Source organism: Neorhizobium alkalisoli (assembly GCF_002968635.1).
Classification (GTDB): Bacteria; Pseudomonadota; Alphaproteobacteria; order Rhizobiales; family Rhizobiaceae; genus Neorhizobium; species Neorhizobium alkalisoli.
This window is the reverse complement of sequence record NZ_PVBN01000001.1, coordinates 846,370-892,309: the sequence shown is the minus strand read 5'-3', so window position 1 is coordinate 892,309 and position 45,940 is coordinate 846,370. Positions and strand designations below refer to the sequence as shown.

Annotated in this window: 51 protein-coding genes, 1 tRNA gene and 1 pseudogene; 27 read left to right on the top strand and 26 right to left on the bottom strand. The window is 60.8% G+C overall.

The features are described 5' to 3' along the window. Positions 1-112: pseudogene (locus tag C5L13_RS04500) on the top strand (IS630 family transposase); the annotation flags it as partial. Between the two features lie 33 nt (positions 113-145). After that, a complete protein-coding gene (locus C5L13_RS04495; protein WP_342588152.1) occupies positions 146-1,321 on the top strand; it encodes an MFS transporter in 1,176 nt (391 codons plus the stop codon). A 6-nt stretch (positions 1,322-1,327) separates the two neighbouring features. Here C5L13_RS04495 and recO read toward each other — a convergent pair whose 3' ends face one another. Next, entirely contained in the window at positions 1,328-2,080 is a 753-nt protein-coding gene (recO, locus tag C5L13_RS04490) for a DNA repair protein RecO (protein ID WP_105382001.1), read from the bottom strand. Positions 2,081-2,268: 188 nt separating this feature from the next. Here recO and C5L13_RS04485 point away from each other — a divergent pair, with 188 nt between their 5' ends. Continuing rightward, positions 2,269-2,661, top strand: coding sequence for a hypothetical protein (locus tag C5L13_RS04485; RefSeq protein WP_105382000.1), 393 nt, complete (start codon positions 2,269-2,271; stop codon positions 2,659-2,661). Positions 2,662-2,668: 7 nt separating this feature from the next. Here C5L13_RS04485 and C5L13_RS04480 read toward each other — a convergent pair whose 3' ends face one another. The 7 genes from C5L13_RS04480 to C5L13_RS04450 form a co-directional block, all read right to left on the bottom strand. Beyond that, complete coding sequence (locus C5L13_RS04480; protein ID WP_105381999.1) at positions 2,669-3,181, bottom strand: PAS domain-containing protein; 513 nt, start codon at positions 3,179-3,181, stop codon at positions 2,669-2,671. A gap of 96 nt (positions 3,182-3,277) precedes the next feature. Continuing rightward, positions 3,278-4,216 (bottom strand): GTPase Era, encoded by a 939-nt coding sequence (gene era / locus C5L13_RS04475; RefSeq protein ID WP_105382087.1) that lies wholly within the window; start codon positions 4,214-4,216, stop codon positions 3,278-3,280. A 9-nt stretch (positions 4,217-4,225) separates the two neighbouring features. Next, entirely contained in the window at positions 4,226-4,939 is a 714-nt protein-coding gene (rnc, locus tag C5L13_RS04470; RefSeq protein ID WP_205836810.1) for a ribonuclease III, read from the bottom strand. After that, positions 4,939-5,688 (bottom strand): signal peptidase I, encoded by a 750-nt coding sequence (gene lepB / locus C5L13_RS04465; protein WP_105382085.1) that lies wholly within the window; start codon positions 5,686-5,688, stop codon positions 4,939-4,941. The genes rnc and lepB overlap by 1 nt, the downstream gene beginning before the upstream one ends. An 89-nt stretch (positions 5,689-5,777) precedes the next feature. After that, positions 5,778-6,182, bottom strand: coding sequence for a holo-ACP synthase (gene acpS, locus C5L13_RS04460; RefSeq protein WP_105381998.1), 405 nt, complete (start codon positions 6,180-6,182; stop codon positions 5,778-5,780). Positions 6,183-6,213: 31 nt separating this feature from the next. Continuing rightward, the gene (locus C5L13_RS04455) at positions 6,214-6,774 is read right to left on the bottom strand and encodes a DUF2062 domain-containing protein (protein WP_105381997.1); all 561 of its coding nucleotides are present in this window, start codon (positions 6,772-6,774) and stop codon (positions 6,214-6,216) included. A gap of 220 nt (positions 6,775-6,994) precedes the next feature. Beyond that, on the bottom strand, positions 6,995-7,150 hold the full coding sequence (locus C5L13_RS04450) for a DUF3563 family protein (protein WP_105381996.1): 156 nt from the start codon (positions 7,148-7,150) through the stop codon (positions 6,995-6,997). A gap of 264 nt (positions 7,151-7,414) precedes the next feature. Here C5L13_RS04450 and C5L13_RS04445 point away from each other — a divergent pair, with 264 nt between their 5' ends. After that, the gene (locus C5L13_RS04445) at positions 7,415-7,651 is read left to right on the top strand and encodes a hypothetical protein (protein ID WP_105381995.1); all 237 of its coding nucleotides are present in this window, start codon (positions 7,415-7,417) and stop codon (positions 7,649-7,651) included. Positions 7,652-7,675: 24 nt separating this feature from the next. Here C5L13_RS04445 and C5L13_RS04440 read toward each other — a convergent pair whose 3' ends face one another. Both C5L13_RS04440 and rpoZ read right to left on the bottom strand, forming a co-directional pair. Continuing rightward, a complete protein-coding gene (locus tag C5L13_RS04440) occupies positions 7,676-9,889 on the bottom strand; it encodes a RelA/SpoT family protein (protein WP_105381994.1) in 2,214 nt (737 codons plus the stop codon). A gap of 158 nt (positions 9,890-10,047) precedes the next feature. Then, positions 10,048-10,455, bottom strand: coding sequence for a DNA-directed RNA polymerase subunit omega (gene rpoZ / locus C5L13_RS04435; RefSeq protein ID WP_105381993.1), 408 nt, complete (start codon positions 10,453-10,455; stop codon positions 10,048-10,050). Positions 10,456-10,744: 289 nt separating this feature from the next. Between rpoZ and C5L13_RS04430 the strand changes: the two genes are divergently transcribed. Together C5L13_RS04430 and C5L13_RS04425 are read left to right on the top strand one after the other, a co-directional pair. Further along, entirely contained in the window at positions 10,745-11,320 is a 576-nt protein-coding gene (locus tag C5L13_RS04430) for a LabA-like NYN domain-containing protein (protein WP_105381992.1), read from the top strand. Positions 11,321-11,392: 72 nt separating this feature from the next. Beyond that, on the top strand, positions 11,393-12,454 hold the full coding sequence (locus C5L13_RS04425) for a bifunctional transcriptional activator/DNA repair enzyme AdaA (RefSeq protein WP_105381991.1): 1,062 nt from the start codon (positions 11,393-11,395) through the stop codon (positions 12,452-12,454). 58 nt (positions 12,455-12,512) lie between these two features. Here the strand turns inward: C5L13_RS04425 and arr are convergent, their stop codons facing one another. The 5 genes from arr to dapA form a co-directional block, all read right to left on the bottom strand. Continuing rightward, a complete protein-coding gene (gene arr, locus C5L13_RS04420) occupies positions 12,513-12,926 on the bottom strand; it encodes an NAD(+)--rifampin ADP-ribosyltransferase (RefSeq protein ID WP_105381990.1) in 414 nt (137 codons plus the stop codon). 60 nt (positions 12,927-12,986) lie between these two features. After that, on the bottom strand, positions 12,987-13,952 hold the full coding sequence (locus C5L13_RS04415) for a lysylphosphatidylglycerol synthase transmembrane domain-containing protein (RefSeq protein WP_105381989.1): 966 nt from the start codon (positions 13,950-13,952) through the stop codon (positions 12,987-12,989). A gap of 63 nt (positions 13,953-14,015) precedes the next feature. After that, complete coding sequence (locus C5L13_RS04410; protein ID WP_105381988.1) at positions 14,016-14,300, bottom strand: WYL domain-containing protein; 285 nt, start codon at positions 14,298-14,300, stop codon at positions 14,016-14,018. A 73-nt stretch (positions 14,301-14,373) separates the two neighbouring features. Beyond that, positions 14,374-14,850, bottom strand: coding sequence for an SsrA-binding protein SmpB (smpB, locus tag C5L13_RS04405; RefSeq protein ID WP_105381987.1), 477 nt, complete (start codon positions 14,848-14,850; stop codon positions 14,374-14,376). A gap of 121 nt (positions 14,851-14,971) precedes the next feature. Next, entirely contained in the window at positions 14,972-15,856 is an 885-nt protein-coding gene (gene dapA, locus C5L13_RS04400; protein ID WP_105381986.1) for a 4-hydroxy-tetrahydrodipicolinate synthase, read from the bottom strand. 219 nt (positions 15,857-16,075) lie between these two features. Between dapA and C5L13_RS04395 the strand changes: the two genes are divergently transcribed. Next, complete coding sequence (locus C5L13_RS04395; protein ID WP_105381985.1) at positions 16,076-18,175, top strand: lytic transglycosylase domain-containing protein; 2,100 nt, start codon at positions 16,076-16,078, stop codon at positions 18,173-18,175. 189 nt (positions 18,176-18,364) lie between these two features. Here the strand turns inward: C5L13_RS04395 and C5L13_RS04390 are convergent, their stop codons facing one another. From C5L13_RS04390 to C5L13_RS04370, 5 genes are all read right to left on the bottom strand, one after another. Beyond that, positions 18,365-19,417 carry a porin gene (locus C5L13_RS04390; RefSeq protein WP_105381984.1) on the bottom strand — a complete coding sequence of 351 codons (1,053 nt, stop codon included), beginning with the start codon at positions 19,415-19,417 and terminating at the stop codon, positions 18,365-18,367. Positions 19,418-19,592: 175 nt separating this feature from the next. Next, entirely contained in the window at positions 19,593-20,702 is a 1,110-nt protein-coding gene (locus C5L13_RS04385) for a porin (RefSeq protein WP_105381983.1), read from the bottom strand. 420 nt (positions 20,703-21,122) lie between these two features. Beyond that, positions 21,123-21,213, bottom strand: a tRNA-Ser gene (locus tag C5L13_RS04380). Positions 21,214-21,382: 169 nt separating this feature from the next. Beyond that, positions 21,383-22,183 (bottom strand): aldolase/citrate lyase family protein, encoded by an 801-nt coding sequence (locus C5L13_RS04375; RefSeq protein ID WP_105381982.1) that lies wholly within the window; start codon positions 22,181-22,183, stop codon positions 21,383-21,385. A gap of 10 nt (positions 22,184-22,193) precedes the next feature. Continuing rightward, positions 22,194-23,411 (bottom strand): NAD(P)/FAD-dependent oxidoreductase, encoded by a 1,218-nt coding sequence (locus C5L13_RS04370; RefSeq protein ID WP_105381981.1) that lies wholly within the window; start codon positions 23,409-23,411, stop codon positions 22,194-22,196. A gap of 278 nt (positions 23,412-23,689) precedes the next feature. Between C5L13_RS04370 and C5L13_RS04365 the strand changes: the two genes are divergently transcribed. The 3 genes from C5L13_RS04365 (at position 23,690) to C5L13_RS04350 (ending at position 26,426) form a co-directional block, all read left to right on the top strand. Beyond that, entirely contained in the window at positions 23,690-24,043 is a 354-nt protein-coding gene (locus C5L13_RS04365; protein WP_105382084.1) for a PilZ domain-containing protein, read from the top strand. A 334-nt stretch (positions 24,044-24,377) separates the two neighbouring features. Next, positions 24,378-25,238, top strand: coding sequence for a LysR family transcriptional regulator (locus C5L13_RS04355; RefSeq protein ID WP_105381979.1), 861 nt, complete (start codon positions 24,378-24,380; stop codon positions 25,236-25,238). Positions 25,239-25,316: 78 nt separating this feature from the next. After that, entirely contained in the window at positions 25,317-26,426 is a 1,110-nt protein-coding gene (locus C5L13_RS04350) for a pyridoxal phosphate-dependent aminotransferase (RefSeq protein ID WP_105381978.1), read from the top strand. Positions 26,427-26,657: 231 nt separating this feature from the next. Here the strand turns inward: C5L13_RS04350 and C5L13_RS04345 are convergent, their stop codons facing one another. Beyond that, a complete protein-coding gene (locus C5L13_RS04345) occupies positions 26,658-26,924 on the bottom strand; it encodes a sel1 repeat family protein (protein ID WP_105381977.1) in 267 nt (88 codons plus the stop codon). Between the two features lie 493 nt (positions 26,925-27,417). On the opposite strand from C5L13_RS04345, the gene C5L13_RS04340 reads away from it, so the two are divergent. The 11 genes from C5L13_RS04340 to C5L13_RS04295 all read left to right on the top strand — a co-directional run bounded on the left by C5L13_RS04340 (position 27,418) and on the right by C5L13_RS04295 (position 33,244). Next, positions 27,418-27,759, top strand: a complete 342-nt coding sequence (locus C5L13_RS04340; protein WP_105381976.1) for a DUF2147 domain-containing protein — start codon at positions 27,418-27,420, stop codon at positions 27,757-27,759. A 548-nt stretch (positions 27,760-28,307) separates the two neighbouring features. Further along, a complete protein-coding gene (locus C5L13_RS04335; protein WP_105381975.1) occupies positions 28,308-28,529 on the top strand; it encodes a hypothetical protein in 222 nt (73 codons plus the stop codon). 81 nt (positions 28,530-28,610) lie between these two features. Further along, positions 28,611-28,835 (top strand): hypothetical protein, encoded by a 225-nt coding sequence (locus C5L13_RS04330; protein ID WP_105381974.1) that lies wholly within the window; start codon positions 28,611-28,613, stop codon positions 28,833-28,835. Positions 28,836-28,920: 85 nt separating this feature from the next. Next, complete coding sequence (locus tag C5L13_RS04325) at positions 28,921-29,166, top strand: hypothetical protein (RefSeq protein ID WP_105381973.1); 246 nt, start codon at positions 28,921-28,923, stop codon at positions 29,164-29,166. A gap of 85 nt (positions 29,167-29,251) precedes the next feature. Then, on the top strand, positions 29,252-29,515 hold the full coding sequence (locus tag C5L13_RS04320; protein WP_105381972.1) for a hypothetical protein: 264 nt from the start codon (positions 29,252-29,254) through the stop codon (positions 29,513-29,515). Positions 29,516-29,602: 87 nt separating this feature from the next. Further along, complete coding sequence (locus C5L13_RS04315) at positions 29,603-29,869, top strand: DUF680 domain-containing protein (protein WP_105381971.1); 267 nt, start codon at positions 29,603-29,605, stop codon at positions 29,867-29,869. Between the two features lie 457 nt (positions 29,870-30,326). Beyond that, a complete protein-coding gene (locus C5L13_RS04310) occupies positions 30,327-30,611 on the top strand; it encodes a hypothetical protein (protein ID WP_105381970.1) in 285 nt (94 codons plus the stop codon). 242 nt (positions 30,612-30,853) lie between these two features. After that, positions 30,854-31,024: a hypothetical protein gene (locus C5L13_RS28640; RefSeq protein WP_158693383.1), complete on the top strand. Its 171-nt coding sequence runs from the start codon at positions 30,854-30,856 to the stop codon at positions 31,022-31,024. Positions 31,025-31,097: 73 nt separating this feature from the next. Then, on the top strand, positions 31,098-32,600 hold the full coding sequence (gene amn / locus C5L13_RS04305) for an AMP nucleosidase (RefSeq protein WP_105381969.1): 1,503 nt from the start codon (positions 31,098-31,100) through the stop codon (positions 32,598-32,600). A 66-nt stretch (positions 32,601-32,666) separates the two neighbouring features. Then, positions 32,667-32,951 (top strand): BrnT family toxin, encoded by a 285-nt coding sequence (locus C5L13_RS04300; protein WP_105382083.1) that lies wholly within the window; start codon positions 32,667-32,669, stop codon positions 32,949-32,951. Further along, on the top strand, positions 32,927-33,244 hold the full coding sequence (locus tag C5L13_RS04295) for a BrnA antitoxin family protein (RefSeq protein ID WP_105381968.1): 318 nt from the start codon (positions 32,927-32,929) through the stop codon (positions 33,242-33,244). The genes C5L13_RS04300 and C5L13_RS04295 overlap by 25 nt, the downstream gene beginning before the upstream one ends. An 8-nt stretch (positions 33,245-33,252) precedes the next feature. On the opposite strand, the gene C5L13_RS04290 is transcribed toward C5L13_RS04295, so the two are convergent. After that, positions 33,253-34,218 (bottom strand): lysylphosphatidylglycerol synthase transmembrane domain-containing protein, encoded by a 966-nt coding sequence (locus C5L13_RS04290; RefSeq protein WP_105381967.1) that lies wholly within the window; start codon positions 34,216-34,218, stop codon positions 33,253-33,255. 100 nt (positions 34,219-34,318) lie between these two features. Here C5L13_RS04290 and C5L13_RS04285 point away from each other — a divergent pair, with 100 nt between their 5' ends. The 3 genes from C5L13_RS04285 (at position 34,319) to C5L13_RS04275 (ending at position 38,453) form a co-directional block, all read left to right on the top strand. Then, positions 34,319-35,338 carry a glycosyltransferase family 2 protein gene (locus C5L13_RS04285; RefSeq protein ID WP_105381966.1) on the top strand — a complete coding sequence of 340 codons (1,020 nt, stop codon included), beginning with the start codon at positions 34,319-34,321 and terminating at the stop codon, positions 35,336-35,338. Further along, the gene (locus C5L13_RS04280) at positions 35,313-36,833 is read left to right on the top strand and encodes an ArnT family glycosyltransferase (RefSeq protein ID WP_105381965.1); all 1,521 of its coding nucleotides are present in this window, start codon (positions 35,313-35,315) and stop codon (positions 36,831-36,833) included. Before C5L13_RS04285 ends, C5L13_RS04280 begins: the two co-directional genes overlap by 26 nt. Positions 36,834-36,923: 90 nt before the next feature. Next, a complete protein-coding gene (locus C5L13_RS04275; RefSeq protein WP_105381964.1) occupies positions 36,924-38,453 on the top strand; it encodes a glycosyltransferase family 39 protein in 1,530 nt (509 codons plus the stop codon). A 3-nt stretch (positions 38,454-38,456) separates the two neighbouring features. Here C5L13_RS04275 and C5L13_RS04270 read toward each other — a convergent pair whose 3' ends face one another. After that, the gene (locus C5L13_RS04270; RefSeq protein ID WP_105381963.1) at positions 38,457-39,824 is read right to left on the bottom strand and encodes an aspartate aminotransferase family protein; all 1,368 of its coding nucleotides are present in this window, start codon (positions 39,822-39,824) and stop codon (positions 38,457-38,459) included. Between the two features lie 79 nt (positions 39,825-39,903). Between C5L13_RS04270 and C5L13_RS04265 the strand changes: the two genes are divergently transcribed. Continuing rightward, on the top strand, positions 39,904-41,238 hold the full coding sequence (locus tag C5L13_RS04265) for a glutamine synthetase family protein (RefSeq protein ID WP_105382082.1): 1,335 nt from the start codon (positions 39,904-39,906) through the stop codon (positions 41,236-41,238). Positions 41,239-41,254: 16 nt separating this feature from the next. On the opposite strand, the gene C5L13_RS04260 is transcribed toward C5L13_RS04265, so the two are convergent. Continuing rightward, entirely contained in the window at positions 41,255-42,004 is a 750-nt protein-coding gene (locus tag C5L13_RS04260; RefSeq protein ID WP_105381962.1) for a hypothetical protein, read from the bottom strand. Positions 42,005-42,294: 290 nt separating this feature from the next. On the opposite strand from C5L13_RS04260, the gene C5L13_RS04255 reads away from it, so the two are divergent. Further along, complete coding sequence (locus C5L13_RS04255) at positions 42,295-43,038, top strand: GGDEF domain-containing protein (protein WP_105381961.1); 744 nt, start codon at positions 42,295-42,297, stop codon at positions 43,036-43,038. 13 nt (positions 43,039-43,051) lie between these two features. Here C5L13_RS04255 and C5L13_RS04250 read toward each other — a convergent pair whose 3' ends face one another. Beyond that, the gene (locus C5L13_RS04250; RefSeq protein ID WP_105381960.1) at positions 43,052-43,990 is read right to left on the bottom strand and encodes a diacylglycerol/lipid kinase family protein; all 939 of its coding nucleotides are present in this window, start codon (positions 43,988-43,990) and stop codon (positions 43,052-43,054) included. Positions 43,991-44,263: 273 nt separating this feature from the next. On the opposite strand from C5L13_RS04250, the gene C5L13_RS04245 reads away from it, so the two are divergent. Further along, positions 44,264-45,505: an MFS transporter gene (locus tag C5L13_RS04245; protein WP_105381959.1), complete on the top strand. Its 1,242-nt coding sequence runs from the start codon at positions 44,264-44,266 to the stop codon at positions 45,503-45,505. Positions 45,506-45,510: 5 nt separating this feature from the next. Here the strand turns inward: C5L13_RS04245 and C5L13_RS04240 are convergent, their stop codons facing one another. Continuing rightward, a complete protein-coding gene (locus tag C5L13_RS04240) occupies positions 45,511-45,912 on the bottom strand; it encodes a winged helix-turn-helix transcriptional regulator (protein ID WP_105381958.1) in 402 nt (133 codons plus the stop codon). Positions 45,913-45,940 lie beyond the last annotated feature (28 nt).

Below are 45,940 nucleotides of genomic sequence, written 5' to 3'. Positions count from 1 at the left end.
GGCAGAGCGAAAGATTGATGCTTTGTGGGATGCAGTAGGCGCTTTGGTTCCCTGCTTCACACCCTCAGAATGCGCGAACTACTTCAGAGCTGCCGGATATGACCCGGATTGAACAGGATCTGCTCTAATCATCACCGCAGGCGCGCTGATCGCGATGCTGACCTTCGGCCCGCGCTCGGCCATGGGCTTCTTCCAGCTTCCGATGCTGCAGGATACCGGCTGGGACCGCTCGACCTTCGGTCTTGCGATGGCGATCCAGAACCTCTGCTGGGGCCTCAGCCAGCCCTTCTTCGGCGCGCTCGCCGACAAATACGGCACGGGCCGCGTCCTTACCATGTCGGGCGTACTCTATGCCGCCGGCCTCATTCTCATGGCCAATGCCAGCGCGCCCGTCTGGCTTCATATCGGCGGCGGCGTGCTGATCGGCATGGCGATCGGCGCCGGCTCCTTCAGCGTCATCCTTTCCGCCTTTGCGCGCAACGTGACGCCGGAGCAGCGCTCGATGGCCTTCGGCATCGGCACGGCGGCCGGTTCGGCCGGCATGTTTCTGTTTGCGCCGCTGAGCCAGGCGCTGATCAGCAATTTCGGCTGGTCCGACAGCCTGGTCTATATGTCTGTCATGATGCTGGTCGTGCCGCTGCTTGCCTTTCCATTGCGCGGCAATGCAAACTCGGGAAGCCAGTCGCACAGCCAGTTCCAGCAATCGGTGAGTGCTGCCCTGAAGGAAGCCTTCGGCCATCAGAGCTACCTGCTGCTCACGGCCGGCTTCTTCGTCTGCGGCTTCCAGGTCGCCTTCATCACCGCCCATTTCCCGGCCTATCTCGGGGATATCGGCATCGATGCGCGTTATTCGGTGATCGCCATGGCGCTGATCGGCTTCTTCAACATCATCGGCTCGCTCGGCGCCGGCTTTATCGGCCAGCGCTATTCGAAGCCCTATTTCCTCGCTTACATCTATATCGGCCGGTCGATCGCGGTGACCGCGTTCCTCATCCTGCCGCAGACGCCGACGACCGTGATCGTCTTCGCGATCGTCATGGGGCTGCTGTGGCTTTCCACCGTGCCGCCGACCAACGGGCTTGTCGCCATCATGTTCGGCACGCGCCATCTCGGCCTCCTCGGCGGCATCGTTTTCCTGTCGCACCAGGTCGGCTCGTTCCTCGGCGTCTGGATGGGGGGCTATCTCTACGACCGCTTCGGCTCCTACGACCCGGTCTGGTGGCTGGGCGTCGGGCTCGGCATCTTCGCCGCGGTCGTGCACTGGCCGATCCAGGAAAAGGCGGTCGACCGGCCGATGCCGGCTGCCCAGCCGGCCGAATAAGGAAGATCAGCCGGCCTGTCGCTCGGCTGACTGGGACAGGGCTTTCAGCGCCGCCTGCACGAAACCGTCGCGGGCGGCGTTTTCCGTCAGGCCTCGGGGCTCATAGACGTGCCGGTGCAGGAAAAAGGCGGTGAGACGGAAGGCTGCCGCCATGCTTTCGCGGTCCGCCGCCTTCGCCGCGCCGTCGCCGAGGAAGCCGGGCAGAGCCAGCATGCGGTCGGCATAGGGCGCGCCCGCGGCGCGCGAGACGGCGCGGCCGGTCTTTGGCGAGACATAGACGAGATCCTCCGCAATCCCGGTGGCGGCGCATTCGGTCAGGTCGAGGCCGAAGCCGAGATCGTTCAGGACCGCCAGTTCGAAGCGCACGAAGAGTTCGCCGGCATCGGCAGGATCGTCCAGCGCGTCGAGTATGATATCCAGCGCCTCGAAGAGATGCGGATGGGGATCCCGCTCGGGCAGCAGCCGCAGCAGCGCGCCCATGGCCTGCACGCCATAGACGGCGGTCGCCGTCTCCATCAGCTTCGCGGCTCTCAGGCGCACCGGCTCCAGTTTGAACTCGCCGAGATGTTCATCGAGACGCGCACGCCAGACCGCCTCCACCCGGTTTCCGGGCTGCAGCACCGGCTGCATGGCGCGCGAGCGACCGGAACGGACAAGCCCCATATGCCGGCCGCGCTCGCGCGTCATCAGTTCGGCGATGACACTCGTCTCGCCGTGGCGCTTGACGCCGATGATGATGCCTTCGTCCTGCCACTGCATGTGCCGCTTCAACATCCTTCCAATGTGATTCAGTTCTATCCGATAAGTGCTTCAGACTGAATCGGTTTCTGGAACGTACCCTCTTGCGGGAAGTTGCGGTTTCAGCCGTCTTGCCTGGAACAAATCGGGCTCCATTTGGATTCCTGTGCGAAATTTTCGACCTCAAGTCATAAAGCCCGGGAGCCCTTATGAAAAACGTCCTTCTTGCCGCACTGGCCGCTTTGCCGGCCACCGTTCTCCTTGCCTCTCCCGCCGCCGCCCAATCGCCGCAGCTGGAACAGGCCTGCGTGACGGTCGCCAAGAATTTCCTGCTGGTGCCGAACGTCAAGACCGGCATCGTGCAATCCTACCCGGAACTCGACCCACCGGGCGCAAGGCTTACCTATTCCACGCGCGAAGATGCCAAGCCGACCGATTTCAACAACGAGATCGAATGCGAGTTCGACAAGCCGCAGCCGCCGTTCAATCTCCTGCGCTTCTGCATTTCCGACACATGTTATGGCCCCAACGAGCAGGAGCAGCAGAACCGCCGGCGTTACCAGGAGGTCAAGGCGCTGATGGACCGGCAGCAGAAGAAGTGAGGGCTCCTCAAAACTCTTTCTTGCCGCCGATCACATTCAGCGCAGAGGAGAGATAACGCGCCGCGAGCGTATGACGGCGTCTCGTGGCGATGCGGAGGGCAGCCCGGCAATGGCTTTCCAGCGGGTCGCCCTCCGACGGGTTGAGCGACGACCGGAGCGTGACCGTGCCGCTGTAGATCGAAGGAACCCCCTCCACATCCCGCAAGCAACGGCCGTTCGCGGTTACGGAAATCTTGCGACCATCGGGATGAGTAAGGCGATATTCGGCCTGATAAGGCAGGCCGGTGATGATCGCGTCATGGATCGCCTTGGCGACCCGCTGCTTGTCGCCCTCGTCGATATACCGGATGACCAGCTCGATCGGCGCGCCTTCCACCAGGTCATCAAGGGGCACACAGAATATATCGGCGATGACCTCATCGCCGTAGACCCTGTTTTCCGGGACGCTCCAACTATAAAAACCGACTGAACAGATTGCGTCCATCTCGGCGTTGCCGTCGAAGAATCCAATGTCAGCCATTCACGGACCTCTCGCTGTTTGCGACAGGGTGACGCGCAGCCCGCACTTTAGCAATAGCTTTTTATAATCGTTCCAGGAAAGCCGCCGAAAATCCGCTCAACTTTTCGGGAAATCCAGCCCCATCTCGCGGAAACGCTCCGGATCGTCACCCCAGTTTTCCCGAACCTTGACGAACAGGAAGAGGTGGACCGGCTGCTCGAGGATTTCGGAAATCTCCTTGCGGGAGGCCGTGGAGATCGCCTTGATGGCATCGCCGTTCTTGCCGAGGGCGATCTTCTTCTGGCTGTCGCGCTCCACATAGATGACCTGTTCGATGCGGACCGAACCGTCCTTGCGCTCCTCCCATTTCTCCGTCTCGACGTGGGAGGCGTAGGGAAGCTCCTGATGCAGGCGCAGGAACAGTTTTTCGCGGGTGATTTCGGCAGCGAGCTGACGCATCGGCAGGTCGGAGATCTGATCCTCCGGATAATACCAGGGACCTTCCGGCAGGGTTTCGGCGAGATAGTCCATCAGGTCGTCGCAGCCGGAACCGGTCGTGGCCGAGACCATGAAGGTGCGCTCGAAGGCGACCGCCTCGTTGGCTGTAGCGGCAAGCTTAAGGAGATCCTCGTGGCGGACGCGGTCGATCTTGTTCAGCACCAGGATCTTCGGTTGATGGACCTCTTTCAGGCCTTCCAGGATCGCTTCGGCATCGCCGCGGATGCCGCGTTCGCTGTCGATCAGGAGCAGGATCAGGTCGGCGTCCTTCGCCCCGCCCCAGGCGGATGTCACCATGGCGCGGTCGAGCCGGCGGCGCGGCTTGAAGATGCCGGGCGTATCCATGAAAACGATCTGGGCGTTGTTGTGGATGGCGATGCCGCGCACGATGGCGCGCGTCGTCTGCACCTTGTGGCTGACGATCGAAACCTTGGCGCCGACGAGCCGGTTGAGCAGCGTCGATTTGCCGGCATTGGTCGGGCCGATCAATGCCACGAAGCCGGAATGGGTCGCGCCGATTTCTTTTTCGTCAGCGGTGATGTTGTCGTTTTCGCTCATCTTGTCCAATCATTCTCCGGCGGGCTTCTGCCACACGCCTTCACGTTCGAGCATCTTGGTCGCGGCGACCTGTTCGGCAGCGCGTTTGGAGCGATCGACGCCCGTTTCCGGCGCCACTCCCGTCACTTCCACCGTGACCGTGAAGCGCGGATCGTGGTCCGGCCCCGACCGGTCGTCGACGCGATAGGAAGGCGTCAGGCCGAACCTGGCATGCGCCCATTCCTGCAATTCGGTCTTGGCGTCGCGCCGCGCACCGTCGGCGCGGGCGGCGCGGCCTTCCCAATACCTGAGGATGAAGCCGCGCGCGGCTTCAAGCCCCCCATCGAGATAGAGCGCGGCAATCATGCTTTCCACCACATCGGCGCGAACATTCATCATTCGCTTGCCGGTGAGCTTCTTGACGTCGGCGCCGGTGCGGATGAAGCGGTGCAGTTCCAGCTCATCGGCCACATGCGCGCAGCTCTCGGCGCTGACGAGCTGATTGAGCCTCACCGAAAGCTCGCCTTCGGTCGCCGACCGGAAGGTCTTGAACAGAAGCTCGGCGACACAGAGGCCGAGCACCCGATCGCCCAGGAACTCCAGCCGCTCGTAATTTGCGCCTTTGGCCGAACCGGTGCTCGCATGGGTGAGCGCCCGGTCCAGCCATTGCTTGTCAGCGAATTCATGGCCGATCACTTTTTCAAGCTGGCCGCGATCCTCCGCCGAAAGCGCCTTGGCCTTCATCACCGAACGACCTTGAAGAGCCGATCCCAGCGCATGTTCGTCGGCCATTTCCAGATTTCGCGGAACGAGGTGTCGTTACCGAGCGAGAAGAAAATGATGCTGGCGCGGCCGACCAGATTTTCGGCAGGCACCATGCCGACGTCGAAGCGGCTGTCGAGGGAATTGTCGCGGTTGTCGCCCATGAAGAAGTAGTGCCCTTCGGGAACCGTGAATTCCTGCGTGTTGTCGCCGCGCGAGACCGGCGAATGATCAAGCGTGTCGTAGGTGACGCCCGATTCGAGAGTCTCGCGGAAGACCGGCACATTGGTGCCCGGATCGAGGCTGTAGTCGGAGGTGAAGGTACCGTCACCCTGCTTCGGCACGGGCTTGCCATTGATCAGAAGCACGCCGTCAGTGACCTGCACCTTGTCGCCGGGCAGGCCGATCAGGCGCTTGATGTAGTCCACATCCGGATGGCTCGGCAGGCGGAAGACGATCACGTCGCCGCGCTCAGGCTCGCTGAACTGGAAGATGCGGCCCGAAAACAGGCTCGGCGAGAACGGCAGCGAATACTTCGAATAACCGTAGGCGAACTTGTTGACGAAGATATAGTCGCCCACGAGCAGGGTCGGCATCATCGAGCCGGAGGGAATGGTGAAGGGCTGGAAGAGGACGGTGCGGATCACCATCGCCAGCAGCAAAGCCTGGATAATGACCTTGATATTTTCCCAAAGGCTGTTCTGCGGCTTGGTCTGGGCTTTTTCGGACACGTTCAAAGTTCTTTCTCTTTCCAGCAAAGTGCCGCTTTCTAACCCCTTCACGGGGCGGCGGCAATGGCTGATGGGTAACGGGTGGCAGATCAGCCGGCCAGAGGTCTCGCCTCGATGACCACGAAGGCCTGGGCGTAAGGGTATTCATCGGTGATGGTGATGTGGATGATGGGTTCGTGACCTGCCGGTATCATCTCGGCGAGGCGCTCCGACGCGCCGCCGGTGAGCACCATGGTCGGCTTGCCGCCCGGGAGATTGACGACACCCATGTCCCTCCAGAACACGCCCTGGGCCATGCCGGTGCCGAGCGCCTTGGAACAGGCCTCCTTGGCGGCGAAACGCTTGGCATAGGATGCAGCCCGGTTCTGGCGGCGGTCAGATTTCGTGCGCTCGATTTCGGTAAAACAGCGATGGGTGAAGCGCTCGCCGAACCGCTCGATCGATTTTTCGACTCGACGGATGTCAATCAGGTCGCTGCCTATGCCGATGATCATGAAATTCTTCCTTCGTGCGCTCGGTGGCGTTTTACACTGACTTGAGCGTTCCGGCCCGCGCCGTCAAGCGTTGCCGGCGACGGTTGCGGAAGCTGCGCACAGCCCAATAGGTCACGGCATAGAAGAAAAGCCCCGAGAGAACCCCCGGCGGCAGCGAGCCGATCAACATCGGCTCCAGGATCGGCCGCCAGAGCTGCGACAGGTCGAGGTGGTGGAAAAGCGCGCCGAGATCCAGGCGGTCATGGCCGGCGGCTTCGTTGCCGAGCATGACTTCGCCGATCTTCCAGGTGAGCGGCCAGATGATGGGACAGGTGATCGGATTGGCGAATGTCGTGCCGAGCGCCGCGGCGATGACGCTGCCGCCGAGCAAATAGGCGATCGGGATCGCGAGGAGCATGTGAAGCCCGAGAAACGGCGTCCAGGCGCTTACCACGCCGACCGCAAGGCCGGCAGCGACCGCGTGCGGCGATCCGCCGATCCGCATCACCTTCAGGCGATAATAATCGAGGCTGCGGCGAAAACCCTTGGTCGGCAGAACTGCGCGAAGCAGTCTGTCACGAAATCCGAGCGGGGTGCGGCGGCGGAATGGCATCGGGTGTTATCATCGTTCGGCGGCACGGGACACAGTCCCTCACGCCGCGGCAATCTTCGGATCAATTTACGGCCATAGCCGAAGCCGAAGATGATGGCGAAAGTTGGCCGCTCGCGCCTGGGCATTCCTGCGGAAGCGATCCGAATGCCGGGCGCATCGTCTGCGGATGCGCAGATCTGCAAACCGCGCGGCACTTTCCGCGCGGACGACGGGCAGGCTGTTAGAAGCCGGACTTGCGGAACATGCCGCGGTCGATCTGGCGCATACGGTATTCGAGGTCGATCCGGTCGCGGGCTTCGTTCAGATAGGCGACTTCACGGTCCTGGGTTGTGGGAACGCGGAAGGCGCGGGCGAATTTGCGAACTGAGTCAAACATGATTGTTTCTTCTTTCTCTCTCATATTGCACTGCAGCAATATAAGATGCGCGCTGACGTTTTACCAACGCGGGAACCGCTGATCAGCCTTGCGCCGGAAGCATGGCGGATAGCTGGGCGGATTGAAAAATGGGCAACGGATAACGAGCCGGCAGCAAAGGCCACCCTTCGAACATTCGACATCTCCCGCAAAACCGTGCCTACTCCCCACTCGCGCGTCTTTCCGCTATACTGGTCGGGCGGGGTCCAAAGGAGGTGGACTCAGGTGTCGACGATTGTTTTTGGATCAATCCTGTTCGTTGCCGGATTGCTGTACCTGTTTCGTGGAGCCCTGGCTCGTCGCCGGCTCAGCGAGCCGCATCGTTCCGGCCAGGGCGACACGAAGCCGACCCTGGAACCCCGACATCAGGGCGTCGGTTTCCTGAGCCTCAGTAGGAACTGGCCGGGTGTGGCGATGATGGCTGTCGGAGCCATCCTCCTGATTTCCGGAGCCTATGCCTAGCAGAGAGCCTTAGCCGGGGACGCCTCAGTCATACACCCGCTTCAAATTCGCGACGCAGTCGAGTTCCTTCAACTGCAAGAGAAGCTGGTTGAGCTGCCGCAGGTCCCAGACCTCGACCTCCATGCTGATCTCGGAGAAATCGGCGGCGCGGTTGCTGCCCATCGCCAGCGTGCGGATATTAATGTCGAGACGGGCGATCGTCTGAGTGACGGTCGCAAGCGTGCCGGGCTCGTTCAGTGTGTTGACCTCGATCTTTGCAGAAAACCGCGACTTGTTCGCCTCGTCGAGGTCCCAGCGCACGTCGATCCACCGCTCCGGCTGGTCATCGAAACGCTGCAGGGCAGAAGCCTGGATCGGATAGATGGTGATCGCCTTGTCCGTTTCCATGATGCCGACGATGCGGTCGCCGGGTACAGCGCCGCTTGGCGCGAACCGGACTTCCATATTGCCGGACAGGCCGCGGATCGGCAGCGGATCCAGTCCGGCCTCGATTTCCTCCGGCGCGACGGCCCTCTGGTTCGGCAGCTTGAAGATCATGCCGGAGGCGCTGCGCATGTTGAACCAGCCGTCATCGGCAGGCTTCACGGTGACGCGCTCGTCCTTGTAATCCGGGAAGACGGCGCGCAGCACGTCGAGCGAGGAGAGCTCGCCGCGTCCGACGGCGGCGATCGCATCCTCGACATCCTTGTATGCCAGCCGATGGAGCGCCGGCTTCAAAGCCTCGCGGGAGAAAACCTTGCCGGTGCGCTCGAAAGTGCGCTCCAGGATCCGGTGCCCGAGGCCCGCATATTGCTTGCGAATCGCCATGCGGGTGGCACGACGGATGGCCGAGCGCGCCTTGCCGGTGACGACGATTTCCTCCCAGGCGGCAGGCGGCACCTGCACGCCGGAGCGGATGATTTCCACTTCGTCGCCGTTGTTGAGCCTGGTCACGAGCGGCATGATCCGGCCGTTGATCTTGGCTCCGACGGTGGTGTCGCCGATATTGGTGTGCACCGCATAGGCGAAATCGATCGGGGTGGCGCCGCGCGGCAGCGCAATCAGCTTCCCCTTGGGCGTGAAACAGAAGACCTGATCCTGGAAGAGTTCGAGCTTGGTATGCTCCAGGAATTCCTCGGGGCTGTCGCCTTCGGCAAGCGATTCGATCGTATGGCGCAGCCAGGAATAGGCGTTCGATTCCCTCGGAAGGAGTTCTCCGCCCTTGCCGTCCTTGTAAAGGGCGTGGGCGGCAATACCGTATTCGGCGATCTCCTGCATGAGTTGCGTGCGGATCTGCAGCTCGATGCGCTGGCGCGACGGGCCGACGATCGTCGTATGGATGGAGCGGTAGTCGTTCTGCTTCGGATTGGAGATATAATCCTTGAAGCGGCCCGGCACCACGCGCCATCGGGTGTGGACGATGCCGAGCGCGCGGTAGCAGGACGGGACATTGTCGACGATGATGCGGAAGCCGTACACGTCGGAGAGCTGCTCGAACGAGAGCGACTTCGACTGCATCTTGCGGAACACCGAATAGGGCTTCTTCTGCCGCCCCTTGACATAGGTGTCGGTGAGCCCGTTGGCGATCAGCAGCTCGCGCAGTTCGTCCTCGATCTTCTTGATCAGGCCCTCGTTGCGCGCCTCCAGATCCACGAGCCGTTTGGTGACGGTCTCGTAGGCCTCCGGATTCATGTAGCGGAAGGACAGATCCTCCAGCTCGTCGCGCATGTCCTGCATACCCATGCGGCCGGCAAGCGGCGCATAGATGTCCATCGTCTCTTCCGAAATGCGCGCCTTCTGCTCCGCCTTCATGTGCTCGAGCGTGCGCATGTTGTGCAGCCGGTCGGCGAGCTTGACGAGAAGGACGCGCACGTCGTCGGAGATGGCGAGCAGCAGCTTGCGAAGGTTTTCCGCCTGCTTCGCCTTCTTCGACACCAGGTCGAGCCGCTTCAGCTTGGTGAGCCCTTCGACCAGCCGGCCGATATCCTCGCCGAACAGTTCGTCGATCTCGGCACGGGTGGCGGTGGTATCCTCGATGGTATCGTGCAGAAGCGCGACGGCGATGGTCGACTCGTCGAGATGCATGTCGGTCAGGATGGCGGCGACTTCCAGCGGATGGGAAATATAGGGATCGCCGCTGGCGCGCTTCTGCTGGCCATGCTTCTGCATGGCATAGACATAGGCCTTGTTGAGCAGAGCTTCGTTGGCGTCGGGTTTATACTTCTGAACCCGCTCCACGAGCTCGTATTGCCGCATCATCCTGAAAAATGTCCTCGATACCGCTTCAGTGCCCGCAAATGGGCGCCGGACGAAAAGAAAATGGCGCGCCAACCGTGAAGATTGGCGCAGCCATCATAAAACATTCAAGCAGATTAGGGCGAGAGAATGAACGAAAACTTGCTAAGCGAATGTTTCGCTTAGTAATCGTCGCTCTTTTCCGGCGGCACGAGGCCTTCGATGCCGGCGAGCAGTTCTTCTTCCGACATCTGATCGAAAGTAACGGTCTCCGGAAGATCCACGTCCTCGTCGCGGTCGGATGCCACGGCAACGCCGCCGGCAGCGATCAGCGAAGCCGGATCGGGCTCCGGCTCGTCCACTTCGACGTGCTTCTGCAACGAGTGGATGAGGTCTTCCTTGAGGTCGTCGGGGGAAAGCGTCTCGTCGGCGATTTCCCGAAGGGCGACAACCGGATTCTTGTCATTGTCGCGGTCGATCGTGATCGAAGCACCCTGGGAAATCTGGCGGGCGCGGTGGCTCGCGAGCAGAACCAGCTCGAAACGATTATCGACTTTGTCAATGCAATCTTCTACTGTGACACGGGCCATTGCCTGTCCTTTGGGTCATGGATTTTCGGAATTGATACGCCCGATACAGCCATTGCACGGCAAATTCAAGTTTTTCCTGACCCAGTCTTCGTTTCCCCCCGCCGATGACTCCTGGGGGCGACAGCCCGATTCAACCGCAAGCTGCTTGGATTATTGCGAATCGTGCCATAAATGACAGTTATATGAATAGTTCTTAATGTAGTGGATTATTCGGGAGGTTTGGTTCAAAAATATTGACCAAAGCTCTGCCTGCCAAGCAGGTTTATAAGAACAAGGGGATGGAGACCATATGTTTGACCCAAGGGAGAAGATTGCTCTCTTTATTGACGGCGCCAATCTTTACGCTGCCTCGAAAAGCCTCGGCTTCGATATAGACTATCGCAAACTGTTGAAGGCTTTCCAGAAACGCGGCTATCTCCTCCGGGCCTATTACTACACCGCCCTGATCGAAGACCAGGAATATTCCTCCATCCGTCCGCTGATCGACTGGCTCGACTACAACGGCTACAAGGTCATCACCAAGCCTGCCAAGGAATTCACCGATTCCATGGGGCGCCGGAAGGTCAAGGGCAACATGGACATCGAACTGGCGATCGACGCCATGGAACAGTCCGAAACCGTCGACCACCTCGTGCTGTTTTCCGGCGACGGCGATTTCACCACGCTGGTGGAAGCCCTGCAGCGCAGGGGCCGCAAGGTTTCGGTCGTCTCGACCATGCAGACGCAGCCGCCGATGATCGCCGACGACCTGCGCCGCCAGGCCGACCACTTCATCGACCTGATGACGCTCAAGGCCGAAGTCGGCCGCGACCCTTCCGAACGCCCTCCGCGGCCGACGGAACCGGCTGAACACGTCGATCTCTGAGCGAGCCAGAAAAGAGGAATAGGCGCCCGTTTTTCGGCGGCGCCTTTTTCAATTCCAGGTTAGAAAAGTGCCATGCTTTTCGAACGCCCCAACGACGACATTCTCTACGATGCGCTGGTCGCCCGCGACGCAGCCTATGAGGGTTTTGCCTGGGCAGCGGTGAGGACGACCGGCATCTTCTGCCGCCTCACCTGCCCTGCCCGCAAGCCGAAGCGGAAGAACACCACCTTCTACGACACGATCGCCCAGTGCCTGGAGGCAGGCTTCCGCCCCTGCAGCCGCTGCCGCCCGATGCTGAAGCTCGGAGAGGCCGATCCGATGGTCACCCGGCTTGTTCAGGCGCTCGACGCGGAGCCGCACCGCCGCTGGGGCGAGGATGACGTTGCCGCTCTCGGCATCGATCCCTCGACCGCCCGCCGCGCCTTCAAGCGGCAGTTCGGGATGAGCTTCCTGGAGATCGCCCGGCTGAGGCGCATGGGGAAGGCTGCCGAGACGTTGACGTCGGGCGCCAGCGTCATCGATGCGCAGCTCGACGCGGGCTACGAATCCGGCAGCGGTTTCCGCAGCGCCGTGACCAGGCTCTTCGGAGCCGCTCCCGCCAACCTGCGCGACAAAGCGCTGCTCAGGGCCGACTGGATCGAGACACCGATCGGCCCGATGATGGCGATCGCCGACCAGCATGCACTCCATCTTCTCGAATTCGCCGAACGCAAAGCGCTGCCTGCGGAAATCAAGAAGCTTCAGACATTCACCGGAAGCGGCATCGCGATGGGACGGCATCCGCCGATCGACGAGATCGAGGCCGAACTCGGGGCATATTTCGCGGGCGAGGATCGCGGCTTCCGGACGAGGATTGCCGGCCATGGCTCGCCTTTCCAGCGGCAAATCTGGGCAGCACTCCGGGAGATTCCCGTCGGCGCGTCGCGCACCTATGGTGCGATTGCCGCAGGTCTCGGCCTACCCTCCTCCACCCGCGCGGTGGCAGGCGCCAATGGCGCGAACCAGCTCGCCATCGTCATCCCCTGCCACCGGGTTCTCGGCGCAGACGGCAGCCTGACGGGTTATGGCGGAGGATTGTGGCGGAAGCGCTGGCTTCTCGAACACGAGCGACGGATGGCGGTCAGGATTGGCTAGGTGCTCCAATCGTTCGGCGGTTCACTGCGCCAAAGCACCCGCCTTTCTGCCAAAACGGTCAGTCGATGATCGTGTTGGCTCCTTCGGCCGTGAGGCGGGCGAGCCCCTCCTTCATCTGCTGGACCTGTTCGGGCGAATGCCCCTGCCATCCGGTCACTTCGCCGATGACGCGTAGTGGTTCGCGGGATCGATAGGACAATGTGGGATTACCAGGGAACCTCTTGTCCGTCAGATTGGGGTCATCCTCGACCGTTCCGGTTGGCTCCACGACGTAGATGCGTTGCCGCTCGCCGCCCGCTGTAAGTTCAGCTCCCCAGATCGCGGCGTCCAAGGTCGCGGAAAAATAAACCCAGGACAGCGGATCAGCAATGAAGTTTGACCGATAGCCGACAAGAATCTGATCGCCGGGTTTCAAATCCGCCCGCGTGCCATGGAAGAAAGTTTGAACGAACATCGTGGCGCTGGCCGCCATGTATGCGAAATCCTTTTTATGCCTGCCGAATATTTCGCCTTGGGCAAGTCGCCAAAGCGATCAAACCGACGACGGGTCGCTCATCCGAAGCCGTTCCGTCGAAGACTGTTTTGCCTTCTTGGCGCGGAAGACGCCTTCGACGATCAGCGACAGCGGCAGTCCGATGAAAAACGGGATGAAGAAATAGATCACCCGGAAGGCGACGAGAGAGCCGATCGAGGCCTGGTCTCCCATGACGTGCCTCACCGTCGCCTCCAGCACGCCAAGACCGCCCGGCGCATGGGTGATGATGATCGCCAGATTGGCGAGCACGAACGCCGTTGCTGCCTTCAGGTAGCTGACATCAGCGGTTGCGGCCATAACTTCGCGAAGGCAAGCAGAGACCAGCGCGAAATTGATGGTGCCGATCACGACCTGAGCGACTGCGATCTGCCAGGTCGGCATCTGGAACGTCCAGGCGCGAATCTTCAAAGGCGTACGGAGGAACGCGGCGAGAGCGAGGTAAACCACCGTGGCGACGAGGCAGGCAACCCCTATCCCGACCACGGCGCTTTCACCTAGCCGCAATACGGCCGCCGCATCCTTCGGATTGATGACCAGGACTATTCCCGAGAGCACCATCATGCCAATGCCGACGGTGACGCCGGAGAGCAGCACGATCTTGGCGACATCCTCGGTATTCATGCCCCAATGGGCGTAATAGCGGTAACGCAAGGCGCCGCTGCTCAAGCCGGAAAGGCCGACGCTCTGACCGATCGACAAGCTGATGAAGGAGGCGAGCGCGATCTTCGGATAGGCGAGATCGTTCTTCACATACCGCACGCCGATCCAGTCGAAGCCGGTCAGACAGAGGTAAGAGCCGAACGCGAAGGCAAGCGCCGTTATCAGGTTGAAGGTCGGGATTGCCCTTATCGATTCGGTGATGTCGGAAGGGGAATATTCGCGGAAGGTGTAATAGAGCAGATATCCAGCCAGGCCGAAGCCGATCACCAGGGTAACGTAGGTCAGGATTTTCTTTCGCGTCATCGCCCGCTCGCTCACAGATGAAATCCAACGGGCCGCAGGGAATTTTGTTCCTATCGTGCCATCTCAGATGCGGTCGATGATGCGGGAAAAGGCCGGATCGTTGGGATTATATCCACGAGCCGTTCGGTGAAAGCCCTCATCCGTCGCGGCAAGCTCGCTGATGTCGTTCACATGGAAGAGCCGCCACCCGGCGCCGGTGCCGGAGATCTGCCAGCCGCTCAGCGCCAGTTCGTCGTGGCCGACATAACCCAGAATATGCGGCCGCACCCGGCGGGTTACGTCCTTGTAGCGCAGTTCGATGACTTTCCGCCGGTCGATGGCATCCTGGATGACGTGCCGATAATGCATGATCCACCTCGCACATCTCCACCAACGGATGGAAAACGACAAGGTTCACGGCATAGGCAAGCTCAGGCGTCGGTCAATTCGCCTTCAGAAGCCGCGACTTCTGCCGGTTCCAATCGCGTTCCTTCTCAGTCTCGCGCTTGTCGTGCAGCTTCTTGCCCTTGGCGAGCGCAAGCTCGAGCTTTGCCCTGCCCTTCTCGTTGAAATAGATCTTCAGCGGTACGAGCGTCATGCCCTCACGATTGATCGCCGCGCGCAGGCGGTTGATCTCGCGCTTGGAGAGCAGAAGCTTGCGGCGACGGCGCGGTTCGTGATTGAAGCGGTTTGCCTGGAGATATTCCGGCAGGTGCGAATTGATCAGCCAGATCTCCTCCCCTTCGTCGGAAGCGTAGGATTCAGCGATATTCGCCTTGCCCTCGCGCAGCGACTTCACCTCGGTTCCCGTCAGCACCAGACCAGCCTCATAGGTATCGATGATTTCGTAGTTGAAGCGGGCCTTGCGGTTTTCCGCGACAATCTTGTTTACCGTGTGCTGGCTGCCTTTGGGTGCCATGGGAGAGTTTCCGTTCCGCCCTTTATCTGAAAACAAATCCCCGCCCATGGGCGATGAGCGGGGTTCAAACTCTATCTAATGCGCGGGAGGCGAAATGTGAAGCGGCGGCGACTGCTTTGCCTCAGTTCAGGAGGCCCGCATGGCGCAGCGCCGCGTCGATCGCCGTCTCTGTCGCCGGCTCCAGCGTCGAGACGAGCGGCGAACGGACCATGCGGTTCATGCCGCGGATCTTGTGGAGACCGTATTTCGCGCCGCAGAGGCCGGGCTCCATGAAGATCGCCTTGTGAAGCGGCATCAGTCGGTCCTGATATTCGAGCGCCTTGGCATAATCGCCCGCAAGCGTTGCGGCCTGGAATTCCGCACAGAGACGCGGAGCGACATTTGCCGTCACCGAAATGCAGCCTACGCCGCCATGGGCATTGAAGCCGAGCGCACTCGCGTCTTCGCCGGACAGCTGGACGAAATCCTTGCCGCAGGTGATGCGCTGCTCGGAAACCCGCTCGATCTTGCCGGTCGCATCCTTGACGCCGACGATGTTCCTGTGCGCCTTGACGAGCGCCCCCATCGTCTCCGGCGACATGTCGATCACCGAGCGCGGCGGAATGTTGTAGATGATGATCGGCAGCTTCGTCGCTTCGGCAATCGCAGAGAAATGTGCGATCAGACCCTTCTGGGTCGGCTTGTTGTAGTAAGGCGTGACGACCAGGAGGGCATCGGCGCCAGCCTTTTCCGCATGCACCGCAAGTTCGACCGCTTCCCGCGTGTTGTTGGAGCCGGCGCCGGCAATGACGGGGACCCGCTTCTTCGCCACCTCTACGCAGAGCTCGACGACGCGCTTGTGTTCGTCATGCGACAAAGTGGGCGATTCACCAGTGGTGCCGACCGGCACCAGACCGCTGCTGCCTTCACCGATCTGCCATTCCACATGGGCGGCAAAGGCTGCCTCGTCCACCGCGCCTTCGGTGGTGAAGGGGGTGACGAGGGCGGGCATTGATCCCTTGAACATGCAAAAGCTCCCAATCGGCAGCCTTCCATTCTGCTGCCGTAATCCGTGACTATAAGGTCGCGCACCATAAAGCGGCGGGAAAGCGGCGACAAGCGCGAGCAGACGGGATTTCACGCGGAATCTCATATAAGAAATCGCGCATTTTCATGAATATGGTAAGGTTTCGTTAATCTGCTCGGCGGCTAATAGGGGTTAGACATCTTTATCGCGAGTTACCGGATGAACAAGTCCGTTCTGACCGTTGCCACCCTGGGCGCCGTTCTGGGGCTTGGTGGCGCGGGCATGCCCAGCTTTGCCGCATCGCTTCCCGAAAATGTCGCGCCGCTGTCATTCGTGAAGCCCGAGAACCCGGCGGCCGTTCCAGTTCCGGCTGCCATGCCGACGCCCGACATCACCGGTGCCATCCCGCGCAGCGATCTCCGCACGGGCCGCCTGCAGCCGGCCACCCTGCTCAAGCAAGGCCTGGACGCGCTGGCGGACAACGATATGGCAACGGCGCTCGCGGTCCGGAACGGCCTTTCAGAGAGTGCCCTCGACCGGCATATCCTGACCTGGGCGATCGCCACCTCGGGCGCGCCAGGCGTTCCCTCGCACGAAATTGCCGCCGCGCAACGGGAACTCAAGGACTGGCCCGGGCTGAAGGGCCTGCGTGCCCATTCCGAACGCGCCCTCTACAGGGAAAACCCGCCGGCAAGCGCCGTGCTCGCCGCATTCGGCTCGACCCGGCCGGAAACGATGGAAGGCGCGATCATTCTGGCACGGGCACTCGCAGCGACCGGCAGGACGAACGAGGCGGCGCGCGCGCTTCGGCAGATCTGGGTCACGGAGCCGCTCGACAAGCCGATCGAAGACAAGATCATCGCCGAGTTTCCAACGCTGCTTTCATCCGCCGACCACAAGGCGCGGATGGATCATCTGATGTACAAGGGGCGGGCCGCACAGGCGAAGCGCTTCAGCGAGCTCGCCAAGGCGCAGTCCCTCTACGCCGCCTGGTCCGCCGTCGTCAGCAATGCCAAGAATGCCGGCGCGCTGCTGGCCGCCGTCGAAGGAACGTGGAAGGACGATGCCGCATATCTTTTCGCCCGCGTCGAATATCTGCGGCGTCAGGACAAATACCGCGAGGCGGCCGAGCTTCTGGAAAAAGCGCCGCGCGACGCAGCGAAACTCGTCGATACCACGGAATGGTGGAACGAGCGACGCATCGTTGCCCGCGGGCTTGCCGATCAGGGCGATTTCAAGCTGGCCTACAAGCTCGTCGCGAACTATGTCGCCACGTCCCCCACCGATGTCGTCGACGCGGAGTTTCATGCAGGCTGGTACGCGCTGCGAGCGCTTGGCGACCCGGCAGCGGCGGAGCCCCATTTCCGCAAGATCCTCAACGCATCGAACCGACCGCTCTCCGCTTCGCGGGCCTGGTATTGGCTGGGACGCGCGGCCGAACAGGGCGCCGCCGGCAGCGCCCAGGAATTCTTCACAAAGGCGGCTCATTATTCCGGGACATTCTACGGACAACTCGCAGCAGCCCGGCTCGACATCAAGACGCTCAATGTCGCCTATCCGCAGCCGACCGCGGCCAACCGCGAAAGCTTTGAAAACCGCGAGGCGGTCAAGGCTATCGCCCGGCTCGAAGCCGCTGGCCACGACAAGCGCGCCGTAGCCCTTTACCGCGCGCTTGCCGAAGAGCTGACGAGCCCCGGAGAACTCGCCATGCTTTCGGCCCGGGCGGAAGCAAAGGACAATCACGCCCTTTCCCTGCAGATCGGCAAGACCGCTTTCGGTCGCGGCATCGACGTGGCCGCGCTCGCCTATCCGATCGGCGTCATCCCTACCGCGGCCAATATCGAAGGCTCCGGGAAGGCACTCGCTTATTCCATCGCGCGTCAAGAAAGCGCTTTCAATCCGGCGGCCGTCTCGCCTGCCAATGCCCGCGGCCTGCTGCAGATCCTTCCGGGCACCGCCCAAGGCGTCGCCAAACGCCACGGGCTGACCTACGCCGCCGCAAAGCTCACCACCGATCCAGGCTACAATGCAACGCTCGGCGCCCACTATCTCGGCGAGCAGATCGACGCCTTCGGCGGCTCCTATATCCTGACCTTCATCGCTTATAACGCAGGCCCGAAGCGGGTGCCGGAATGGATCGCCCGCTACGGAGATCCACGCGGCAAATCCATCGATGAGGTGGTGGACTGGATCGAGCGCATCCCCTTCCCTGAAACGCGCAACTATGTGCAGCGGGTGATGGAGAATTACCAGGTATACAAAACCCGCCTCGGCCAGAAGGCCGACATCAACACGGACCTGCGGTTCGGCCGGCGGTAGAAGTTCCGCGCTTGAGCGGATGCTTCAGCTCATGGATTGCATGATATGGCGGTCGTATGGCGTTCAGTTCAGAGGCCCGGAGGGCGCCGGTATCCTCGGGCCGCCTCCATTTAGATCACGAAGCTCTAGCATGAAACGAAAAAGCCCGGCGCAATGGCCGGGCTTTCGAACCTGATCCGAGAAATCGGATTAGAAGTTGCGCTGCAGGCGAACGATACCCTGAACGCTGTCGTCGTCATCGCCGACTTCAATATAGTTTACAGCAATCTTGGCATTGAGGTCTTTGACGATCTCGTAGTTGACGGTTACGCCGGCACCCCAGGCGTCGTCACCGAAGAATTCGCCATCGGCATCAACTTCCGTGTTCCAGATGTACTGGGCTTCCGGAATGATTTCCAGCTTGTCGGTTGCCTTGAAGGAGTAAGCAACAGCTACAGTTGCTTCACCCGAGCTGTAGTAGGCGTTTTCGCCGGACGAGTAGATGCCGGAGAGGTAGAAGGTGCCCGGACCAACATCGACGGAGCCGATGCCACGGACAGCGCCTTCTTCAGCACCGAAATCCCAAGAACCGAGAACTTCAAGCTTTGCCGGGCCGAGAGCGGCCTGAACCACAGCTTCTACGCCGACTTCCTGACCGCCAGCCGAGACAAGGGCACCACCAGCGCCAAACACATCTGCGCGCGAAAGCTCGTCAACCTGAATACCAGCCGTGAAGGTATCACCGGTGTAGATGTAAGCGATCGAGTTCAGGCGAGCAGAACCGAGATCATCGAGTTCACCCGGCAGATCGTTTGCATCCCACCAGTTCCAGTAACGACCGACCTTGAAGCCGCCGAGCTGGATGTAGGCTTCGTTGATATGGACGTCGTTCGAATTGTCTGTCCAAGCGGTATCATCGCCGTAGTTCCAGCGGACGGAAGCAACGGACGTCAGCGTTCCGAGTTCGGTATCGCTCTTTGCGGTGAAGTCGAGCTGAACGCGCCCATAGGCGTCCCAATCGTCCGTACCAACGCCGGCATCATATGCATCTTCGCCGAAGCCGACTTCAAAACGGACATAACCACCGATCTTGAGGCAGGTTTCGGTACCCGGGATGTAGAAGTAGCCGGTGCCGAAAGCGTCGCAAACGCGCACGTATTCCATGGGTTCCGGCTCTGCCGCAACAATCGCGTCTGCGGCCTGGGCGCCGGATACAGCAGCCAAAGCCGCTGCAGAACCGAATAGAAGGCTCTTAATGTTCATTTTTTGACCTCCAGTCAAACTTCCAAATGCAATCAAGTCTGGCCGCACGCAACCAAACAGCTTTAGGCCGAAAAATGGCCTCTTTCCCCGGCTTAGCTCCCCAGATGGAGGCCTGAAGGCCACCACTATTTATAAAAAAGACTCCCCCGAACGGATCGAGGGAGTCTTCTTGTTATTAGAACGTACGGTCGAGACGTACGAAACCGCGCCAGTATTCGGTGACGGCGTTTTCGTTGTAGTCTACAGAGGTCTTGGCGGTGAAGCCTTCGACGATCTTGTAGTCAACCGTCAGACCAGCGCGCCATGCGTCATCGCCGCCCCAATCGCCGTCAGCGTCAACCTCAGTGTTCCAGACGTAGGTAGCGCCGGGGGTAAGGGTCAGCTTGTCGGTGACCTTGAAGGCGTACGATGCCGCCAGAGCCCATTCACCCTGATCGTAGTAAGCGTTGGTGAACTGCGAACCATATTCCCAATCTTCACCGAGGCCTGACGACCACACGACAGCAGCCTGGAGCGTACCCGGACCAACAGCAGCCGAGGCGAGAGCGCGGATAGCGCCTTCTTCGGCACCGAAGTCATATGCACCAAGGAGGTCGAAGGCTACAGCGCCGAACTTAGCCGAAACAATAGCTTCAACGCCGACTTCCTGACCGCCGCTCAGAGCGGGGAGAGCGAGAGCCGGAATAGCAGCGGCATCGCTACGCGAAAGCTCATCAACCTGAACACCAGCAGAGAAGGTGTCGCCGGTGTAGAAGTAACCGAGCGAGTTCATGCGAGTGGTATTGCCGTGAGCGATAGCGTCCTGCTCGCCGTTCAAACCCTTATCCCAAGGGTTGTAGAAACGACCAACCTTGAAGCCGCCGAGCTGGATGTAGGCTTCATTGATGTGAACGTCGTTGCTGTTGTCGGTCCAGGCATTGTTGTTGCCGTAGTTCCAACGGAGCGAAGCAAGAGAAGTCAGCGTACCAAGTTCGGTATCAGACTTTGCAGTTACGTCGAGCTGAACGCGGCCGGTCGCATCCCAATAATCGTCATCACCAGCAACCGGATAAACGCCGGCGCCGGAAGACGTCTGGCCGAGCTGCATTTCAAAACGGACATAACCGCCGATCTTGAGGCAGGTTTCGGTGCCCGGGATGTAGAAATAGCCGGTGCCGAATGCGTCGCAAACGCGGACGTATTCCATCGGCTCCGGTTCTGCAGCTACGATGGCGTCAGCAGCCTGAGCGCCGGATACTGCTGCGAGGGCAGCAGCGGAGCCGAGAAGAAGGCTCTTGATGTTCATGTTTGACCTCCAGTCAAAAGTTTCGTGTGGGTCTGGGTTCTTTTTGCTGAAGGACAGCGTTCCCTGCCCCATCCCCGTCGATTACCAGAAGAAGGACGATCCACCGCCTCGCTTCCGAATGTGAAAATACAAGAGGAAGATGACCATGCAATCCGGAACTGCTGCCGGACGGGGTTCCAACACCTGCTTCCGTAAAGTCTGTTGCTGAAAGGACACAAAGCCGCCGCCAGCCTGCCGCAAATTTTACGCTTCATTAAGAAAGAGCTTATCAGGCAGGCACTTAGCGCGCCCGAAAACGCCGAGGCAAGAATCGAGTCGCCACACTACGGACACGCTCATCGATGAGTCGCGGTGGTCGTAGAGCAATCAAGTTATGGAACGTAACGGAAAGGATATTTCCCAGAGCGCTGGGCTTGGAAATGGCGGAGAAGATGGGATTCGAACCCACGATACGTTTTTGACGTATACTCCCTTAGCAGGGGAGCGCCTTCGACCACTCGGCCACCTCTCCGTCGCCGGTCTAACTATGTCGAAGCCCCCATGAATGCAAGGCTTTTGTGATACCGGGCCAAAGTTTTACACGAGCGGCTTGCATCACCGCCGTTGCGGCATTGTCGAACGGCCAGCAGCCTGAAACAGGGTGCCAGGAGATTCGGGCCACTTCCGCTTTCCCAGGTTCTTCAGTAGCCGGAAGTCTGTTTTGCCGCGCCTACACCGCGTCCGTAGCGGCCAGCGAGTGTTCGCAGCGCGGCTGAAAACTCGGTTACATCCGCGCCGACCGCCACGAATGTGGCACCGAGATCGAGATAGCGGCGATTGAATGATTCGCTGAACGTGAGAATGCCTGCAGCCTTGCCGGCCTTCACGATTTGCCGAATCGCCGCCTCGATCACGTCCTGCACTTCCGGCGCCTCCATGCGGCCCAGATATCCCATGTCGGCGGAAAGATCGGCCGGACCGATGAAAACGCCGTCGACGCCGTCGACAGCCAGGATATTTTCGAGATCGCGGATGGCCGTCATGGTTTCGGCCTGCACGATGAGGCAAATCTCATCGGCTGCCGTCTCGGCGTAGTCGGGAATCGTATTGAACTCGGATGCGCGGCCCACCGCGGCGCCGACGCCGCGAATGCCGTGCGGCGGGTATCGCACGGCCCGCACCAGCTGCCTGGCCTGCTCCGCCGAATCGACCATCGGCACCAGAAGCGTGCGCGCACCGATGTCCAAGAGCTGCTTGATCATCCAGGTTTCGCCGACCGGCGGACGCACGACCACTTCCGACTGGGAGGAAGAAAGAGCCTGCAACTGCGCCATGATGCTGCGCAGGTCGTTCGGTCCATGCTCGCCGTCGATCACCAGCCAGTCGAAGCCGGCCTTGCCGGCAATTTCGGCCATCAGCGGCTCGCCCGTGTTGAGCCAGAGGCCGATCTGCTGGCGTCCGGACTTCAGGGCCGCCTTGAAGCGATTCGTCGGAGCAGGCATGGCAGGTCCTTCAGGCGAGCATCTGCTTGAGATCGGCGGCGGGATCGGCGAGAATCGCTTTTACGGGTTCGATCCCGGCTTCCAGCAGCTTCTTGCCGGTTACATAGGCCTTGGCATCGTTGATCGCGTCTACGGCGATGAACCGTCCCTCGCGGAAATACCAGACGGAGAGACTGCCCTCCCGCGAACCCGGTCGCACCAACGTCTCGTCATACCCCATATTGAAGCCCGCGATCTGCAGCTTCACGTCATATTGGTCGGACCAGAACCACGGTTTTGCGTCATAGGGCACATTGCCTCCCGCCATGACGGCGGCCGCGGCTTCCGCCTGGTCGACCGCGTTCTGTACCGATTCGAGACGGATCCGCTTGCCCTTCCAGGGCAGCATGGCGCAATCGCCCATGGCGAAAATCGACGGATCGGAGGTTCGGGCGAACTCGTCGACGATGATGCCGTTGCCGACATCGAGGCCGCAATCCTGCGCCAGCTGATCGTTCGGCGCGACGCCGATGCCGACGATGACGAAGTCCACCTCGATCGTGCTGCCATCGGAGAGTTCGGCTGCGCGCACCTTGCCGTTTTCGCCTACGAGACGATGGAGCCCGGTGTTTTCGCGGATGACGGCCCCGTGCGCCTGATGGATGACGCGCATCACGTCGGCCGTTTCCTTCGCCGCGACGCGCTGGAGGATGCGATCGGCCATTTCGATTAGGGTCACTTCGAGGCCGAGATGACGGGCGACCGCCGCCGCCTCCAGGCCGATATAACCCCCGCCTATAATAAGGAGCCGGCGACCCGGCCGCATCTCACCCGCCAGAAGATCGGCGTCGCGTTTGTCGCGTACCGTATAGACGCCATCGAGATCGCCGCCGACGCTGGCGGGCAGCGTGCGGGGCGTCGAGCCGGTCGTCAGTGCGAGCGTGTCATAATCGAGCAGCGCGCCATCCTGCGTGCGTACGCGCTTTGCCTTGCGGTCGATCTCCTCGACATAGGTGGACAACAGAAGCTCGACATTGTTTTCCGGATACCAGTTCTGCGGCCGGAAGGTGAGCCTTTCGAAATCCATCTCGCCCAGCAGGTATTTCTTCGAAAGCGGCGGGCGCTGGTAGGGAATCACGTTTTCCAGGCCGATAATCGTGATCGGCCGTTCATCCTTCAAGGCGCGAAGCTTCGCCGCAAGCGCGAAACCCGCCTGCCCTGCGCCGACAATTACCAACCTGCCCGTCACGCTTCACTCCCACGCCGCTCATGCTCTAGCTGCAATAGCAGCATCGATCCGATCGCAAGGGGTATCGCCGCGACACCAAACCGTCAACAACGCGACATCGGCAATTACCCGCTTTCGCTTATCGAGTGCTCACTCCACCAGGAAAAGACGCCTTCGGGCAGCTTCAGCGTCCGATTCCGGCGCGATTTCGGAAGATCGCTCGAATTTAATCTTTCTGTTTCAGAATGTGTCAGCGAAGGAGGAATATTGTCATGTCAGGAGTGAAGAAGGAGGGTCTCATGCCCTTTGTGATGGACCGGGACAAAAAACCAAAAGATTCTCGCGAACAGGCTTTCGAAAAGTTTCCGATCGACCGGCCCGGCAAGATCGTGCTCGTCGGCCGTCACTTGAGCACGAAGAAGAGCATCCGTTGCTTGATCCGCAGCATCTCGCTTTACGGTGCCGAGCTGGAGATCAGCCCGCATCTGGCGGTGCCGAACAATTTCTTTCTCGAAATCATCGGCATCCACGACGATATCGGGTGCACCGTCATACGACGGGAAGAAGAAAAGGTAACCGTCGGCTTCAACATGCTGATCGATGCCGAATTCCTGCACCACGTCGTGCGGCTGAGCTTCGAGACAAGCCACTGACCCCTAAATAGTCCGGCGACCGGCGGACATTGCCCTCCCCTTTCCATCCAGTGCCGGACGTCCGCGGCGAAAGAAGCGGCACGGCCCACAGGAACCCGCGCCATTCACCGCCTTCCAAAGGATCGGCCAGCGGATGCTGCCGGCGCCTGTCACTCTCGTGCTTCAGTCGATTCCAGAGCGTCACCCAGTTGAGAAGCATGGCGGTCTCTCCATCTATAATGTGGTGACACCGAGCTAATGACTTGCCGCACTTGCTTGTAGACGCGCCAACGAAAGCCGCATTTCACCCGTGAACGATGGGAAGATCGCCGGTGACGCCATAGGGTGCCTTATAATGACGGATGCGGACTGGGACGATCTGAAGCTTTTTCTTCATGTGGCGACCGAAGGCGGGCTCAGCGGCGCCGCGAGCCGAACCGGGATCAGCGCGCCGACGATCGGGCGACGGATGCTGGCGCTCGAACGGACCACCGGCCGAACGCTTTTCGTGCGCAGCCGGCAGGGCTACCGGCTGGCGCCGGACGGGGAGACGCTGCTCGAACATGTGCGCGCCATGCAGAAAACCGCCGACAGCATCGCGGACTGGAGAGGCCAGGCTTTCGCCATGCCGATCGTTTCGATCGGCGCGGATGCCTGGCTTGCGGGCTTTGTGGCAGACCATACACCGGAGATCAGAGGCAGGGAGGATTGTTTCCGGCTCTGCTGCAAGTCGCTCCACAAAGGCATGGATTTCACCTATCGCGATGCGGATGTGGGGATCGTCGGATATCGCCCGGAATCCGGCAATATCGCGATCCGCCGGTCGGTCGCTGTCAGCCATGCGGTCTATAAAGAACGTACGCTTGCCGGAGAGCCCAACCTGCCCTGGGTGTCTCTCGGCACCGAAAGCTCGCACGCACCAGCCGACAAATGGGTCTTCCAGCATCACGAGGCCGGGATTCGCACCTGGACCAGTTCACCGGAACTCCTGCTTCGCCTCATCGCAAGCGGCAACGGCCGCGGCGTTCTCCCATGTTTCGTCGGCGATTCGGCCCCTGCCCTCGTGCGGGAGGGCGATATCATCGCCGAACTCACCTATACGATATGGATCGTCGCCCATGACGACGACCGGCATCGGGCAGAAATCCGCCAGGTGATCGAGAGGCTCGGCGCGCTTTTCAGACGGGAGGAGAAAAGTTTTCGCGGCGAGAGATGACAATCGGGTCACGGCAGGCTTGCGCCTTACCGATTCGCTCCTATTGTGTGCCGGTTTCAGAAAACCGGAACTCAGTTCATGCCCGCATTCCCACGTTTTACACCGCTGATCAGCGCGTTGCCCGCCACTGTTCCTTTTGTCGGGCCGGAAGCCATCGAGCGCAATCGCGGCCTGGCCGTCAAGGCCCGCATCGGCGCCAATGAAAACGGTTTCGGTCCGGCGCCTTCAGTCGTCGAGGCGATGTGCGCAGCGGCCGGCGAGACGTGGAAATACGCGGATCCGGAGAATTTTACGCTGAAGCAGGCGCTCGCGGCGCATCTCGGCTGCAACGCGGACAATCTAGCGATCGGAGAAGGTATCGACAGCCTTCTCGGGCTTATCGTCCGCCTGGTGATCGAGCCCGGCATGCCGGTCGTTACCTCCTTCGGCGCCTATCCCACCTTCAACTTCCACGTGGCGGGCCATGGCGGCAGGCTGGTGACGGTTCCTTATGTCAACGACCGCGAAAATCTCGACGGGCTGATGGACGCCGTCCGCCGCGAAAACGCGCCGCTCGTCTATTTCGCCAATCCCGACAATCCGATGGGAAGCTGGTGGGATGCGGACAGCATCGTGGCATTTGCAAAGGCGCTGCCCGAAACCTGCCTGATGATCCTCGACGAGGCCTATTGCGAAACCGGACCGGCCGACGCAATGCCGGCACTCCAGGATTTGATCGACCGGCCCAATATCATCCGCACGCGAACCTTCTCCAAAGCCTACGGCATGGCCGGCGCTCGGGTGGGCTACGCGATCTCCACGCCCGGCACCGCGCAGGCGTTCGACAAGATCCGCAACCATTTCGGCATGAACCGTGTCGCCGTCAGCGGCGCGATCGCGGCTCTCAAGGACCAGAATTATCTGGGAGACGTGATCGGGAGGATAAAGGCGTCGCGCGAACAGATCGCCCGTATTGCCGAGACGAACGGACTGAAGCCTCTGGCGTCGGCTACGAATTTCGTGGCTATCGACTGCGGTCGCGACGGCGCCCATGCCCGCGCCATTGTCGACGGGCTGATGGAGCACGGCGTCTTCATCCGCATGCCGGGCGTCGCGCCGCTCAATCGCTGCATCCGCATCAGTACCGGACCCCACTCGGACATGCTGCTTCTTGAAGAAGCGCTGCCGAAGGTGCTGCGGAGCCTCTGAGTATCCCGCCCACGCGCGCGTTTCTATGGAGTCGGGCGGAGGTTGCTCGACACCAGCCCATAGAAAAAGACCGCGCCAGCCTTGTTTCTGCCGGTCGCGGTCTCGATTTTCGAACTTCGGCTCCCTGTCAGGACCGAATGTCCCCATCCCCTCTTCATTATTCTCCCGCCGGCCCTCTCGCGGGGCCGGTCTGGTCTTCATGTAATCTTCACTGAGCCGCGCCGCCGGCGTTCAGTGCATCGTCATCCATTCGCGGGCGGCGCGAAGGGCTTCGGCAAGCTGCATTTTGCTCATGGTCTGCGCAAGATCGGCACGCAGTTCGGCGGCGCGCTCTGATCCCTTGATCGCAGCAATGTTGAGCCATTTGTGAGCGGAAACGAGATCGACCTCGCAACCACGGCCGGTCGCATACATGAGGCCCATTTCGCAAAAAGTGTCGGCGCGGGTTTCGCCACCCATGGTGGCCATTCCGGAATTGTACATTTCAAAGCGTGCCATCGGTTTGATCCCTGTTAAAACTGTCGTTCTTCTGCCCTGTTTTCCATCCGGATCACCGTCTTGAAGCGGCTCTTTTCGATCCTTCCGGCCGGCGGTTTGTCCCGCTCGTCTTGTTGAGCCCACTATCCCGCAAACCTTCCAAGAGACGGCTAAAAAGCATGCTTAACTTGCGGAAAACAAAGTTCAAATAGTTGGTAAACTTGGCTTTTTGTTAAACATCAGATGCCTTGCATTTTAAGGATTTCGCGGCGATTTTTACGAAACGTTCAGAAATGGATTTAAACCGGGCAGTAACTACGAATTCCATTCAGGCTTGGCCTGCGCCCGAAAAACCTTGCCGCAAATTCTCAAAAAATCGCCTCGGGCGGGAGAAGCTATTTACCTTTACGTGCGCGTAAGCTAGCTTTTTGCAGCTTGCGCAGAGGAGCGCGGCGTCGAGGAGCGTTGTCGCAGGGCCGGAAGAGGCCCGACCGGCAGAGAAGGAGGAGAATTCATGAATTTTGGAAAACTGGTGCTCGCCACCGCATTTGCACTTGCCGCCACGGCTGCCCACGCTGCCGAACCGATCGAAGGCAACTGGAAGACGGCAAGCGGCGAGACGGCGGTGATCGGTAAATGCGGTGGCGCCTTCTGCGTCACATTGAAAACCGGCAAGCATGCGGGCAAGCAAATCGGCCGGCTTTCCGGTCAGGATGGCGAATACAGCGGCCAGATCACCGATCCCGCCGAAGACAAGACCTATAGCGGCTCCGGCTCAGTCTCCGGCAATTCACTCAAGATGAAGGGCTGCGTTCTCAAAATCCTCTGCAAGTCGCAAACCTGGACGCGCCTTTGAAAGCTGAGCATCGATAATTTCGGAATGGTCGTCGCGGCAATCGCGGCGACCATTTGTGTTTCGGAATGCAAGGGCTGCCTATATTTTTTCGCTGCGCCGCATCATTGAAAGGTACGGTGATCACCAAAATGGCATCCAATTTCCGGGCCAAAATCGATAACCAACTCATAGTCACAGTTTTGTGAAACGCTTAAGTAAGCGCAAAGCCCCCTCTTTCGCCACAGAAAAGCCACGATTGAAAATTTTTTGCACGCAGTAGATGCAATTCCTAAAACTTTATTTATGTCTCTGATTTTGCTCTCCAAAATCATTAACATTCTGTAATTAAATCGATTAATCACGGAAGATCAATCCAACCCCTGCGCCAGATACTCTCTATGCGCGCATTTCGCAGATGCGAAATTCCATCGTCAACATTTCATTGACAGTAGTATCCCAAATGAGGGTCTTCCGGATCGAACCGATCGGTCCGATATGAACATCGCAAACAGAAATTCGCTCGGCTCCAGCCAAGGCCCGGACCGAGAATAGATGTAGAGGACAAAACAATGAAGACCATCACTTCCGCTTTCGCCGCAGCCCTCATCGCTTCGGCTTCCTTCGCAAGCGTCGCTCTCGCTGAAGGCGACTATTACGAAGGCGCTACCAAGGCCGCTTCCGTCGATCATATCCAGACCGGCAGCATTGCCCGCGACGGCCAGCAGACCAAGGAAGTTCCGGCCGCCGTCAACGCCGGCGACTACTACGACGGCGCAAACCGCCCGAACTAAACGCAGCTCATTCAAGATACCGAACAAGCCCGCGGCCAGGTCGCAAACTACGCCAAGGGCAACTCTGAAGGGACCAAGACAATGACCAAGATCACTTCCGCTTTCGCCGCAGCCCTTATCGCTTCGGCTTCCTTCGCAAGCGTCGCTCTTGCTGAAGGCGACTATTACGAAGGCGCCACCAAGGCCGCTTCCGTCGATCATGTCCAGACCGGCAGCATTGCCCGGGACGGCCAGCAGTCCGGCAAGGAAACTCCGGCCGCCTTCGAAGCCGGCGACTACTACGACGGCGCAAACCGCCAGAACTAATCACAGCTTATTTCAAGATACCGAAACCAAGCCCGCGGCCAGGTCGCAAACATTACGCCAAGGGCACTCTGAAAGGATAAAGACAATGACCAAGATCACTTCCGCTTTCGCCGCAGCCCTCATCGCTTCGGCTTCCTTCGCAAGTGTCGCTCTCGCTGAAGGCAACTACTACGAAGGCGTCACGCCTCCGTCCGCTGGCCAGCAGCACAGCAGCCAGTCCGGCAGCTATGGCTACACCGGGTCGATCTCCCGCGCCAATGCCGTCCAGAGCGATGCCGCACAGGCCGTCGACAGCGGCGACTACTACGCTGGCGCCAACCGCCCGAACTAAACGCAGCTTATTTCAAGATACCGACAACCAGCCCGCGGCCAGGTCGCAAACTTTACGCCAAGGGCAACTCTGAAGGACCAAGACAATGACCAAGATCACTTCCGCTATCGCCGCAGCCCTTATCGCTTCGGCTTCTTTCGCAAGCGTCGCTCTCGCTGAAGGCAACTACTACGAAGGCGTCACACCGCCTTCCGCTGGCCAGCAGCATCCGGCAGCTCACCGCGGGCAGAACTCCGCCCACTACGGCTACACCGGCTCGATCTCCCGCGCCCAGGACGTAAGCCATTCCGACCTCGGACCGGCAATCAACAGCGGCGACTACTATGCCGGCGTAAACCGCCCGAACTAAACGCAGATCATTTTGAAATACCGACATTAAGCCCGCCGGCCAGGTCGCAAACTTTGCGCCACGGGCAACTCTGAAAGGACTTATACAATGACCAAGATCACTTCCGCTTTCGCCGCAGCCCTCATCGCTTCGGTTTCCTTCGCTGGTGCAGCTCTTGCCGAAGGCGACTTCTATCAGGGCACGCAGAAGGGCGCTCCGGCGGCTTCTGCTTCGGTCGACACCACCAGGACGGGCAGCATCCAGGCCAACCGCAATGAAGGCCAGCTGCTGTTCAGCAACGGCGGCAGCCGCGACAACCGCGGTAGCGACCTCAACAGCGGTGACTACTATGAAGGCGTGAACCGCCCGAACTAACCTTCGGTGCTGACCAAGAACGATCGCCGCGCAGATTACAGGCTCAGGATCACAGAGCGCGGGATCAAAAAAGAATGGCATGAAAACCGAAATACCAGCCGCCGAGGCGGCTGGTATTCGCAGTTCATTCAAGACACCGAGTGGAAAGACGGGTCGCAATCGTCCTTCCGGGTGTAGCGACGGCCAGACTCTGAAACCGGCCATCCTCTTCAAGATTAAGTGAAGATTTCCGACGAATCAATCACACGAATACTCTTCGTCGTGAGATTTTTGGACTTAGCCGCCGCCACGGCGGGATAAGCGTCTTCTGATTGCACTCGCTTCGCGCCACCACCCGCCTTTTTCTCAAACTCACTCACATTTTGGTTGGAACGATTCCCTCCCTGAAAAGATTTGTACCTTCGACGCAGCGATTTTAGATATCGCCCGTCGAATAGAGAGAGGAAAGGACAGGAAAATGAAAACCTATCTGACTTCCGGTATTGCCGCCCTTATCGTTTCGGCCGGCTTTGCAGGTGCCGCAGCCGCACAGGACATGTATTCCAATCCTGAAGGCCTGCCGCAGTCGCCCCCGACCATCCAGCAGTCCCGCGGCCAGGACGTTGATACAATGTCGACCGGCAGCATCGTCCGTTACGGCACCAGCCCATCCTGGAACGGCAGCACCTCCGGCAACGCCGATCTCGACGGCGGTCAGGACGAAGGTGATTATTACGACGGCGCATACCGCCCTCATAATTAAGCATTTGCTTCAAGGCACCGCATCTCGCGCTGGTCGCAGGCAATGTGCGAGACGCCAACCGATAGAAGAAAGCCGGCTTCCACGCCGGCTTTCTTCATGTTGGCAGCAATGATTCTCAACCATCCGACACCGGCCATTCGTCTTTCGCTGTCCCCATCCTGAACCGGAGATGAATCTGGCTCTCAGGCCATGTTCAGTGCGCTGCCTTCATTCTGCCGCCATTGGGACCGGGAGAAAAAATCATGGCCGTTCTTGCACGCCGACTGACCATCATCACGCTGATCATGACAATCTTCGCGCTCGCTTTCGTGGCGCTCATCGAGCAGCCCGCACGGCGGGAACTGCGCGTCCATCTCGGGACGAATGCACCCTGCTATCACCCGGCGACGCCGGGTTGCGTCGCATCGTTATAGCGGCTCCGGCAGGCAGCGACGCGAAACGGTGAGCCGTCGTTTGATTGTCAGAAAGTTCCCACTATAATAGCGCATGAACACACGAATCTTCTCACTCTCCCCCCTCCCCTTCATCAGCCCCAGCGCCGTCGAGCCGCAGGTCTTCGACAATCCGGTCGAAGCCGTGGATGCATTGACCGCGCTTTACGAACGCAACACGCAGTTCCTGATCGATGCCTTCGGCAGCCTCGCGAAGGGGGCGCCGATCACCGGCCGCTACCGCGCCTGCTATCCGCAGGTCAGCATCGAAACGGCCTCGTTCGGCCATGCCGATTCCCGCCTTTCCTACGGGCATGTGGCCGCGCCGGGCATCTATACGACGACGATTACCCGGCCCAAACTCTTCCGGCACTACCTGAAGGAACAGCTCGGGCTGCTGATGCGCAACCATAGCGTCCCGATAACCGTGTCTGAATCGGCAACGCCTATCCCGCTGCATTTCGCCTTCGGAGAGGGCGCGCATGTGGAAGCCTCGGCGACAAGCTCGCTTGCGGACCTTTCTCTGCGCGACCTGTTCGACACGCCGGACCTCAACAACACCGACGACCTGATTGCCAACGGGGAATACGAAGCCTCGCCGGGTGAACCCGCCCCGCTTGCACCGTTCACGGCACAGCGTATCGACTATTCGCTGGCGCGCCTCAGCCACTACACCGCGACCAGCGCCGATCACTTCCAGAATTTCGTGCTTTTCACGAACTATCAATTCTACATCGACGAGTTCGCGGCCTGGGCGCGCGAACTGATGGCCAAGGGCGGCGAAGGCTACACGGCCTTCGTGGAACCCGGCAATATCATGACCCCGGCAGGCAGCGCCAAACCGGACACGCCCGGCACGATCCGGATGCCGCAGATGCCGGCCTATCACCTGAAGAAGAAAGGGCATGCCGGGATTACGCTCGTCAACATCGGCGTCGGCCCGTCGAACGCCAAGACGATCACCGACCACATCGCCGTGCTCCGCCCGCATGCGTGGCTGATGGTCGGCCATTGCGCAGGTCTTCGAAACAGCCAGCGGCTCGGCGACTACGTGCTTGCCCATGCCTATGTGCGCGAGGACCACGTACTTGACGACGACCTGCCCGTCTGGGTGCCGATCCCGGCGCTCGCCGAAGTGCAGCAGGCGCTGGAAAGCGCGGTCGAGGAAGTCACCGGCTACCAGGGTTTCGAACTGAAACGCATCATGCGCACCGGCACCGTTGCGACGATCGACAACCGGAACTGGGAATTGCGCGACCAGCGCGGCCCGGTCAAACGGCTGTCGCAATCCCGCGCGATCGCCCTCGACATGGAATCGGCAACGATCGCTGCAAACGGCTTCCGCTTCCGGGTGCCTTACGGGACGCTGCTGTGCGTTTCCGACCGGCCGCTGCATGGCGAGCTGAAACTGCCGGGCATGGCGACGGCCTTCTATCGCACGCAGGTCAGCCAGCATCTGCAGATCGGCATCCGCGCGGTGCAGAAACTCGCCGCCATGCCCATCGAGACGCTGCACTCGCGCAAGCTCAGGAGCTTCTACGAGACCGCGTTCCAGTGACCCTTGGCTGACTTGATTTGTCCGGTTTTTGTCTTGATTCATCTTTAAATGTAGCTACATTATATGATGAAAATTGTATGGGATGAACCTAAGCGGCTGGCCAATCTCGAAAAGCATGGTTTGGACTTTGCCGATGTTGGTGAGTTCGATTGGGCGAGTGCCATCATAGAAGACAGCAAACCGGATATTGCAGGCAGACGACGCCTCAAGGCGATCGGCTACTTCCGCGATGGCAGAGCGGCAGTCATCTTCGCGCTGTTGGGAACAGAGGCGGTATCGATCATCAGTTTCCGGCCTGCGGATGACAAGGAGCGGGAGAAACTTCCATGGCTACGAAACCCCGAAACGTAAAGACGTTTGAGTCCCGTCGCGATTATACAAAAGAGGATTGGGACGCTGTCGACTTTCCGGAAATGACTGACGAGGAACTGGCAAAAATGCGCCCCGCAAGAGAGGTGCTGCCGCCCGAATTCTTCGAGGCAATGGAAGAGCATCGCAAATCGCGCGGGCGCCCTTCTCTGGAACATCCGAAAAAACAGATTACCTTGCGCTTAGACGAGGAGGTCATCGCCAAATTCCGGGAAAGCGGCAAAGGCTGGCAGGGGCGGATGAATGACGCCTTGAGAAAGGCGGCGGGCCTGTAACAGCCCACTCAGTCCTGAATCCGGTTTGGCCGCGCTGCGAACAAAGAAAGCGCGGTGCCGACCAGGGATGAGACGATTACCAGCAGGTGGGTGTTGACTGCGGCCTGGCCGAGCGACAGCAGGGCTTGCCCTTCCGGATCGGCGCCGAAGGCGATGGCGCCGGCGGTGATCCCGGCCGGATAGGTGCCGACACCGGCCGGCGCATGAACCGGCAGCACGGAGGAAAGCTCGCCGCCGAGCGCACCACCGAAACCGGCCGCGACCGTCAGGCCGCCGAGCAGGCTCAGCACCCAGGCAAGCACGGCAATCTTGGTGAACCAGTTGACGAGCGTCGCGCCCCAGGCGCGGGCAAAGGCGCCGGCATCGGACGGCAGCCCTGCCTCCACCTCGCCCAGCAGGCTCCTTGCCTTGTCCGGCACGACTTTCGCCGCCAGGCGGAAAGCGTGCCTGCGGAGCGCGAAGGCGATTGCCGGCAGGATGAGGAACGCAAGCCAGAGAGCCCAGGCCCATGGCGCGCCGATTTCCAGCGCCAGCCCCGTACCGGCCGCCGCCAGCAGTGCATGCAGATCGAAAAGCCGCATGACCAGCAGGGCAGACGTGCCCCGCGCGAGACCTAAGCCGAATTCCCGCTTCATCAACAGCGGAAAGCTCGCCTCGCCGGTGCGGAACGGCAGCATGACGTTCAGGAGATTATGGACCTGTACCAGCCGCAGGAGGGTGCCGAAATGGCCGCCGGTCTCTTTCGGAAAGTAGTCATAGATGCGCCAGGTGCGCAGCACATAGGTTCCGAGAAGAGCCGCCAACGCGACGAGCGCGGTGCTCCAGCCGGCACCGCGCCACAGCGACACGATGCTCTGCCAGCCCCAGACCCACTGGATGAAGGCGGCATAGAGGAGAATGATCGCAATTGTCCCGAGCGTCATGGCGTGGCGAATTATCCATGCGCGGCGGCTGGCAACGGGATAATTCTTCATATAGTAGGATGCCCCATGTGACGGTTTCGGGTGAACGTTTTCCGGTTTTGGCCGCCATGACGGCGCGCACTTCCGGCCCGAGGTTTAGGAGAAAGACAAGGTGCGTACAACAGCAGAGTCGGTCACCAGCCGTATCGAGACGGCCGAACCGATCCAACTGTCCCTCGTCGTGCCGCTCTTCAACGAAGAGGAAAGCGTCGGGCCGCTGATCGAGCGGATCACGGCGGCGATGGCGAACTATTCCGGGACCTGGGAACTCATTCTCGTCGACGACGGCAGCACCGATGCCACGATCGCCAATGCCCGCAGTGCGCTCAGCCGCCCCGGCCTCGACCTCAAGATCGTGGCTTTGCAGCGCAATTTCGGCCAGACCGCCGCCATGCAGGCCGGCATCAACCAGGCCGAAGGCCGGCTGATCGCCACGCTCGACGGCGATCTGCAGAACGACCCGAAGGACATCCCCGCCATGGTGGCGGAGCTGGAGCGGCGCGAACTCGATCTCCTCGTCGGCTGGCGCAAGAACCGCCAGGACGGATTGCTGCTTCGCAAGGTTCCCTCCTGGATCGCCAACCGGCTGATCGGCCGCATTACCGGCGTGCGCCTGCACGACTACGGCTGTTCCTTGAAGATCTATCGCGGCTCGGTCATCAAGCAGGTGAAGCTGATGGGCGAAATGCACCGCTTCATCCCGGCCTGGGTCGCAGGTGTCGTACCGAGCTCGCGGATCGGCGAAATGCCGGTGACGCATCACGCTCGCCAGCACGGCGTCTCCAAATACGGCATCTCCCGTACTTTCCGGGTGATCCTCGACCTGCTCTCCGTGATGTTCTTCATGCGCTTCAAGGCGCGGCCGGGACATTTCTTCGGCTCCCTCGGCCTTGGCCTCGGCGCACTGTCGGCAATCATTCTCGCCTATCTCTTCATCGACAAGTTCATCATGGGCAACGACATCGGAACCCGGCCGCTCTTCCTGATCGGCGTCATGCTGTTCCTGTCGGCCGTGCAGATGATCACTACGGGCATCGTCGCCGAGATGATTGCCCGCACCTACTACCGCGAAGACACGGCGCTCAGCTACATCGTCAGGGAAGTCTATGAGGGCGATCAGGCGCATCAGTGACGCGCTTGCCCGCCGTCCCGAACTCGTCCTCTGGCTGATCGCCGCCTATTACGTGCTGGCGATCGCCCTCCGCGTGCTGCGGTCGGAGGCGCTCGAGAGCGACGAGGCTGAACAGCTCGTCCAGTCGCAGTTCTTCCTGATGGGTTATGGTCGCCAGCCGCCTTTCTACAACTGGCTGCAATACGGCGTCATCCAGCTGACCGGCCCGTCGATTTTAGTCCTTTCGCTCGTCAAGAACCTGCTGCTCTTCCTGTGCTGCGCCGCCTACGGGCTGGCGGCGCGACTTTTGCTCAAGGACTGGCGCCTCGTCGCGGTCGCCATGCTCGGCGTGATCGCCATGCCGGCCGTCAGCGTCATGGCGCAACGCGACCTGACCCATGCGATCGCCACGCTGTTTGCCGTTGCGCTTTTCCTCCTTGCCTTCCTCAGGACGCTGATCCGTCCAAGCCTCGGCGTCTATCTCCTCACCGGCCTTGCCGTCGGCATAGGGCTGATCGCCAAATACAATTTCGTCATCGTGCCGGTGGCGGCGATCCTTGCCATTCTGCCGGAGCCGGATCTGCGCAAGCGGATCTTCGACTGGCGGATCATTCCGGCCCTCGCCGTCACTGCCGCCATATGCCTGCCGCACGGGCTCTGGCTACTCGGCAACCTGACCGAAGCGACAGACGGAACGATCAAGGCGATGCGGGAGGACGCCTCCGGCAATCCCCTGCTCGACCGGCTGTCCGGCCTCGGCACGCTGGCGGTAGCGATACTTGCCGGCACGCTGCCGGTCCTCGCATTCTTCCTGATCGCCTTCCGTAGACCGCTCATCGAGGCACGGACAGCCACAAGCCAATGGACCCGCGTCATCGGGCGCATGCTGCTTCTGTGCCTCGTCGCCGTCGGCCTGATCGGCCTCGGCTTTGGCGCGACGACCATCAGCGAGAAATGGCTGTCTCCCTTCCTCGTCCTGCTGCCGCTCTATCTCTGCCTGAAGCTCGATGCGGCCGGCGTAGACAGCAGCCGCAGCGTGGCGCGCATGCTTTTTCCCGTTGCGGCGCTCGCCCTTGGCTTCATCGGTTACATGGCGCTTGGCAACGTCATCGGTCCGCACCTCGGCCAGTACAACAAGGAGAACCTTCCTTCCGGCCCCTTCGTGCGCGAGGTGTTGGCGGAACGGGCCGGCACAAACCCTGCCTATGTCATTGCCGCCGATCCGTTTCTCGCCGCAAGCGCCCGGATCGAATTGCCGGGTGCACGCATATTGTGGCCGAGCTTCGGCCAGACGCCGCTCCTCGACGCGACGGAGAGGGGGCAGATCGGACTTATCGTCTGGCGGGCGGACGGCAATGGCATGCCGGACGGCTTGAGCGCCTATCTGCAAGCGAACGGCTTGGAAGCGGAGCGCCTGGCGCCCGCCACCAGGGCGGTGCCCTATCTCTTTTCCGGCGGGAGAGACACCGTCACCTTCGGTTTTGCCTGGACACCGGGCGGCGCAGGCACGCCCTGAACAGGCAATCGGTCCCGGAAGGCTAAGACCGAAAAATTAGTGTTGCAATTCCCCGCTAGGCTGCGGCTTCGGTCAGCGCCGGAGGGGATATTGCTGCAACAGAATCAATCGGCCACCTATGGCATCCGGCTTTCGTCCGAACGCCATGCCATCCTGCTCGCGGCAATCGCCATCTATTTCATCGTCAATTTCCTGGCGCGAATGGCATTGCCGGGGAACCTGGAACTGGACGAGGCAGAACAGTCCTATTTTTCCCAGTGGCTTATGGCGGGCTACAGTTCACAGCCGCCGCTCTACAACTGGCTTCAATATGCCACGGTGCAGCTTTTCGGCCTTTCGCTTGCGTCGCTCTCGGCCTTGAAAAACCTCATCCTGTTCAGCGCCTACGTCTTCTACTTTCTGGCTGCGCGGGAAGTGATGCGCGACCGGCAGGTCGCAGCGATCGCAACGCTGGGGCTTCTGACCATTCCGCAGGTGGCCTTCGAAGCCCAACGCGACCTCAGCCACACCGTCGCGACGATCTTCACTGCCTCCCTGTTTCTTTACGCCTTCTTGCGGACAGTCCGACGCCCCTCGATTTCGTCCTTCCTGCTGCTCGGCCTTGCGACCGGGGTCGGCGTTATCGCCAAGTACAATTTCGTCCTGCTTCCGGCCGCAGCCTTCCTGGCAATCCTGAGCGACGCCAAGTGGCGACCGCGCCTGTTCGACTGGAGGCTGTTGCTCGCCGGCGTCATCGCGCTCGTGATCGTCGCGCCCCACGCCCTTTGGCTCGTGGATCACATCAGTGCCGCCAGCGCCCACACCATGCGCAAGCTCACCGGCTCCGGCGGCGCTCCTGCACTCGCCATGCTGAACGGCCTTGGCTCGCTCGCGCTCGCCTCGCTCGGCTTCGGCGGTTTGACGCTCGCACTCTTCGCCCTCACCCACCGGGAAAAGCTGCCGGCGATCTTCCGCGCCCGCAGCGACTGGACGCGGCTCACCGGGCGGATCTTGATTTTCGCGCTTGGCCTGATCGTTCTGATGATCCTGTTCGGTGGCGTCGAAAAGGTCCGCGATCGCTGGCTCACGCCGATCCTCATCCTGCTCCCGCTCTATCTGGCGCTCAAGATCGACGCCGCAGCCCCGAACCTGCAGCCGGAGATGAGGAGGATCTGGGCTATCGCGATCGCGCTCATGGTCCTGATCCCGACCTTGCTTCTCGGCCGGGTTGCCACGGCATCGCTGACCGGGCTCTACCAATACCCGAATTACCCATTCGCCTCGATGGCCGAGGAGGTGCGCCCGCAGGTGACGTCGGCGCCGACCCTTGTCGTCACCTTGGACACCCATATGGCGGGGAACCTGCGTCTTCATCTGCAGCCGGTTCCTGTCCTCGCGCTTTCGACACCCGCGGGCCTCAAACCTCCGCCGACGCCTGAGCATCAGCGCATTCTCTTCGCCTGGCGAAGCGCTGCCGATGGCACATCCGCCGGCCTGCCGCAAAAATTCGAACAATATCTGCAGGAACGCGGAATGAAGGCCGATGCATCACAGATCCGCGCCGTGACGCTTCCCTACGCCTATGGCAGGGCCGGTGACGAATACCACTTTGCCTATGCCGTCTTCGACATCGGCCACTGACAGCTATTCCTTCACGGTGTCCCGCAGGTGGTCGAGAGCCCGGCGCAGCTTGTCGATCACCTCGTCCACCTCAAGGCGGCTGATCGTCAGGGCGGGCGAGGCCAGCATGCGATCGCCCGTCGCGCGCATGATCAGGCCGTTCTCGACGCAGTGATTGCGCACCAGCGTGCCTATATCGTCGGGCTTTGCATAGCGGCGCCGGGTCGCTTTATCCGCAGCGAGCTGCAGTCCGCCCATCAGGCCGACGCTTTCCGCCTGGCCCACGACTTCATGATCCTCGAGGCTCTTCCAGGCGGAGGCGAAATAGGGGCCGATATCGTCGCGGACCCGCTCGACCAGCCCCTCCTCCTCGATGATGCGGATGTTCTCCAAGGCCGCGGCTGCCGAGACCGGGTGACCGGAATAGGTGAAGCCGTGGTAGAAATCGCCGAGCTCGCCGACCATCACATCCGCGACCCGATCGCTCACCAGCACGCCGCCGATCGGCAGATAGCCGGACGACAGGCCCTTGGCGATCGGCGCGAGATCCGGCTCGATGCCGTAATATTGATGGCCGAACCACTCGCCCAGGCGGCCGAAACCGCAGATCACCTCGTCCACGACCAGCAGGATGTTTTTCGCCTTGCAGATGCGAGCGATTTCCGGCCAGTAGGTTTCCGGCGGGATGATGACGCCCCCTGCCCCCTGGATCGGTTCGGCGACGAAGGCCGCGACGCGGTCCTCGCCCAGTTCGTCGATCTTCGCCTCCAGCTCGCGGGCGACCTTCAGGCCGAATTCGGCGGGCGACAGATCGCCGCCCTCCGCATACCAGTAGGGCTGGCCGATATGGTGGATGCCCTCGATCGGCAGATTTCCCTGCTCATGCATCAGCTTCATGCCGCCGAGCGAGGCACCGGCCACCGTCGAGCCGTGATAGCCGTTCTTTCGGGCGATAATTTGCGTCTTTTCGGGTTTGCCCAGCGCCTTCCAGTAGACGCGCGCCATACGGAACCAGGTGTCGGTCGCTTCCGAGCCGGAATTGGTGAAGAAGACCCGCTTCAACCTGTCGCCCGCATGTGAGGCGATTTTCTGGGCGAGCAGCGTTGCCGGCGGCGTCGTGGTGCCGAAAAAGCTGTTGTAGTAAGGCAGTTCCTGCATCTGCTTATAGGCGGCATGGGCAATCGACTTGCGGCCGTAGCCGACATTGACGCACCAGAGGCCCGCAAATGCATCCAGATATTTCTTGCCCGTCGAATCGTAGATGTAGACGCCCTCGGCCCGCTCGATGATGCGCGTGCCTTTGGCATTCAGCTGCTTCATGTCCGAGAACGGATGCAGGTGATGGGCGGCGTCGATCGCGGCGAGATTGGAAAGGGCGCTGATATCGGTCATGGAACTGGCCTCTGATTGTGCGGTCAATTCTTATCGGTTACGAACTCTCTTCCGCAACACCCTTTCAAAAGACCTGCCGATGTCCTCTGAATCCGTCACGCCTCATATCGAAATCCTGCTCGTCGGCATGAATGGCGACCTGCGCGGCAAGCGCATTCCGCTCGAGGCAGAGAAGAAGGTCTGGGATGGCACGGTGCGCCTGCCCACCTCCACCCAGTCGCTCGACATATGGGGCTACGATAATGACGAGCTAAACGGGCTTTCGATAACGATCGGCGATCCCGACGGCGTCTGCGTACCCGACAGGCGCAGCCTCGCGCCGATGCCCTGGGGGCCGGAGGGGTCGGTCCAGGTGCTTTCCACCATGCACGAGATGGACGGAACCCCGAGCTTCATGGATCCGCGCGCCGTTCTCGCAGCGATGCTGGAACGCTACGAGCAGCGCGGCCTGACCCCGGTCGTCGCCACGGAGCTGGAATTTTATGTGGTGCAGGACGACTGGCGGGAGACCGGCAGGCCGCGCCCGCCGGCCAAGCTGATGTATCGCGACCAGCCGAACGGTTTCCAGCTCTACGACATGAGCGCCGTCGATGCGCTCAATGATTATCTGCAGACCGTCAGAACCTGGGCCGGCGCTCAAGGGCTGCCGGCGGATGCGACGACCGCCGAATTCGGGCCCGGCCAGTTCGAGATCAATCTTCTGCACCGCGCCGACGCGCTGGCGGCGGCCGACGACTGCATCTACCTGAAGCGCATTGCCGAACAGGCCGCCAGGAAACACGGGTTAAAATCCACCTGCATGGCCAAACCCTATGCGGACCAGGCCGGCTCCGGCCTGCATGTGCATGCGAGCATCATCGACCGCGACGGCAACAATGTGCTGGACGCCAGGGGCGGCGATCCGGCGCGGCTCAAATCCGTCTGCGCCGGCATGTTGAAGACGATGCGCGATGCACAGCTGATTTTCGCGCCGTTTGCCAATTCCTACCGCCGTTTCCAGCCGGGCTCCTTCGCTCCGGTCGACATCGACTGGGGCTTCGGTCATCGGGGAACTGCGGTGCGTATTCCGGACAGGGACGGCCCGGCCGCCCGCATCGAGCACCGCGTTGCCGGCGCCGACGCCAATCCCTATCTGTTGCTGACCGCGATCCTTGGCGGCATGCTCTTGGGGCTGGACGAGATGCTCGATCCCGGCCCGGCGACCGAACCGGGCAAGGAACCGCCGGCCGGCACGAAACGCCTGACGCATGACTTCCTGACGGCAGTGGAGGATTTCTCCGCCTCGCCTTTCATCAAGGAGGCGTTCGGCGCGCGCTACCAGAAGCTCTACGCCGACACCAAGCGCAAGGAGGCGATCACCTATCTGCGGACGGTGAGCGACTTCGACTACCAAACCTATCTGCCGCGGGTTTAGAGAAGACGGCGGAGGACTATCCTCCGCTAGACTGTCCTTGCGGCAAAGACGGTTTCGATATCCATGGCGCGTATGGCAGATCGTCGATGTCGATCAGCATCGGCTGCCCCTTTTCATAATCGAAGGCCTTGGTTATCGAAGCGACGAACTTGCCGTATTCCTCCTGGAGTTGCTGAAGCGCTTCGCGATCGCCGGTCTGTGCGGCAACAACCTCCTCCTCTTTCAATGCCCTCGTCAGGTCGCGATAGGTGCTGTTGCCATCCTTGTCAGGGATAAAGACCACAACCCCACCCTTTTCCTTGAACTTGATGCCCACGTAGAGCTCATCGTCGGTGAAGAGATCGCGATTCTTGTTGATCATCTGCGGGAGGGCGAGTGCGAAGAGGCTTTCCCGGCTGAGGCCGCCATGGGCTTCGTATTGCTGGTTCACCAGCTGCGCGAACTGCCAGCCCTTCTCGGAGAGCAGCGCCTTCAGCATATTCTTGGCAATGGGATCGCTTATCTTGAACTGATCGGAATTGATGAAGTCGATAGCGTCGGAGACGAGTTGGCTCTTCTCGTCCATCTCGACAAATGCAGCGTTGATGGCGAAAGCGGCTCTTATCGTTTCCTTGGCGGGTTCGCCGGAAATTCCGTTCGCCACCTGGACGAGATCGGTTTTCTTTGCCTCGTTTTCCTTACCTTCTTCGGAAGGGATGGCCGACTGGGCAGCCGACTGTTTCAGGATCAGCAAAGCTGCAGGTTGAAGTTCGTAGATGGAAGTCATGCCGTTCCTCGCGCGTGCCTTCCGCCTGTCATAAGCCTAGGCAACATCTGCCGGAACCATCATGGCCCGAAACAAGCAATTTGTTCTATCGGGGGTTGAAATTAAGGGCCAATGGATAACAGGATATGAACACCCGATCGCGAGATATCGCCATCGTATCGGCAGTCCGCGACGAGCAGGGCCGCCGCTGTTTTGGACCCTTGACGTCAAGGCCGAAGTTCTTCTTCAACCTATCTTAAATCCCTTCGGTCTAAGGAAGCCGTATATTTCATGTCATTGCGGCTCCGTGGATGCGTCTCGTTATTGTCAAGTCACTGCTGACCGGTCTGTTGTCGCTGCTCGCTTCGCTTTCACTGTCGTTCGCCTTCGTTCCCATGATGGGGGGACAGGTGGCCGGTGCGGGGCTGGTGATGACGATCGTCTGCCCACTGGCGATTTCGATCCCCGCCTCAGCCATGATGTTCTGGCAGTCGGAAAGGGTTCGGCGGGCTGAGAAAATCGCCTCCGATGCGCTAGCGAAACTCGCCCTTGCCTATGAGGAACTTAGGTTGCAATCCAGGCGCGACGGCCTGACCGGATTGCTGAATCGCGGTGCCTTCCTGGAAGAACTCGACGCTTTCAGCCGCAACGGGGTGACCGGAGCGCTGATTTTCCTCGATCTCGACCATTTCAAGTCGATCAACGACCGCCATGGCCACGCCGCTGGAGACGAGGTGCTTCGCCGGACCGGGCGGATACTCTCGACCTATCGGGGGCAATTCGACATCGCCGGCCGTCTCGGAGGTGAAGAATTCGCGCTTTTTCGAGGCGGCATCGCAATCAAGGACATGCCGAAGCGATGCGAGGATGTTCGCGAAGCCATCGGCGGCGTCGATATCCGCTCTCCCTCCGGGGCGAAGATCGGCGTTTCGGCGAGCATCGGAGCCTTGTATTGCGGGGCGGGTTTCGATCCCCATGCCTGCCTCAAGGCGGCTGATGTCAATCTCTACGAGGCCAAGGCCCGCGGCCGGAACCAGGTCGTCTCGTCGGCCTAGCCTGCCGAAGCCCTCAGATTCCGCTGCCGTCCCGCTCGTCCAGTTCGCGGAGTTGCGGTTCGTTGACCAGTACCCTCAGTTCCCCCGCATGGATCTTCAGATGCACATCGCGCTTCATCGGCAGAAGTTCGCCGTCGATGACGCAGCGGATGTCGTGCCGCTCGCGGGGGAAATGCAGTTCGACCTCGGTAGCCGTCATGGCCGTCACCGCAGCGTTTTCCTTGAGCCGCCCTCGCAGGATGTCGACGGCGAGTTTCGCCACGCCTGCCGGTGTCAGAGGATCGGCAAAATAAAGACCCAAATGCCCGCGCGTCAGTTGGTCCGCATACATCAAAGGATCGGAACCGAATTCGTTGTTGGAGACCGAGATCGCGGAAACCTCGCGGGAGACGGTCTTGCCCCCGACGTTGAACTCAACCTCGAATTCCGGCGGGTTGAACATCACCCCGATCGCAGCGCGCGTGCTCGCCCGGATTTTCCCGAGCCGCGACGCATAGGTCATGGAATTGCGGTAACGCACCATGCGGGCATGCAGGCCGGCCGAAAACTGATGCACGAAGCTCTTGCCGTTGGCGCTGGCGATATCGATGTTTTCGGGAGTGGCGACAGCCAGCGTGTCCAGCACCCGCCATATGTCGAGAGGCAGCTTCAGCGAACGAGCAAAGAGGTTCATGGTGCCGGCCGGAACGACGCCGAGCACGATGCCGCTCTTCCAGGCAATACCGGCCGCAGCCGAGATCGTGCCGTCACCGCCGCCGGCAATCAGACCTTCGACACCGGGCGTTGTGGCCGCCTTTTCCATGGTCGCCATGACCTCGTCGCCGGAGACCACATGGCACTCGATCTGATGGCCGGCAGACTTGAAAGCCTGAGCTGCCTGGGCGCAATAGGCGTCCATGTCGGTGGTTCGGAAGGTACCGCCATCGCGGTTGAAGACGGCAAAAAGGTTCATCGCATCAAAGCTCTGGGCGGGCGGTTTCGGCCGCGAGACAACGGGGTACCGAAGAAATGGTTGCGATGACGTGCTTTATCAACAGGGCGCCAATGAGGCCGGCACCGCACACACAATGCCGTGAGCACCTAAGGAATATTCGTGAGGCTCTACCGCAATGCACAATCCCGTGGTACTTTTGACCTGTGTCATTTTTGATGACCGCTCACCTCCAGAGCGGGTGGACGTCTCCCACGTCTTACCCGCATCTTTTTTTCAAGCAGATTCAATTTGATGACCGATTCCGCCGTCTCTTTCGATTCCGTTCGCGATCGTTCAACCTCTCCCGTCACCGACGCCACTCCCAGCCTCTCACCGCTGGCAATCCTGCTCATCGAGATTGCACTTGCGGTCGGCGGGTTCGGCATCGGCACCGGCGAATTCGTCATCATGGGGCTTCTTCCCGACGTGGCCTCGACATTCGAGGTCAGCATTCCGGCGGCGGGTTACGTCATCAGCGCCTATGCCTTGGGCGTGGTGATCGGCGCGCCTGTTATCGCCATCCTGTCTGCCCGCCTGCCGCGCAGAACACTGCTTCTCTGCCTGATGGGCCTCTTTGCGGTGGGCAATATCCTCAGCGCTATGGCGCCGACATTCTGGAGCTTCACGGCGCTGCGTTTTATCACCGGGCTGCCGCATGGCGCCTATTTCGGCGTCGCCTCGCTGGTGGCTGCATCCATGGTGCCGCCCAACAAACGCGCCCGCGCCGTCGGCCGCGTCATGCTCGGCCTGACCATCGCGACCCTTGCCGGTACGCCGCTTGCAACCTTCATGGGGCAGATGCTCAGCTGGCGCGCCGCCTTCTTCCTGGTCGGGGGAATCGGGGCGCTGACCGTGGCGCTCCTCTGGTATTTCCAGCCGCGGGACAAGGTGCAGGAAGGGGCAAGCATCCGTCGCGAGCTCAGCGCCTTCGGCCGCACCCAGGTCTGGCTGACGCTCGGCATCGCCGCGATCGGCTTTGGCGGCATGTTCTCCGTCTTCAGCTATATCGCCTCGACGACGACGCAAACCGCTCAACTGCCGGTCGGCATGGTATCGATCGTGCTTGCCCTCTTCGGCATCGGCATGAATGTCGGCAATATCGTCGGCTCCAGGCTCGCAGACCTGTCGCTCAAGGGCACGATCGGCGGCTCGATGGTTTTCTACATCGTGGTGATGCTCGCCTTCGCGCTCTTTGCCCACAATCCGATCGCACTCTACATCACCGTCTTCCTGGTCGGCTGCGGTTTTGCCCCCGGCCCCGCATTGCAGACGCGGCTGATGGATGTTGCCGCCGACGCGCAGACGCTTGCCGCAGCATCCAACCACTCCGCCTTCAACGTCGCGAACGCTCTCGGCGCCTGGCTCGGCGGGCTGGTCATTTCCTGGGGCTGGGGTTTTGCCGCCACCGGTTATGTCGGTGCGTTCCTGTCGCTGCTCGGGCTCGGCATCTTCGCGGTTTCGGTCAGTCTGGAAAAGCGCCGGGGTGCGGCCTGACCTGATCAGGCCGCCTTGGATGGCGCTTTTGCTTCCGCCTCCGGCGCAACCACGAACTTCTGCCCGTCACGGCAGATGACATGCTCCTTGCCCCAGAGGCGCAGCGCCGTGACCACGGGCTCCAGGCTCTGGCCGAGCGGCGTCAGCGTGTAGTCGACGCGCGGCGGAACGACCGCAAACACGGTCCGCTCCAAGAGCCCCGCCTCTTCGAGCTCCCTCAGCTGCTTGGTCAGCATGCGCTGCGTCACCGACGGGATGCGGCGGCGAAGCTCGTTGAAGCGCAACGTGCCGTTTTCAAGCAGATGATAAAGGATCACGCCCTTCCATTTGCCGTCGAGAAAACTCAGTGTCGATTCGACCGGGCAACCGGGAAAATTGTCGGTCAGCTTGGCACGCGGCTTGGACATCCGGGGATCCTTTCACGGTATCCTTTTC

Coding starts and splice junctions, on each gene's coding strand:
- recO (WP_105382001.1), bottom strand. CDS start 2,080: ATGCAGTGGCAGGACGAAGGCATCATCATCGGCGTCAAGCGCCACGGC.
- C5L13_RS04485 (WP_105382000.1), top strand. CDS start 2,269: ATGAAAAACGTCCTTCTTGCCGCACTGGCCGCTTTGCCGGCCACCGTT.
- C5L13_RS04480 (WP_105381999.1), bottom strand. CDS start 3,181: ATGGCTGACATTGGATTCTTCGACGGCAACGCCGAGATGGACGCAATC.
- era (WP_105382087.1), bottom strand. CDS start 4,216: ATGAGCGAAAACGACAACATCACCGCTGACGAAAAAGAAATCGGCGCG.
- rnc (WP_205836810.1), bottom strand. CDS start 4,939: ATGAAGGCCAAGGCGCTTTCGGCGGAGGATCGCGGCCAGCTTGAAAAA.
- acpS (WP_105381998.1), bottom strand. CDS start 6,182: ATGATCATCGGCATAGGCAGCGACCTGATTGACATCCGTCGAGTCGAA.
- C5L13_RS04455 (WP_105381997.1), bottom strand. CDS start 6,774: ATGCCATTCCGCCGCCGCACCCCGCTCGGATTTCGTGACAGACTGCTT.
- C5L13_RS04450 (WP_105381996.1), bottom strand. CDS start 7,150: ATGTTTGACTCAGTTCGCAAATTCGCCCGCGCCTTCCGCGTTCCCACA.
- C5L13_RS04440 (WP_105381994.1), bottom strand. CDS start 9,889: ATGATGCGGCAATACGAGCTCGTGGAGCGGGTTCAGAAGTATAAACCC.
- rpoZ (WP_105381993.1), bottom strand. CDS start 10,455: ATGGCCCGTGTCACAGTAGAAGATTGCATTGACAAAGTCGATAATCGT.
- C5L13_RS04430 (WP_105381992.1), top strand. CDS start 10,745: ATGTTTGACCCAAGGGAGAAGATTGCTCTCTTTATTGACGGCGCCAAT.
- C5L13_RS04425 (WP_105381991.1), top strand. CDS start 11,393: ATGCTTTTCGAACGCCCCAACGACGACATTCTCTACGATGCGCTGGTC.
- arr (WP_105381990.1), bottom strand. CDS start 12,926: ATGGCGGCCAGCGCCACGATGTTCGTTCAAACTTTCTTCCATGGCACG.
- C5L13_RS04415 (WP_105381989.1), bottom strand. CDS start 13,952: ATGACGCGAAAGAAAATCCTGACCTACGTTACCCTGGTGATCGGCTTC.
- C5L13_RS04410 (WP_105381988.1), bottom strand. CDS start 14,300: ATGCATTATCGGCACGTCATCCAGGATGCCATCGACCGGCGGAAAGTC.
- smpB (WP_105381987.1), bottom strand. CDS start 14,850: ATGGCACCCAAAGGCAGCCAGCACACGGTAAACAAGATTGTCGCGGAA.
- dapA (WP_105381986.1), bottom strand. CDS start 15,856: ATGTTCAAGGGATCAATGCCCGCCCTCGTCACCCCCTTCACCACCGAA.
- C5L13_RS04395 (WP_105381985.1), top strand. CDS start 16,076: ATGAACAAGTCCGTTCTGACCGTTGCCACCCTGGGCGCCGTTCTGGGG.
- C5L13_RS04390 (WP_105381984.1), bottom strand. CDS start 19,417: ATGAACATTAAGAGCCTTCTATTCGGTTCTGCAGCGGCTTTGGCTGCT.
- C5L13_RS04385 (WP_105381983.1), bottom strand. CDS start 20,702: ATGAACATCAAGAGCCTTCTTCTCGGCTCCGCTGCTGCCCTCGCAGCA.
- C5L13_RS04375 (WP_105381982.1), bottom strand. CDS start 22,183: ATGCCTGCTCCGACGAATCGCTTCAAGGCGGCCCTGAAGTCCGGACGC.
- C5L13_RS04365 (WP_105382084.1), top strand. CDS start 23,690: ATGCCCTTTGTGATGGACCGGGACAAAAAACCAAAAGATTCTCGCGAA.
- C5L13_RS04355 (WP_105381979.1), top strand. CDS start 24,378: ATGACGGATGCGGACTGGGACGATCTGAAGCTTTTTCTTCATGTGGCG.
- C5L13_RS04350 (WP_105381978.1), top strand. CDS start 25,317: ATGCCCGCATTCCCACGTTTTACACCGCTGATCAGCGCGTTGCCCGCC.
- C5L13_RS04345 (WP_105381977.1), bottom strand. CDS start 26,924: ATGGCACGCTTTGAAATGTACAATTCCGGAATGGCCACCATGGGTGGC.
- C5L13_RS04340 (WP_105381976.1), top strand. CDS start 27,418: ATGAATTTTGGAAAACTGGTGCTCGCCACCGCATTTGCACTTGCCGCC.
- C5L13_RS04335 (WP_105381975.1), top strand. CDS start 28,308: ATGAAGACCATCACTTCCGCTTTCGCCGCAGCCCTCATCGCTTCGGCT.
- C5L13_RS04330 (WP_105381974.1), top strand. CDS start 28,611: ATGACCAAGATCACTTCCGCTTTCGCCGCAGCCCTTATCGCTTCGGCT.
- C5L13_RS04325 (WP_105381973.1), top strand. CDS start 28,921: ATGACCAAGATCACTTCCGCTTTCGCCGCAGCCCTCATCGCTTCGGCT.
- C5L13_RS04320 (WP_105381972.1), top strand. CDS start 29,252: ATGACCAAGATCACTTCCGCTATCGCCGCAGCCCTTATCGCTTCGGCT.
- C5L13_RS04315 (WP_105381971.1), top strand. CDS start 29,603: ATGACCAAGATCACTTCCGCTTTCGCCGCAGCCCTCATCGCTTCGGTT.
- C5L13_RS04310 (WP_105381970.1), top strand. CDS start 30,327: ATGAAAACCTATCTGACTTCCGGTATTGCCGCCCTTATCGTTTCGGCC.
- C5L13_RS28640 (WP_158693383.1), top strand. CDS start 30,854: ATGGCCGTTCTTGCACGCCGACTGACCATCATCACGCTGATCATGACA.
- amn (WP_105381969.1), top strand. CDS start 31,098: ATGAACACACGAATCTTCTCACTCTCCCCCCTCCCCTTCATCAGCCCC.
- C5L13_RS04300 (WP_105382083.1), top strand. CDS start 32,667: ATGAAAATTGTATGGGATGAACCTAAGCGGCTGGCCAATCTCGAAAAG.
- C5L13_RS04295 (WP_105381968.1), top strand. CDS start 32,927: ATGGCTACGAAACCCCGAAACGTAAAGACGTTTGAGTCCCGTCGCGAT.
- C5L13_RS04290 (WP_105381967.1), bottom strand. CDS start 34,218: ATGAAGAATTATCCCGTTGCCAGCCGCCGCGCATGGATAATTCGCCAC.
- C5L13_RS04280 (WP_105381965.1), top strand. CDS start 35,313: ATGAGGGCGATCAGGCGCATCAGTGACGCGCTTGCCCGCCGTCCCGAA.
- C5L13_RS04270 (WP_105381963.1), bottom strand. CDS start 39,824: ATGACCGATATCAGCGCCCTTTCCAATCTCGCCGCGATCGACGCCGCC.
- C5L13_RS04265 (WP_105382082.1), top strand. CDS start 39,904: ATGTCCTCTGAATCCGTCACGCCTCATATCGAAATCCTGCTCGTCGGC.
- C5L13_RS04260 (WP_105381962.1), bottom strand. CDS start 42,004: ATGACTTCCATCTACGAACTTCAACCTGCAGCTTTGCTGATCCTGAAA.
- C5L13_RS04255 (WP_105381961.1), top strand. CDS start 42,295: ATGCGTCTCGTTATTGTCAAGTCACTGCTGACCGGTCTGTTGTCGCTG.
- C5L13_RS04250 (WP_105381960.1), bottom strand. CDS start 43,990: ATGAACCTTTTTGCCGTCTTCAACCGCGATGGCGGTACCTTCCGAACC.
- C5L13_RS04245 (WP_105381959.1), top strand. CDS start 44,264: ATGACCGATTCCGCCGTCTCTTTCGATTCCGTTCGCGATCGTTCAACC.
- C5L13_RS04240 (WP_105381958.1), bottom strand. CDS start 45,912: ATGTCCAAGCCGCGTGCCAAGCTGACCGACAATTTTCCCGGTTGCCCG.